This is a genomic window from Magnetospirillum sp. SS-4, from assembly GCF_902729425.1.
Classification (GTDB): Bacteria; Pseudomonadota; Alphaproteobacteria; order Rhodospirillales; family Magnetospirillaceae; genus Phaeospirillum.
The window spans coordinates 164,770-207,038 of sequence record NZ_CACVCH010000092.1; the positions used below are offsets into that span (position 1 = coordinate 164,770).

The window sequence follows — 42,269 nt, forward strand, 5'->3', positions numbered from 1 at the left end:
CGTCGCCGCCGTCCAGCGCTTCCTCCAGGGTCCGCACCCACTCGAACGGCTTGTCGATGCGAGACGGCGTGATCAGGTAGAGACGGCAGGGATCGCGTGAGATGGCGGGCCTCCATGGGCGCGGAAAGAGCTGGATCACTGTTGAACCACGATGATGGACGGGGCGCAATACCCGCTGGCTCCCTAAACACGGTCTTGGCTGGATTCGGGGCGTCCATGCTACCATGGCCCCTCCAATGACGCAGGAGTCCCGGTGAACCGCGATCTCGCCTATCCGGCCATGTGGACCGACGTGGTCGATCTTCGTGATTTCTACGGCGGCGGCCTGGGGCAGATGGCCCAGCGGCTGATTCGCCACCAGATACGCCTGATGTGGCCCGATCTCGGCGGTCTCCGGGTGATGGGGCTGGGATTCGCCCCGCCCTATCTGCGGGTGTTCCTGCCCGAGGCGGAGCGGGTGATCGCGGTGATGCCGGCCAGTCAGGGAGTCCTGCCCTGGCCGGCGGAGGGGCCGGGCCTGACAACCCTGGCCGACGAGACCGAATTGCCGCTGCCCGATCGATCCATCGACCGGCTGCTGATGGTCCACGCCCTGGAATCCACCGAGCAGGTCCGCGCCACGATGCGCGAGGCCTGGCGGGTCCTGGCCGACGGCGGCCGGTTGATGGTGGTGGTTCCCAACCGGCGCGGCATCTGGGCCAGACTGGAGCGGACGCCGTTCGGCAACGGCCGTCCCTACACCATGGGCCAGTTGAACCGCCTGCTGCGCGACAACATGTTCACCCCGGTGGCCAAGGGGGCGGCGCTGTTCCTGCCGCCCACCGGCTCGCGCATGCTGCTGCGCTCGGCCCCGGCGGTGGAGAAGGTCGGCCGCCGGTGGTTCGAGGGGGTTGGCGGCGTCCTCGTCGTCGAGGCGGCCAAGCAGATCTATGCCGGCAGCGGGCTGCGCGAGGTCAGGGTCCGGCGGCGCGGCTATCTGCCGGTGGCCGAGGGACTGTCGCGACGGGGTGATTTCCTGCCGTGACGGGGCTCAGGCGTGGCCGGCGTCGGGCGACAGCAATCCGACATCGATTCCCAGCTTGTGGATCGCCTGCTCGTACTTGTGTTCCAGATCGCGGCCGAACAGCAGGTCCGGGTCGGCGGGAACGTTGAGCCAGGCATTCTCCCTGATCTCGGAATCCAGCTGTCCCGATCCCCAGCCGGCATAGCCCAGGGCCAGCAGGCTCTGGCGGGGGCCGGCGCCCTCGGCGATGGCGCGCAGCACGTCGACGGTGGCGGTCAGCGCCACGCCGCCCGACACCATCATGGTGTTTTCCTGGACGTAGTCGTCGGAATGCAGCACGAAGCCGCGCCCGCTTTCCACCGGCCCGCCGGAATGGACGCGAATCTGCTCGCAGGCCGGGGTGGCGGGAATGTCGAGCTGCCCCAGCAGCTGGGGAAAGGTGATGCCGCCGAACAGGCGGTTGACCACGATGCCCATGGCGCCGTCGGCGTTGTGGGCGCACAGATAGACGACGGTTCGGGCGAACCGTTCGTCCTCCATCCGGGGCATGGCGATCAGGATTTGTCCGGCGAGATAGCCGGTGGTCTTTTGCATGGGCATACCCTTGAGATAGGCCGGCTTCGTCCGGAAAGCAAGTCCGCAGCTTATTTGCGGTTTCCCCGGGGAACCAGATGCTGCCTCCCCGGCCCGATCAGGTCGGAGCGGCCCATGCGGACCAGCGCGTCGCGCAGGATCGGCCAGTTCTCGGGATCGTGCCAGCGCAGGAAGGCCTTGTGCAGGCGCCGCTGCTTCAGCCCCCTGGCGGTGAAGACCCGCCCCGACTCCCGCCGTACCGGCCGCATCGGATCGTAGCCGCTGTAATACATGGCGGTGGCCAGCGACATCGGCGTCGGCAGGAAGGTCTGGACCTGATCCAGCTTGAAGCCGTTCTTCTTCAGCCACAAGGCGAGGTTCAGCATGTCCTGGTCGCTGGTGCCGGGATGGGCGGCGATGAAATAGGGGATGAGATAGAGTTTTCGCCCCGCCTTGCCGGCCGAGGCCTCGAACAGGGCGCGAAAACGTTCGAAGGTTTCGATGCCCGGCTTCATCATCCGGGCCAGCGGCTCTTCCTCGGTATGCTCGGGGGCGATCTTCAGATAGCCGCCCACATGGTGGCTGACCAGTTCGTCCACATAGGCGGGGCTGCGCACCGCCAGATCGTAGCGGACGCCCGAGCCGATGCTGATCCGGGCGATTCCGTCCACCTTGCGCGCCGCGCGGTACAGTTCGATCAGCGGCTGGTGGTCGGTGTTCAGCATGGTGCAGATTTCCGGATGGACGCAAGACAGCCGCCGACACACCGCCTGGGTGGCGGGGTCGCGGCAGCCCAGGCGCCACATGTTGGCGGTGGGGCCGCCCAGATCGGAAATCTGGCCGGTGAACCCCTTGGTCCTGTCGCGGATCGCCTCGATCTCGCGCAGGATCGAAGCCGGCGAGCGGCTCTGGATGATGCGGCCCTCGTGCTCGGTGATCGAGCAGAACGAACAGCCGCCGAAACAGCCGCGCAGGATGTTGACCGAGAAGCGGATCATCTCCCAGGCGGGAATTTTCGCGCCGCCATAGGCCGGATGGGGCGCGCGGGCAAAGGGAAGGTCGTAGACGGCGTCCAGTTCGGCGGTGGAGAGCGGCAGGGGCGGCGGTTCCAGCCACACCTCCTTGTCGCCGTGGCGTTGCGTCAGGGCGCGGGCGTTCAGCGGATTGCTCTCCTGATGCAGCACCCGCGAGGCCTGGGCATAGAAGATCGGATCGTCCCTGACCTGCTCGAACGAGGGCAGCCGCACCACCACCTTGTCGCCATGGGCGCCCCGGCTGGCCTGGTCCAGATGGGACCCGTCGGCCACCACCCAATCTCCGGGCACCGTGTCGCGGATTGTGGCGGTGCCGCGCAGGCCGGTCATTCCCTTGATCGATTCGCCGGCGGCGGCGCGACGGGCGACCTCGACGATGGCGCGCTCGGCATTGCCGAACAGCAAGATGTCGGCCTTGGCGTCCAGCAGGATCGAGCGGCGCACCTTTTCCGACCAGATGTCGAAATGGGCGATGCGGCGCAAGCTGGCCTCGATGCCGCCCAGCACCACGGGGACGTCCCTGTAGGCCTCGCGGCAGCGCTGGGCGTAGACGATGACGGCGCGGTCAGGACGCTTTCCGCCCTGGCCGTCCGGGGTGTAGTTGTCGTCGCTGCGGATACGGCGGTCCGAGGTGTAGCGGTTGACCATGGAATCCATGTTGCCGGCCGTCACCCCGAAGAACAGCCGCGGCCGCCCCAGCGCCCGGAACGGTTCCGGCCCGCTCCAGTCGGGCTGGGCGATGATGCCGACGCGCAATCCCCGGGATTCCAGCAGGCGGCCGACGATGGCCATGCCGAAGCTGGGATGGTCCACATAGGCGTCGCCGGTCACCAGCACCACGTCGCATTCATCCCAGCCGAGCCGGTCCATCTCGGCCCGGGACATGGGCAGGAACGGCGCGGCGGCGGTCGGGGGGCGGGACTGGCTCATCGCGCTTACATACCACGAAAGTGCCGGATTTCCGCAATGGCGACGGGGTGGGGGCTATGCCATAGTTCGGTGGGGGAGGCCGCCCGGCGACGGCGGCGCCAAGCTCTGGGAGGGCAGGGAATTGAAGCCGCTTCTGTCATTGAGTGCGCTGATCGACGGGCTGAATGAACGTATTGGGCTGGCGGTGCGATGGCTGATCCTGGTCATGGTGGTGATCAGCGCCGGCAACGCCTCGGTCCGCTATCTTTTCAACACCAGTTCCAATGCCTGGCTTGAGGTGCAGTGGTACCTGTTTTCGGCGGTGTTCCTGCTGTGCTCCGGCTATACCCTGCTGCGCAACGAGCATATCCGCATCGACGTGGTGTCCGGCCGCCTGTCGCGCCCGCTCCAGATATGGATCGACATCCTGGGAACCGTCTTCTTCCTGTTTCCGGCGATCATCCTGATCATGTGGCTGTCCTGGCCGATGTTCATGAATTCGTTCCTGCAAGGAGAGATGTCGGGCGATGCCGGCGGCTTGCTGCGATGGCCGGTAAAGCTGCTGATCCCCATCGGCTTCCTCCTGCTCCTGATTCAAGGGATGTCCGAACTGATCAAGAAGATCGCCATCCTGACCGGCGACATTCCCGACCCCGGCGAACACGGCCACCATCATCACACCTCGGCCGATGGAGACGCCGCATGACCGCGTTTCTGATCGCCAACATGGCGCCGCTGATGTTCGGCGCCCTGGTCGTGTTCCTGCTGATGGGCTATCCGGTCGCCTTCGCCCTGGCCGCCAACGGCATCATCTTCGGCCTGCTGGGCATGGAACTGGGGTTGTTGAATTCCCAGCTGTTCCAGGCGTTGCCGGAACGGGTGTTCGGCATCATGCGCAACGACACCTTGCTGGCCATTCCGTTCTTCACCTTCATGGGGCTGATCCTGGAACGAAGCGGCATGGCCGAGGACCTGCTGGACACCATCGGCCAGTTGTTCGGTCCCATCCGGGGCGGCCTCGCCTACGCGGTGGTGTTCGTCGGCGCCCTGCTGGCGGCGACCACCGGCGTGGTGGCGGCCTCGGTGATCTCCATGGGGCTGATCTCGCTGCCGATCATGCTGCGCTACGGCTATGACCGGCGCATCGCCACCGGCGTCATCGCCGCCTCCGGCACCCTGGCCCAGATCATTCCGCCGTCGCTGGTCCTGATCATCATGGCCGACCAACTGGGCCGCTCGGTCGGCGACATGTATGCCGGCGCCTTCATTCCCGGTTTCGTGCTGACCGCGCTTTACGCCGGCTACATCTTCATGCTGACCATGATCTATCCCAAGGCGGCGCCGGCCTTGCCGCTGGAGGCGCGTTCGCTGCGGGGGATGGCGCTGATCATCCGTTCCGTCACCTGCCTGCTGCCGCCGCTGGTGCTGATCTTCCTGGTGCTGGGCACCATCTTCCTCGGCATCGCCACTCCGACCGAGGGAGGCGCCATGGGGGCGTCGGGCGCCCTGATCCTGGCCCTGAGCAAGCGCAAGCTGAGCTGGTCCCTGCTGAAGCAGGCGATGGACACCACCGCCAAGCTGTCCACCTTCGTGCTGTTCATCCTGGTGGGATCGACGGTGTTCGGCTTGGTGTTCCGCGGCGTTGACGGCGACCTGTGGGTCGAGCATCTGCTGACCGGCCTGCCTGGCGGGGTGCTGGGGTTCCTGATCGTCGTGAACGTGCTGGTGTTCGTGCTGGCCTTCTTTCTTGATTTCTTCGAACTGGCCTTCATCCTGGTGCCGCTGCTGGGGCCGGTGGCCGAGAAGCTGGGCATCGACCTGATCTGGTTCGGCGTCCTGCTGGCGGTGAACATGCAGACGTCGTTCATGCATCCGCCGTTCGGTTTCGCCCTGTTCTACCTGCGCAGCGTGGCGCCGCGCTCGGACTACATCGACAAGATCACCAACAAGATGACCGCCAAGGTGACCACCGGCCAGATTTACTGGGGGGCGGTGCCGTTCGTGGTGATCCAGGTGATCATGGTCGGCCTGGTCATCGCCTTTCCCAACATGGTCACCGGCGGACTGGACAAGACCAAGGCGTTCGACGCCTCGAAGATTCAGATCGAGGTTCAGCAGGAGGATTATGGCGGCGGGACCGGCATGTACGGCGACGACGAGGAGAAAGAGAAGAAGTAGACGAAAAAAGCCCCGGAACCCGAGGTTCCGGGGCTTTTGCGCGAACCTGCCGGCATTACTTCTTGGGGATGCCGTGCAGCATGAAGCTGTCGAATCCGGCCTCGGCGACGCGGAACCAGGCGTGCTGGTCGGCCTGGAACGCCGTCCAGCTGTCGAACATCTTCTTGAAGGTGGGGTTCTTGGCCGATTCCTCGGCATAGGTTTCCTGGGCGGCCTTGTAGCAGGCGACCATGATGTCCTTGGAGAAGGGGCGCAGCTTGGTGCCGGACGCGATCAGCTTCTTCAGGGCCAGCGGATTGTAGACGTCGTACTTGGCCAGCATGTCGATGTTGGCTTCGGCGCAGGCGGCGGTCAGGACCGCCTGATAGGCCTTGGGCAGCTTGGCCCACTGGTCCAGGTTGACCATGAAGGAGACGTTGGGACCGCCTTCCCACCAGCCGGGATAGTAGTAGTAGGGCGCCACCTTGTTGAAGCCCAGCTTCTCGTCGTCATAGGGGCCGACCCATTCGGCGGCGTCGATGGTGCCTTTTTCCAGGGCCGGATAGATGTCGCCGCCGGCGATCTGCTGCGGCACGACGCCAAGCTTGCTCATCACCTTGCCGGCATAGCCGCCGATGCGGTACTTGAGGCCCTTCAGGTCGTTGACGGTCTTGATCTCCTTGCGGAACCAGCCGCCCATCTGGGTCCCGGTATTGCCGCCGGGAAAGGTGATGACGTTGTAGGTCTTCATGAATTCGTGAATCAGCTTGAGACCGCCGCCGTGATACAGCCAGGCGTTCTGCTGGCGGGCGTTGAGGCCGAACGGCAGGGCCGCGTCGAAACCGAAGGTGGCGTCCTTGCCGATGTAGTAGTAGCTGACGGTGTGGCCGCATTCGACGGTGCCGTTCTGGACCGCGTCCAGCACCTGAAGGCCGGGGACGATCTCGCCGCCGGCGAAGACGCGAATCTGGAACTTGCCGTCGGTGGCCTCGGCCACCCGCTTGGCCATGACCTCGGCGCCGCCGTAGATGGTGTCGAGGCTCTTGGGGAAGCTGGAGGCCAGGCGCCACTTCACCTCGGGCATGGTCTGGGCGATCGCCGGGGCCGCGATGGTGGTGGCGGCCGCGCCGACGGCGGCCGTCGTCAGGAATTTCCGTCTCTGCATTGACGTCTCCTTGTCGTTTCCTGCCGGTGGGTCCGGCAATGAGCGCAATATCCTACAGCATGGGGATGACGGCGCAATCCACAAGACAGGGGGGAGTCAGGGGCCGGTCTCCGCCCCTTCCTGGTGCAGCAGCGGCAAGATGACGTGAAAGGTTGTGCCCGCGCCGATGGCGCTGTCGACGGCGATGGCGCCGCCCATGTTGGCGACGATGCCCTGGACCACCGACAGCCCCAATCCGGTTCCCTGGCCCACCGGCTTGGTGGTGAAGAAGGGGTCGAATATCTTGGCGATGACGGATCGGCTCATGCCGCTGCCGGTATCGCCGACCTTGATCTCCACATGTTCCCGATCGGGGTCGAGGATGGCGAGCGGATTGACCACGGCTTCATCGCCGCTGGCGGCGACCGAATGTATCTGCCGGGACAGGGCGGCAAGTTCAAGGGGCGACAGCTGGTTCAGCGCCAGGACCAGGGTGCCGGCCCCATCCATGGCGTCGCGGGCGTTGTTGGCCAGATTGAGCAGGACCTGCTGTATCTGCCCCGCGTTGGCGACGGCGACGGCCCTGTCGACGTTGCGGCCGTGCTGGATGCGGATGGTCGGGGGAAGGGTCGACGTGGCCAGACCGACAAAGGATTCGAACACCGGCACCAGATCGATGGCGCCCGCCTCCTTTTGCTCCTTGCGGCAATAGGCGAGGACATTGCGGACGATGTCCCGGCTGTTCTTGGCGGCGTCGATGATGCGTTGCACCCGTTCGGCGTTCTTCCGGTCCAGCGCCACCGAACGGGCCACCATCTCGGCCCCCATCAGGATTGGACCCAGCATGTTGTTGAGTTCGTGGGCGATGCCGCCGGCCAGCCGCCCCAGCGCTTCCAGCTTTTGCCCCTCGTGCAGCATGCTTTCCAGTTGCCGGCGTTCCCGGGTGGCCTGGGTGGCCTCGGTGATGTCCTCGATGAAGCACAGGACCGAGTGGCTGTCGGTGTCGAGGTCGGTGGAAAACTGGGTGATGGTCAGGCGCCAGTGGCGTTCGGCCCCGTCGGGAAGGTTGGGATGGCAGACCACGCAACAGGAAAGGCCCAGGGGAGGCGGGGCCGACAGCGGCGGCATGACGAGATTGGGGACGAACCTGAACAGGCTGACCCCCAGCAGGGTGTCGTAATCGCTGCCGGCCATGGTTTCGAAAGCCGGGTTGTAGAACTGGATGGTGCCGTCCGGGGCGACGACGACGATGCCCAGCGAGGCGGCGGCGAAGGCGACGCGCAGCCGCTTCTCGCTTTCCTCCAGCCGTTTCTCGGCGGTCCGGCGCAAGGTGATGTCGCGGCCGATGACGATCAGGGACAGTTTGCCGTCGCTGCGCACCTCGCTGACCGTCATCTCGAACGGAAAGCTGGTGCCGTCGCGGCGGCGGGCGGTGATCTCGGCGTTGCCGCCGTGGTTGGCGGCCAGGTCGGCGTCGTCGAATCCGGGCTGCCGCGGCGGATCGATCAGTTCGTTGAACGGCCGCCCCGTCAATTCCTCGGCCAGATAGCCGAAATTGCGCTCGGCGGCGGCATTGCTCCAGGTGATCCGGTCCTCTCCCAGGATGAAGATGCAGTCCTCGGCGTGGTCCATCAGCATCTGGAGCTGGACTTCGGCCCGCATGCGCGGCGTGTTGTCCAGCCACAGCCCGTCCCAGGCGATTCCCCCGCCGGCCAGCCGACGCGGCCGTGACGTTCCCTGGAACCAGCGGGTCTCGCCGGCGGCGGTGATGGCCCGGAACTGCTCGGCGCAAGGCTCCATCGCCGCCGCCGAGGCCCGGATGGCGGCGACGTGGGCATCGCGGTCGGCCCAGTGGACGATGCTCAACGCTCCCTTGGCGTTGACCGCCATCTGGTCGGGGGGGTAGCCGAGAATCCCGGCGGTGTTGGCCGACATCCAGGGATAGGAGACGATTCCGTCGGCGGTCATGTGGCGGCGCCAGGCGATCCCGCCGAGATCGGCCAGCAGGTCGAGCGATACCGGCGGAAACGGCGAAGGGGCGTCCACGTCATCCGCCGGGACGGCGGCGGCCGATCCTGCAACGATCATGCGCTGCCTGCCTTCAAGTGATCGATGGGTTTACCCGGAGGCGATAGTGTAGCATACGCTGAAGTGTAGCATAGGCTGACGGGGCGGGCGCAATGGCCCGGTCCCGGACAGGGGGGGAGGTTCAGTGGCGGGACGCGCCCATGTGGTGGTGATCGGCAACGAGAAGGGGGGATCGGGCAAGACCACCGTCGCCATGCATCTGGCGGTGGGGTTGTTGCGGCTGGGGTTTCGGGTCGGCTGCATCGACCTGGATCACCGCCAGCAATCCCTGGGCCGTTATATCGCCAACCGGCAGGATTGGATCGGGCGCAGCAAGGTGGTGCTGCCGGTTCCGGTGCTGGGGGCGGTGTCACAGTCCGTCTCCGACCTCAAGTCCGAATCCGTGGCCGAGGAATGCCGGGCTTTCGACGGCGTTCTGGCCGGGCTGGGCGAGACCGCCGATTTCATCGTGGTCGATTGTCCCGGCGCCGACGCGCCGCTGGCCCGTCACGCCCATACCCACGCCGACACCCTGATCACCCCCATCAACGACAGCCTGCTCGACCTGGATCTGCTGGGGCAGCTCGACCCGGTCAGCCGCGAGCTGAAACGGTCCGGCGTTTACGCCAACCTGGTGTGGGAATTGCGGCAAGAACGCCGCAAGCGCCATAAATCCGGCATCGATTGGGTGGTGACCCGCTCGCGGCTGTCGGCGCTGGTGGACCGCAACAAGCTGATGATGGCCGAAGTGCTTCCGCAGATGCAGCGGGTTCTCGGTTTCCGGCTGGCCGAGGGCTTCGGCGAGCGGGTGATCTACCGCTACATGTTCCTGTGGGGGCTGACGGTGCTGGACGTGGAACAGGCCTGCATCGGCATGGAGATGACCAAATCCCACCAATCCGCCCTGGACGAGGTCTGCGCCCTGCTGGCCAATCTGTGGCTGCCCCGGGTCAACGAACGCCTGGACCGGTTGAGGCCGCCGGCGGGGCGGTGACGTCGGCGTTCCGGCGCCTCCCCTGGCTGGGAGGGAGGCGCCGGTCTCCCCCGCCTACTGGATGCGCTTCAGCAGAACCCGGATGTCGGGATGATGGTCGAAGGGGTCGATCACCCAGCCCACGTCCTTGATGCTGTACCATTTGCCGCTACGGGTCTTGACCGAGGTTCCCACCTTGGGGAACATGTCCCACTCGAAGAACTTGTTCAGTTCACTCTTGTCGAAGGATTCAGAGATAACGTAGCGCATGATACACCAGCCATAAGATTGTCATAAACCGATGATCATATTCTGGCACGGCTTGTATTGTTATTCTATGAACTGGTTAACAGAACGGATTTGCATAAAATTTTACGATATATATTCAATGCGTGTTGTCCGAGCATATAATTTTTCCGTCCGCCCGTTGAACGCTGGTTGCGCAAGTGTCACCTTAAAACCGTGGAAGACCACGCGGGGCAGACCGATGCAGCCACCCGTCTATTTCAGTCGGACCTATGACGAGACCTTGGATTTGATGGTCGAGGCGCGGAACTACCTGGCTTGGTCCGACCGGATGCCGCGCCGTCACCCCGATGGCCTGGCGTCGCTCCGCATGTGCTGCGAGGCCATGCGGGTGACGTCGCGGCTGGCGCAGGTGATGGCGTGGCTGCTGGCCCAGCGCGCGGTCCACGAAGGCGAGATCACCCAGGAACAGGCGCTGTCGGACCAGTGGCGCCTGTCGGGCGGCGAGATATGTCTCGACGAAAGTTTCGGCGAGGATTCCGCCTTGCCCAATGGCTTGCGCAGCCTGATGGACCGCAGCTACCGGCTGTACGTGCGGGTGGCGCGGCTGGAGGAGATGATGATGCGGCGGGTGCTGCACTGAGTCTTCGTCAGTACTTGACTTCCCACAACTGGATCTTGTCGCGGAACCCCTTGAGGGAGTGCATGCCGGCATCGACGAAGGCAAGCCCCTTGGTGCCGGACAGATCCTTGACCACCTGGGTGCACAGGGTCTGGTCGGACTGGGTGGCGGCGCAGACGCGGGCGGACAATTGGACGGTGGAGCCGAACAGGTCGTCCTCTTCCTGGATGGGTTCGCCGGAATTGAGGCCGATGCGCAGATGCAGCGGCAGATTGGGCTGCTTCTCGTTGTGGATGGCGACCTGGCGCTGAATCTGGACGGTGGCGTCGACCGCGTTGGCGGCGGAAGCGAACGAGGCCATGATGCCGTCGCCGGTATGCTTGACCTCACGGCCGGCGAACTGGGTGAGCGCGGTGCGGACGATGGCGTTGTGCTTGCGCACCACCTCCTGGGCCGCCAGATCGCCGCGCGCCTGGGTAAGGTCGGTCGATCCCACCATGTCGGTGAACATCACGGTCATGATGGACGGCTTCTTCTCGGTGGCCGGCCTGTTCCAGTCCTTGATCAAGGCCTGAAGGGCGTATTGCGGCGTGCCCTCGTCGCCGGACACCCAGGATTCCATGCCGGAACGACCGGTCTGGATGACCTTCTTGTAGCGTTCCTCCCCCGTGTATTCGCCCACCTTGTCGTGGAACTCCCCGGCGATGTCGGCGGGGGTTCCCAGCTTCATCAGGGCGGCTTTCAGCAAGGCGCGCTGGGCGTCGTGGTCCAGCCCCCTGATGGCGGCCAGGCCCTGGACCGCTCCCGCCATGTAGAGGTTGAGGGCGAAGCGGTTGTATTTGTCCAGTTGCGGCGACACCTTGCGCACCGTCTCGATGGCGTGATCGAGGAAACGGGCGCTGACGTCCTTGTCGGATTCCTGGGCGGCGCCTCCCTTGCCCTTGGGCTTCTTGGCGGGCTCGGCCTCGGCCGGCGGCGGCGTCAGCGGCGGCGGCTCCTCGTCCGGTCCGGGCAGGATCTCGGGCAGGACCTCTTCGTCCGCGCCGAAGGTATAGGGCTCCTCCGGTTCGTCGTCGGCCCATTTGTCGGGAATCTGTTCGCTGGCGGCCTGACTGGCCAGCTTGTTGAGGGATTTTTTCAGCTTGGCGTCCACCTGGGCCTTGGCCGCTGGTACGGGGCGGGCGTTCATGGCGAATTGCGGCTTGCGAATGGCCAGGTTGGCGTTGCGTGGAATGAAGCGCAGTCCCAGCGGCACGCCGGTCATCAGGAAGACCAGGGTGAAGACCACGAACAGCAATTGTCCGTATTCGTCGGCGGTGACGCGGAAGCCGAAATCGTAGAGAAAGGTGACGATCGCCGGCAGAACCCGCAGGGCGCCGAGCCCCAGTCCGGCCGCCACCAGAAGGATGACGGTCAGGCGGAGGATGACGGCGGCGGCGCCGATCCCCGATCCGCCGTGGGAAACCGTGCGCCGGGCGGCAACGGCCTTGCCGCCGCGCCCCTTGCCGCCCGAGGCCTTGCCGCCGCCGGTTCCGCCGCCGCCGCCGCCGCCACCGCCGGCTCCGGCGGCGATACTGCCCTTCTTGGGCTTGGCGACGGTATGGCCGCTGATGTAGACGTCGGCTTCGTCGAAATTGTTGTTGTCGGTGTTGTAGGTCTCGCGGATGACCTTGACCCGCACGCCCAGCGTGGATTCCAGTTCCTTGGCCTCGCGGACAGCCTCGTCCCGCTCCAGGCGCGGAAAGCGCGCATGAAGCATCCAGCCTCGGCCTTCAAGGACGTAGACCTCAAAATGGACGATGATCATGGTGCCATGAGCCCAATACTACCTGAGTTTGCTCTAATCCCTTCGGCAAGTGATGTCCACAGCAAACGCCTTCGGCCGGCAACATGCCGGCCGAATACTTGTTCCTTGGTATCTTTATGTGGGAATTGTCGGCGCGGGCCGCAACCGGCCGCGTCGCCGACCGGGCATCAGGTGTTGGTCGACTTGATGCCGAAACCCTCGAACCGCTTCTTGAACTTGGCGAGCTGGCCGCCGGTATCCACCAGACGATGCACGCCGGTCCAGGCCGGATGCGACTTGGGGTCGATGTCCAGGCGCAGAGAATCGCCGGCCTTGCCCATGGTCGACCGGGTCTTGAACTCGGTGCCGTCGGTCATCACCACGGTGATCTCGTGGTAGTCGGGGTGAATATTGTCCTTCATGGCCTGCAACTCCGCAAATCGAAGGCGCCTCTATAACCAAAACGCCGGACCTGCGCAAGCCTTTAAGGCGGCGAAACGAACTCCTCCAGAGCCTTGGTCTTGTTCAGGGTGATCTGGCCGCGCCCCAGGGTGACGATGCCCACCTGTTCCCATTTGGACAGCACCTTGTTGACGCTTTCGCGACTGATGCCCAGATGGTCGGCGACTTCCTGCTGCGACAGGCGGATGGTGGCTGGGCCCTGGGGATGATCGCGGCTGCCCATGGTGGCGTCCAGCACCAGCAAGTGCTTGGCGAGGCGGCCGGGCAGGGACATGAACACCACGTCCTCCAGCAGGTCGTCGGCGCGGCGCACCCGGTCGCACAATACCTTCAGCAGATGCAGGGACTGGATGGGGTGGCGCTGGAGAAAGGCGTGGACGTCCTTGCGGTCGATGGCCAGCAATTCGCTGGTCTCCATGGCGGTGGCGTCGGCCGAGCGGGCTCCGCCGTCGAGAACGGCGATCTCGCCGAACAATTCGCCCGGCCGGATCATGCCATAGGTGACCTCGCGCCCCTCGGCCGACAGAACGCCTATGCGAATCAACCCCTTGGCCACAAGATAAAGACGGTCGCCGGGGTCGCCCTTGGAAAACAGGATCTCGCGGGGGTCGACCGAGATGGTCTTGGCCTTGGCGGCCAGTTCGTCCAGCAGCGATGGTGGAATGGCAGCGAACAGCGGCGTCCTCGCCAGCATCTCGCGTCGTCGTTGCAGTGTTTCGCTCATGGGCCGGGTTCTCCCTCAGCCGGAACTTCAGCCCATCCGGCGCAGACGGTCAAGATATTGATCGACCTCGGTGCGCATGATGGCCGCCTTGACCGACAGGGCGTCGGCGGAGCGGTTGAGTTCGCCGGCGGCGCTGCTGGACACTCCCAGCGCCTCGATGGCGCTGTTGACCGACGACGTCACCGCCTTGGCGCCCGAGGCGGCCTCGCCCACATGGCCGGCGATGGTGGAGGTGGCGCCGGTCTGGGCCTCGACCGAATGGCGGACCTCGGTGGCCACCTCGTTGATTCCCCCCACCGCGTCGACGGTGCGGTTGATGGTGGCGACGGCGTCGTTGGTGGCGTCCATCGCCTCCTTCACCGACAGGGCGATTTCCTTGGTGGCGCGGCTGGTCTGCTCGGACAGGTTCTTGATTTCCTGGGCGACCACGGCGAATCCCCGGCCGGCGGCGCCGGCCCGGGCCGCCTCGATGGTGGCGTTGAGCGCCAGCATGCGGGTCTGCCGCGCGATGGTGTCGATGGTCTCGCCGATCTTGCCGATGCGGCCGGCCACCCCCAGCAACTGGCGCATGGCTGCGTCGGTGGCCCGCGCCGCGTCGGCCGCCTGTTCCGCCACCTGCGAGGTGCGGACCACGTTGTCGCGGATGTGGCCGATGGATTCGGCCAATTGGGTGGTGTTGGCGGCGATGTTGTCGACGCTGTAGGCGGCCTCCTCGGCGGCGGCGGCCATGTTGACCGTCTCGAAATCCATGTGCGACAGGCGCCGCAGCATTTCGTCGGAATGGGTTTTCAGTTCCAGGGCCATGGCCCCGACCTCGTCCACCACCAGCTTGATGGATTTCTCGAAACCGGAGGCCAGGTCCTGGGCTTCCTTGGCGCGGTTCTGGGTGGCGGCGGCGAAGTAATCGTGGGTCACCACCGACAGGTCCAGCATCACCACGCGCTGCAAGGCCGACATCACGCCTTCCGAGCCGTGGCGGGTGGCGAAGATCTGCGACAGCGCCCGGTTGGCGCCGGCCGACGTCATGGCCTGGTACCACGATGCGCCCAGGTCCATATAGGCCAGCATGAATCCCAGTTGCTGGGCGGTGGCGTTGTAGTCGGCGGTGAACTCGCCGCGATAGAGGCTGCTCCAGTGCTCGGTCAGCACGCCCGACAGGGTGGAGCGGGCATCGTCGGTCAGCTTCTCTCCGTAGGGGGGGAATTGCTGCACCCAGGCCAGCGCCTCGGCCACCAGTCCGGGCATGCCGTCCACCACCTTGCCGGTGGCGGCGCGCAAGGTGGCGGCGGTGCCGTCGCTGACGGCGAACAGCTCCTTGGTCTGTTCCACCCGTTCCTTCATGCTGAGGGCGGGGGGGGCTCCTGACTCGGCCGGTTCGGAATCGTCGTCGAAGAACAAATCGCCTCCGCCCGAGTCGGCGGGAACCTTGGGAGGCGGCGTCGGATCGTCGCCGAACAGTTCGAAATCATCACTCATCTGAATTCATCTGGTCCGTGGCGCCCCTGTTTCCTGTCGGGTCAACCTTATCCAAGGTATGGCTGTTACGAAAGCGAAACTTGGTATGACCACGACCTTCGAAAACTTCCGTCACGCTTGATCACGCATCGGCGGACTTGGCGTCGGCGACGGAATGTCTTATGAAGGCAGACTGGCTGATCGCGCTCCATGTGATCGGGCAAGGGGCGTTCGTGCCCTGAGCATGGGCTGTGTCTTGGATTTTGTCGCGATTTCCCAAGGGATTGCGCGGTGGTGAAAGGGAACCGAAGTGAAGATGAGCGGATTGCCTGAAGCACAGGGGCTCTACGACCCGCGCCACGAGCATGATGCGTGTGGTGTCGGCTTCATCGTCGACATCAAGAATCGCAAATCCCATGAGATCATTCGGGACGGCCTCGAAATTCTCGTCAACCTGACCCATCGCGGCGCGGTGGGGGCCGACCCCAAGGCGGGCGACGGCGCCGGCATCCTGATCCAGATTCCCGACGCCTTCCTGAGGGAGGAGGCCGCGGCGCTCGGCATCTCCCTGCCGGTCGAGGGCGCCTATGGCGCCGGCTGCGTCTTCCTGCCCCAGGACGCGGCGCTGCGCCGGGCCTGCGAGGAGCACGTCGAGGCCCTGGTCAAGGCCGAGGGGCAGGTTCTGCTGGGCTGGCGCGACGTTCCCACCGATTCCTCCAGCCTGGGCCACTCGGTGCTGCCGACGGTTCCCGTGGTGCGCATGGTGTTCATCGGCAAGGGCGGGGATGTCGCCGGCCAGGATGCCTTCGAGCGCAAGCTTTTCGTCATCAGGAAGCAGGCGTCCAACCGCGCCCCGGCCGGTTCCGAGCGGGATTTCTACATCCCGTCGCTGTCGTCGCGCACGCTGATCTACAAGGGCATGCTGCTGGCCGACCAGGTGTCGGTGTTCTACCGCGAGCTCAACGACCCGCGCATGGTCAGTGCGCTCGCCATGGTGCATCAGCGCTTTTCCACCAATACGTTCCCGTCGTGGCGGCTGGCGCATCCGTTCCGCATGATCAGCCACAATGGCGAGATCAACACCCTGCGCGGCAACCTCAACTGGATGAACGCCAGGCGCCAGACCATGTCGTCGGCGGTGCTGGGTGACGATCTGGCCAAGCTGTGGCCGCTGATTCCCGAGGGGCAGTCGGATTCGGCCTGCTTCGACAACGCGCTGGAATTGCTGGTGATGGGCGGCTATTCGCTGTCCCACGCCATGATGATGCTGATTCCCGAGGCGTGGTCGGGCAATCCGCTGATGGACGACAAGCGCAAGGCGTTCTACGAGTACCATGCCGCCCTGATGGAGCCGTGGGACGGTCCGGCGGCGGTGTGCTTCACCGATGGCCGCCAGATCGGCGCCACCCTGGACCGCAACGGCCTGCGTCCCGCCCGCTATCTGGTGACCACCGACGACAAGTTCCTGATGGCCTCGGAAATGGGCGTGCTGCGCAACATTCCCGAAGAGACGATCAAGAAGAAGTGGCGGCTTCAGCCCGGCAAGATGCTGTTGATCGACCTGGAGCAGGGCCGCATCATCGACGACGCCGAGATCAAGGCCGAACTGGCCGGCCGCAAGCCCTACGCCGAATGGCTGGAGCGCTCGCAGATCATGCTGGAGGACGTGGATATTCCCGTCCAGACGGTGACGCCCGATCCCGCCACCCTGCTGAAGCGTCAGCAGGTGTTCGGCTATACCCAGGAAGACGTCAAGTTCCTGCTGCACCCGATGGCGGTGACCGGCCAGGAAGCCATCGGCTCCATGGGCACCGATACCCCGATCGCGGTGCTGTCGGCCAAGCCCAAGCTGCTGTTCAACTACTTCAAGCAGTGTTTCGCCCAGGTGACCAATCCGCCCATCGATTCCATCCGCGAGGAATCGGTGATGAGCCTGGTGTCGCTGATCGGGCCGCGCCCCAACCTGCTCGGCTTCGAGGCCGACGGCGGCCAGGGCAAGCGGCTTGAGGTGCGCCAGCCCATCCTGACCAACGAGGACCTGGAAAAGATCCGCAAGATCGAGACGGTGCCCGGGTCGGGTTTCCGCTCGGTGACGCTCGACATCACCTGGCCGGCGGCCGAGGGGCCGGACGGCCTGGAACTGGCCATCGCCGCCCTGTGCCGCAAGGTCAAGCAGAAGGTCGAGGAAGGCTACAACATCGTGGTGCTGTCGGATCGCGCCGCCGGCCCGGACGACGTGCCGATACCGTCGCTGCTGGCGGTCTCCGCCGTGCATCACTTCCTGATCCGGGAGGGCTTGCGCACCCGTTCCGGTCTGGTGGTCGAGACCGGCGAGGCCCGCGAGATCCATCACATGTGCGTGCTGGCCGGCTATGGCGCCGAGGCGATCAACCCCTATCTGGCGTTCGAGACGCTGGAGGAAATGCGTCCGACCCTGCCCGAGCCGCTGACCTCCTACGAGGTGCGGAAGCGCTATATCAAGGCGATGGACAAGGCCATCCTCAAGGTCATGGCCAAGATGGGAATTTCCACCTATCAGTCCTATTGCGGCGCCCAGATCTTCGACGCCATCGGCCTGTCCAGCCGTTTCGTCAACACCTACTTCGCCGGCACTGCCAGCCGCATCGAGGGCATCTCGCTGCGCGAGGTGGCCGAAGAAGCCGTGCGCCGGCACAAGACCGCCTATTCCGACGCCCCCGTCTACCGCAACGCGCTGGATGTCGGCGGCGAATACGCCGTCCGCCTGCGTGGCGAGGAACACGCCTGGACCAGCGGCACCATCCAGACCATGCAGCATGCGGTCCGCTCCGGCTCCATGGAGACTTTCCGCGAATTCTCGCGTCAGATCAACGAGCAGAGCCGCCGCCTGCTGGCGCTGCGCGGCCTGTTCGAGATCCGTCCGGCCGGCAACGGCATTCCGCTGGACGAGGTCGAACCGGCCAAGGACATCGTCAAGCGTTTCGCCACCGGCGCCATGTCGTTCGGTTCGATCTCGTACGAGGCCCATTCGACGCTGGCCATAGCCATGAACCGCATCGGCGGCAAGTCCAACACCGGCGAGGGCGGCGAGGAGGCCGAGCGCTTCGTTCCCATGGCCAACGGCGATTCCATGCGCTCGGCCATCAAGCAGGTGGCGTCGGGCCGCTTCGGCGTCACCGCCGAGTATCTCGCCAACGCCGACGACATCCAGATCAAGATGGCCCAGGGCGCCAAGCCCGGCGAGGGTGGCCAGTTGCCGGGCCACAAGGTTGACAAGGTCATCGCCCGGGTGCGCCATTCCACCCCCGGCGTCGGCCTGATCAGCCCGCCGCCCCATCACGACATCTATTCCATCGAGGATCTGGCCCAGCTGATCTTCGATCTGAAGAACGTGAACCCGGCGGCGCGCATCTCGGTCAAGCTGGTGTCGGAAATCGGCGTCGGCACCGTCGCCGCCGGCGTGTCCAAGGCCAAGGCCGACCACGTCACCATCTCGGGCTTTGACGGCGGTACCGGCGCCTCGCCGCTGACCTCCATCAAGCATGCCGGCAGCCCCTGGGAGATCGGCCTGGCCGAGACCCACCAGACCCTGGTGCTGAACAACCTGCGCGGCCGCATCGCGGTGCAGTGCGACGGCGGCCTTCGGACCGGCCGCGACGTGGTCGTCGCCGCCCTGCTGGGCGCCGACGAGTTCGGCTTCGCCACCGCGCCGCTGATCGCCGCCGGCTGCATCATGATGCGCAAGTGCCATCTGAACACCTGCCCGGTCGGCGTCGCCACCCAGGACCCCGAACTGCGCAAGCGCTTCGTCGGCCAGCCCGAGCACGTCATCAACTACTTCTTCTTCGTCGCCGAGGAGGTGCGCGAACTGATGGCGACGATGGGCGTGCGCAAGCTGGAGGAGCTGATCGGCCGCACCGACCTGCTGGACGCCAACGCCGCCATCACCCACTGGAAGACCAAGGGGCTGGATTTCTCCAGGCTGTTCCACCGGGTCGACGCCGGCGCCGATGTCGCCATCCGCAATTGCGAGGTCCAGGAACACGACGTCGACGACGTGCTGGACCGCGACCTGATCGAGGAGGCCAAGCCGGCGCTGGACGACCGGGTCTCGGTGCGCATCACCCGGCAGGTCCGCAATCTCAACCGCTCGGTCGGCGCCATGCTGTCGGGGGAAATCGCCAAGCGCTTCGGCCATTCCGGCCTGCCGGGCGACACCGTCCACATCAAGCTGGTCGGCACCGCCGGACAGAGCTTCGGCGCCTTCCTGGCTCGCGGCGTCACCCTGGAGCTTGAGGGCGAGGCCAACGATTACGTCGGCAAGGGCCTGTCGGGCGGCCGGGTGGTGATCTATCCGCCCAAGGTGTCGCGCATCGTCGCCGAGAACAACATCATCGTCGGCAATACCGTGCTGTACGGCGCCATCGAGGGCGAATGCTACTTCCGGGGCGTCGCCGGCGAGCGCTTCGCCGTCAGGAATTCCGGCGCCATCGCGGTGGTCGAGGGTGTCGGCGATCATGGCTGCGAATACATGACCGGCGGCGTCGTGCTGGTGATCGGCGACACCGGGCGCAACTTCGCCGCCGGCATGTCGGGCGGCGTCGCCTATGTGCTGGACGAAGGCCGCGATTTCGCCAGGCGCTGCAACCTGGCCATGGTCGAACTGGAACCGGTGGCGGCCGAGGAAGAGGCCAATGTCCGCTACGAACACCAGTCGGGCGACCTGGAAAGCCATGGTCTGGTGGAACTGATGAACGACATGACCCGCGACGACGCATCGCGCATCCGCGCCATGCTGCGTAACCATCGCCACTTCACGGGCAGCAAGCGCGCCCACGACATTCTTCTGAACTGGGAGTACTACATGCCCAAGTTCGTCAAGGTGATGCCGGTGGATTACCGGCGCGCCCTGCTCGAAATGCAAAAGGCCCACACCCCGAGGGTCGCTGCCGGGGGAGGGCGTTGACATGGGCAAGCCGACCGGTTTCAAGGAATTCGCCCGCCAGACCCCCGGCTACGAGCCGCCGGAGGAGCGGGTCAGGCATTATCGCGAGTTCACCAGGCCGCTGTCCGACGGGGAACTGGCCAATCAGGGGGCGCGCTGCATGGATTGCGGCATCCCCTTCTGTCACCAGGGGTGCCCGGTCAACAACATCATTCCAGACTGGAATGATCTGGTCTACCGCAACCGGTGGAAGGAAGCGGTGGAGGTGTTGCACTCCACCAACAACTTCCCGGAATTCACCGGCCGCATCTGCCCGGCCCCGTGCGAGGCCGCCTGCACGCTGAACATCACCGATGAGGCGGTGACCATCAAGACCATCGAGCACGCCATCGTCGAGCGCGGCTGGGCCGAGGGCTGGATCAGGCCCGAGACCCACAAGCCCCGCACCGGCAAGACGGTGGCGGTGGTTGGCGGCGGCCCCGCCGGGATGGCGGCGGCGCAGCAACTGGCCCGCGCCGGCCATTCGGTGGTGCTGTTCGAGAAGAACGCCAAGGTCGGCGGCCTGCTGCGCTACGGCATTCCCGATTTCAAGCTGGACAAGGCGGTGATCGACCGCCGCCTGGCCCAGATGACGGCCGAGGGGGTCGAGGTCCGGGTCAACGCCCATGTCGGCGTCACCGTGTCGCCTCGGGAATTGCTGGACGGCTTCGACGCCGTGGTGCTGACCGGCGGATCGGAAAAGCCCCGCGACCTGCCGGTTCCCGGCCGCGATCTGGCCGGCGTTCACTTCGCCATGGACTTCCTGACCCAGCAGAACCGCCGCAATTGCGGCGAGGCGGTGGCGGGGGCCGATATCCTGGCCGCGGGCAAGAAGGTGGTGGTGATCGGCGGCGGCGACACCGGCGCCGATTGCGTCGGCACCTCCAACCGCCACGGCGCCGCCTCGGTCACCCAGATCGAGATCATGCCCAGACCGCCCGAGAAGGAGGACAAGGCCCTGTCCTGGCCGTTGTGGCCCAACCGGCTGCGCACCTCCAGCTCCCACGACGAGGGCTGCGACCGGCGCTGGTCGGTGTCGACCGGTGCCTTCCGGGGCGAGAACGGCCGGGTGGTCGGACTCGACTGCTTCCAGGTGGATGCCAGGTTCCAGAAGATTCCCGGCAGCGACTTCACACTCGACGCCGATCTGGTGCTGCTGGCCATGGGCTTCGTTCATCCGGTCCATGAGGGGCTGGTGGATGGCCTGGGGCTGGAAAAGGACCAGCGCGGCAACGTCAGGGCCGACACCGAATCCTATGTCACCTCGAACCCGAAGGTGTTCGCCGCCGGCGACATCCGCCGGGGCCAAAGCCTGGTGGTGTGGGCGATTCGCGAGGGGCGGCAAGCGGCCCGCGCCGTCGATGTTTTCCTGATGGGCGACAGCGATCTGCCGATGTGCTGAGCCGCCGTCGAATGGCCCCCTTCCGCCTGGGAAGGGGGCTTTTTCGTCAGTTCCTGACCAGATTCTCGAAAATATCCTCGATCTCCCGGACGGCCCCGTGGTCCTCGAAGATCAGGTTCGAACGCTCGGCGATCCTGGCCGACATGGCGGCGCGGAATGCCGGGTCGTTGCCCAGGCGCAGGCACAGATCCGCATAGCTCCCGGCGCTGTCGGCGACCAGGTCCGTCATGCCCATGGCAATATATTGGCCGAGGGTAAGACGGCTACGAAGGAACTCCCCCGGCCAGGTGACGATGGGGGACGCCATGGCGAAAGCCTCGTAGCTGGAATTGCCGCCACCGAAATGGATAGGGTCGAGATTGGCGTCGGCGAGCATCAGCAATCCCATGTAGGCCTGGCGCGACATGGGGGGCAGAAAGATCACCTGATCGACATGGTCTGGAAACACCGTTGCGAAGCGCTGGAGAAGCGCGTCATTCCAGGTAGGATGGCGACCACTGATCAGGATGATGCGGCCCTTGGGGTCGCGCCGCAGGATATCGGCCAGGATGTGGTCGAAATCGGGATGGAACTTGAACAGGGTCTGGGCGCAGACATAGAGGTGGTCGTCCTCGGCCAGGCCGTAATCGGCGCGGACGGGACGGGTGTCGGGGTGGGGTGGGCGCTCGTAGCAGAAGGTGAGGTGACGCATCTTGATGAGGCGTTCGGTGTAGTGCCGTTCGGCCCCATCCGGCTCGAACGCCTCCGACGACAGGAAATGGTCCATGTTGGGGATGCCGGTGGTGTCGGGATGGCCCCAACTCATCACCTGGACCGGCGCCAGCCGCGAATAGGCCAGGAAGTAGGTGAACGGGTCCATGCCGATATCGGGATAGAACAGGATGTCCAGTTCCTGGGCGGCCACCATGCCGCGGGCCGATTCCAGGTTTTCGGGCAGGACCGTCACTGCCTGGGCGCAGGCGTCGATGCGCCGGGCCATGGAATCGGCGTGGTGACGGGTGTGGAGGATGACGACGTCGAAACGCTGGCGGTCCAATGTCTCGATCATCCGCACCAGCAGCTTGCCGATGGTGTGTTCGCAAAGATAGCGGGAAATGATCCCCAGGCGGATGCGGCCGCCGGATTTCGGACGTGACGGGGCGCGCCAGCCCAGCGACGGCGCCAGATGCAGCAGTGCGCGGGCGGTGGCGGCTTGCAGATCGCGGTCGTCGAGGGCGTGATAGGCGAGCTGGAAATTGGTGCGGCCATTATGGTTGAGCGGGTCGAAGCCGGCGGCCGGCCGCGTCGTGATCCGGTCCAGCACCGCCGACAGGGTGGCGCGGCGGGCGGCGCTGTCCTCGACCGACGGAGCGATGACCGGGAACAGCTGTGCCTGGGCCAGGGTGGCGGCCACATGTCCCGGATTGATGTCCAGAAAGGCGGCATAGCATTCCGCCGCCTCGTCGGTGCGGTTCTGGGACTGGAGCAGGGCGGCGAGACGATGACTGGCGACGTAATCGTCGGGACGGAGGCGGAGGGCGTGGCGGAAGCACTCCTCGGCCGCGGCGGCGTCGCGGTCGAATACGGTATTGGCCAGGGCGACCAGGATATCGGGCTGATCGGGAACACGGTCCAGCGCCTGGCGCAGCAGGTCCGCCGCTTCATCGAGCCGGCCCTGCCAGTACCAGACCCGCGACAGGCCCAAGATGGCCTCCGATAGATTGGGGGATCGCTCGATGGCGCGGCCCTGAAGGGTCTCGGCCTCGTCGAGGCGACTTTGGGCCACCCGGACATTGCCCAGGGCGGACAGGGCCAGGGGGTGATCGGGATGCAGGGCCAGCGCCCGCTCCGCCAGTCCGGCCGCCTCGTCGGTCCGGCCCTGGCCGGCACGGATGCGGCACAGTTCGACCAGCAAGGTGACGGAATTGGGGGCGGCGTCCATCGCCTGGCGGAACAGGGTTTCGGCGGCCTCGTCGTTGCCGGCGGCCTGATGGGCGGTGGCGAGGCGGAACATGGTGTCGGCCGAACCCGGATTTAGGCCGAGCGCCTGGGTATAATGCCGCCGTGCGTCCTCGGCTTTGCCCTCCGACAGCAAGATGTCGCCCAGCAGCACCAGGGATTCGGCATGGCCGGGGCGCAGCCCAAGCGCCCGGCGGGCCAATTCGGCGGCCTCGGCCGGGCGGCCCTGGTGGGTCCGGACCGCCGCCAGATTGCACAAGGCCTCGGGATAGTCGGGCTGAACCTCCAGCGCCGCCGCATGGCAGCCGGCGGCGGCATCCAGCCGGCCGAGGGTCTTGAGGATGGCGCCGAGATTGGTCAACGCCCTGACGTTGCGGGGCGCTGTGGCCAGGACCGCCTGAAGATTGGCGGCGGCCTCCTCCAGCCGTCCCTGATCGACCAGGGCGCCGCTAAGATTGATGCGGGCGTTGAGGTTGTTGGCGTCGCGTCCCAGCGCCTGAAGGAAGGCGGCTTCCGCCTCGCGGGGGGCGCCGGCCATCAGCAGGGCGTTGCCCAGGTTGACGTGCAGCTCGGCCGCGTGAGGAACCGCGCGGACCGCTGCCTCGAATCGGGGAACCGCCTCGGCCGGCCGGCCGGCCTCCAGCAGGCAGATGCCCAGGTGGTTGTGGGTGTCGGCCAGGGTGGGGGCCAGCCGGACCGCCGTCTCGAACGACCGGATGGCGTCGTTCGGCCGTCCCAGGGCCTTTTGGGCCAGGCCGAGATTGATGAAGGCCTCGAACGACCTCGGCATCAGTTCGGCGACGGTGGCGAATCGCTTGGCGGCGCCGGCGGCGTCGCCGCGCCCCAGGGCGATGGCGCCAAGCATCTGGTAGGCGGGGGCGCATTTGCGGTCGAGGGAAATCAGCCAGGAACAGGTCTTCTCCGCTCCCGCGAAATCACCGGCGCGGTGCTGGTTCACCGCCTGCTGGAAAATGGATTGCAGCGATCGCCCCTGTGCCACGCCCTGATCTCCTTCGGTTTGGACGGCGAGGATAGCCGGATTGGGCATGGCCGAGAAGGCGGATTGCGTCGGCGGCTCCGATAGGACTTTTAAATATAAAATATATGCATGAATAACTATAAATTCAGTAAAAATTCAATTTAAATTGAATTTATCAGATGAATTGTTGCAAAATATGGTTGACGTTATTGTTCGTGCCGACCTAAAAGGCGCTCCCGGTATAAGACGATGGGGTTGGTTGGTATGGCGATCAATGATTTGCGATTCAAGTCAAAGCTGCTGCTAACGGTTGCTGTGTCCTTGCTTGGCATGATCGCGCTGGTCATGGCCGAGATCGGTGGCCTGCGCGAGGATTTGCTGGAAAGCCGCCGGGTCAAGACCCAGCATGTGGTCGAGGTTGCCCATGCCGCCATCTCTCTTTATGTCCGGGAGGCCCAGTCCGGCCGCATGAGCGAGGCCGACGCCAAGGCTGCCGCCCTTGCGGCCGTCAAGGCCATGCGCTATGGCGAGAACGAGTATTTCTGGATCAACGACATGACGGCGCGGACGCTGATGCATCCGATCCGTCCCGATCTGGACGGCAAGGACATGAGCGCCGTCACCGATCCCAGCGGCAAGAAGCTGTTCGTCGCGTTCGTCGAGACCGTGGCCAAGGACAAGGCCGGCTTCGTCGATTACCTGTGGCCGAAGCCCGGTTTCGATCAGCCGGTGGCAAAGCTGTCCTACGTCAAGGGCGTCGATGAATGGGGCTGGCTGGTCGGGTCCGGCATCTATATCGACGACGTGGACGCCGCCTTCCGCGCCAAGCTGATCACCATCGGATCCACCGCCCTGGTGGTGATGGCGTGCGTCCTGCTGGTGTCGTGGTGGATCGGCACCGGCATCGTCGGCGGCATGACCGGGGTTACCCTCGGCATCCGCAAGCTGGCCGGCGGCGACACCTCGGTGGTGTTCGATGGCGCCGGCCGCAAGGACGAGATCGGCGAACTGGTGGAGGCCGCCGAAGTGTTCCGCCGGAGCACGCTGGAGGTTCAGCGCATGTCGGAAGAGCGGGCCGAGACCCGCCGCCGGGCCGAGACCGAGCGCAAGGCCACCATGGGGAAACTGGCCGACGATCTGGAAAAGGGAGTGAAGTCGGCGGTGGCGGTGGTCAGCAATTCGTCGGTTCAGGTGCGGGAATCGGCCACCACCGTGTCGGGCGCCATCGACAGCGCGTCGCGCGAGACCCAGGAGATCGCCACCACCGCCCAGCAGACCAGCGCCAACGTGGAGACCGTGGCCGCCGCCGCCGAGGAGCTCAGCGCCTCCATCCGCGAGATCGGATCCCAGGTCGGTCAGAGCACCGCCATCGCCCGTTCGGCGGTGGAGGCGGCGCAACGGACCGATTCCGTGGTGCGCGGCCTGTCCGAGGCGGCCAAGCGCATCGGCGAGGTGGTCGAACTGATCAATTCCATCGCCGGCCAGACCAATCTGCTGGCGCTCAACGCCACCATCGAGGCGGCCCGCGCCGGCGAGGCCGGCAAGGGCTTCGCCGTGGTGGCGGGCGAGGTCAAGCATCTGGCCAATCAGACCGCCAAGGCCACCGACGAGATCGCCAGCCAGATTTCATCGATCCAGTCGACCACCGCCGAGGCGGTTGGCGCCATCGAGGAGATCGGCCGCACCATCGGTCGCATGGACCAGATCGCCGCATCCATCGCCACCGCGGTGGAGCAGCAGGGCGCCGCCACCGCCGAAATCGCCCGCAACGTCCACGAGGCGGCGGCCGGCGCCCAGAACGTTTCCCATCACATCGCGTCGGTCAGCCGCACCACCGGCGAGGCCGGCGCCGCCGCCCGGACGGTGTTGCAGGAAGCCGATGGACTGGCGCGCCAGTCCGATCTGCTGCGGGACGGCGTCGACCGCTTCCTTGGTGAAATCCGGACGATGTAGGGACGGCCAAGCGTGGTGTCCAGCACCATCATCAGGGCGAACCCGACCATGAGTCCGAGCGTCGCCGGCGTCTGGTGGCCGTTGCGGTGGGTTTCGGGAATCACCTCGTGCGAGACCACGAAGATCATCGCTCCCGCCGCCAGCCCCAGACCCGCCGGGTAGGCCGCCGCCAGCCCGCTGGACAGGCCGACTCCCAGCAGGGCTCCGACCGGTTCGAGCAAACCGCCGGCGGCGGCGGCCAGAATGGCGGTCGATGGACGGAAACCGGCACCGCGCAGGGCCAGCGCCACCGCCAGGCCTTCCGGAAGGTCCTGAAGGGCGATGGCGGTCGCCAGGGGCAGACCCACCGCCATGTCGGCCCGCGCGAAGGCGACGCCGATGGCCATGCCTTCCGGCAGGTTGTGAAGCGCGATGGCCAGGACGAACAGCCAGACCCGGCCGCACCGCTCGTGGCCGGGGCCGCACGGGCCGGTCTTGTCGTGCTCGTGCGGGGTGAACTCGTCCAGCCCCAGCATCAGCAGCACTCCGGCCGCCATGCCCAGCACCACCAGTCAGGCTCCCAGCGGCTTGCTGCCGAGAATCTCGCTCCCCGCCTCCAGCCCCGGCAGCAGCAGGGAGAAGGCGCTGGCCGCCAGCATCATTCCCGCCGCCAGTCCCAACAGGCTATCTTCGATCCGCTGTGGCAGGCTGCGAAACGTCAGGGCCGGCAAGGCGCCCAGGGTGGTGGCGGCGAATCCGGCCACTCCCCCCAGCAGGGCAAGGCGAACGGCTCCGGACTGCACCCCGGTGATCCCGACGACGCCGTGGCCGAGCAGGATGCCCACCGTCGCCAGGGCCGCCACCAGCCCCAGCGCGGACCAGGGATGCCGCCGTGCGTGCCCAAGCGCGAGGGCGGTCCAGGTCGGAGGCTGAATTGGGCGAGCGATGTCCATGCCGGTCGGGACGACACGGCGGCGGCGGTTGGGGCCGCCGCCGCGCCATTCCTCCTCCTTGCCTATTGTACTTCGGCCAGGGCGATGCCCAGCGCGTCGGCGACGCCCTTGCCATAGGCCGGATCGGCCTTCAGGCAGTTGCGGATGTGCCTGATCTGGATGTCCTTCGGCGCCTCGCCGACGGAGCGGGCGGTATTCTCGAACAGGATTTTCTGCTGCGCCGGGCTCATCAGGCGGAACAGGGCGCCCGGCTGCGAGTAGTAGTCGGTATCCTCGCGATGGTTCCAGTGGTCGGCGGCCCCTTCGACGCTGAGCGGCGGCTCGGCGTAATCGGGCTGTTCCGCCCATTGGCCCTCGTTGTTGGGTTCATAGCCCAGGGTGCCGCCGTGATTGCCGTCGACCCGCATGGCGCCATCGCGGTGATAGCTGTGGGCGGGGCAGCGCGGCGCGTTGACCGGGATCAGGTGATGGTTGACCCCCAGCCGGTAACGCTGGGCATCGCCATAGGAGAACAGGCGGCCTTGCAGCATCTTGTCGGGCGAAAAGCCGATTCCGGGAACCACGTTGGCCGGATTGAAGGCGGCCTGCTCGACCTCGGCGAAGAAATTCTCGGGATTGCGGTTCAGCTCCATGACCCCCACCTCGATCAGCGGGTAGTCCTTGTGCGGCCAGATCTTGGTGAGATCGAAGGGGTTGTAGGGCACCTTGGAGGCGTCGGCTTCCGGCATGATCTGGACGAACATGGTCCATTTGGGGAAGTCGCCCTTTTCCAGGCTTTCGTAAAGATCGCGCTGGTGGCTTTCGCGGTCCTTTCCGATCACCGCCTCGGCCTCGGCATCGCTGAGATTGCGGATGCCCTGCTGGCACTTCAGGTGGAACTTGACCCAGTGGCGTTCCCGGTTCGCATTGATGAAGCTGAAGGTATGGCTGCCGAAACCGTGCATGTGGCGATAGGTGGCGGGAATGCCGCGATCGCTCATGACGATGGTGACCTGATGCAGCGCCTCGGGCAGCGAGGTCCAGAAGTCCCAGTTGTTCTTGGCGCTGCGCATGTTGGTGCGCGGGTCGCGCTTCACCGCGTGGTTGAGGTCGGGGAATTTCAGCGGGTCGCGCAAAAAGAATACCGGCGTGTTGTTGCCGACCAGATCCCAGTTGCCTTCTTCGGTATAGAACTTGACGGCGAAGCCCCGGATGTCGCGTTCGGCGTCGGCGGCGCCCCGTTCGCCGGCCACGGTGGTGAAGCGGGCGAACAGGTCGGTCTTCTTGCCGACCTGCGAGAAGATTTTGGCGCGGGTGTACCGGGTGATGTCGTGCGTCACCGTGAAGGTGCCGTAGGCCCCCGACCCCTTGGCATGCATGCGGCGCTCGGGGATTACCTCGCGGTCGAAATGCGCCAGCTTCTCCAGATACCAGACGTCTTGCAACAGCATCGGACCGCGCGGGCCGGCGGTCATGACGTTCTGGTTGTGGGCGACCGGGCATCCGGCATTGGTGGTCAGGCGCTTGTCGTCATCCATGGTCGATCTCCTCCTGAAAGGCGCTTCGTCATCCGTTGGTTGTGGGAATCATGATGCCATCGGAAGCTGATTGACGCAAACCGCAATATTTTGACAATCTAATCGATTGAGGCGATCACCTGAGCTTAGCCGTTCCTGAAGAATCCCATCAGGCGGTTGAGTTCGCGCGACTGTTCCTCCAGCGAATGGGCGGCTGCCGTGCTTTCCTCGACCAGGGCGGCGTTCTGCTGGGTCATCTCGTCCATCTGGGTGATGGCGGAATTGACCTGATCGATGCCCGAGGCCTGTTCGGCCGAGGCCGCCGCGATCTCGCCGACGATGTCGGCGACCCGCTTCACCGCCGACAGGATGTCTTCCAGGGTCTTGCCGGCGCCCTTGACCAGTTCGGCGCCGCTCTTGACCTCGCCGGTGCTCTGGCCGATCAGGCCCTTGATCTCCTTCGAGGCCTGGGCCGAGCGCTGGGCGAGGTTCCTCACCTCCTGGGCGACCACGGCGAAGCCCTTGCCGGCGTCGCCGGCCCTGGCCGCCTCCACCGCCGCGTTCAGCGCCAGCAGGTTGGTCTGGAAGGCGATCTCGTCGATCATGCCGACGATGTCGCCGATCTTCTGCGAACTGCCCTCGATTCGGGTCATGGCGTTGACCGCGTCGGACACCACCTGGCCGCCGCCGGCGGCGATCTCGCGGGCGCCGGCCGCCAACTGGTTGGCCTGCTGGGCGTTGGCGGCGTTCTGGCGGACGGTGGCGGCCAGTTCCTCCATGGAGGCGGCGGTTTCCTCCAGCGCCGAGGCCTGCTGCTCCGAGCGTTCCGACAGGTCCTGGCTGCCGGCGGCGACCTCGGAGGCGGCCGAGCCGATCTGGCCGGCGGCCGAATTGATGTTGGCGACTATTTCCGACAGCTTGTCGGCGGTGCGGTTGACGTCGTTCTTCAGTTGTCCGAATACGCCGGAATACTCGCCGGCGATGCGTCGGGTCAGGTCGCCCTCGGCGACCGCGCCCAGAACGTCGGCCACGTCCTTCAGGGCGATTCCGGTCAGGCGGACCAGATTGTTGACGCCCTCGCACAGGTTGAGCAGGAAGCCGTCCTTGCCGTCGAGATCGATGGAGCGGTCGAGGTCGCCGTTGCTGGCGGCCTTGGCGACCTCGGCCACCTCGGCGACGATGGCGGCCTCGCGTTTCCTCTGCTCCTCCTCGGCCTTGCGGCTTGCCTCCTCGGCCTCGCGCTGCTCGTCCTCCATCCGCTTCTTGTCGACGGCGGCCTGCTTGAACACCTCGACGGCGCGGCAGATGTCGCCGACCTCGTCGCCGCGGCCGGATCCGCCGATCTCGACGTTCAGTTCGCCCTTGGCCAGCCTGGACATGACCTCCAGGATTCCGCCCAGCGGCACGATGATCGAGCGCACGATCACCACCGCCAGGACGATTCCGACCAGCAGGGCGGCCACCGCGGCGGTGATGGCCAGCGTACGGCTGTTGGCGGCGGTCTCGACGCCGTGATCGTATTCCTTCTTGGCGACCTGGTCCTGAAGGGCGATCAGGGCGTTCAACTCGCCGATGGCGGTCGCGAATTTCGGTCCGGCATCCCCGCGCATGTTGGCCATGGACGCGGCGAGATCTCCGGCCTTGGCCTGGGCCAGGGTGCGGTTGCGGCTCTCCTGGTAGGCGGGCAGGGCCTTGACGAATCGCTCGGCGATCGTCTTTTCCTCGGGGGTGAGGTAGGTGGCGAGAAACGCCTTCAGTTCCTTGTCGGCTTTCCGGTCCAGGCCGGCGACTTCGGCGATGATCTCGTCCATGCGGCCGGTGGCCGCGCCCGAGGCGGCGAAGATGGCGTCGGCGCGCATGCGGTGCATGGAATCGCCGACGGTGTTCAACTGGACCAGCACGACGGTGCGGTCCTCGTACACCGTCTTGAGGCCGGCCAGGATCGAGGCCTGCCCCATGACGCCAACCCAGGCGATGGCGATCATGAAGACGGCCATGGCCGCGGTCAGGAAGGCCAGTCGGCCGCCGATTCGGACGCTCGCGAACATCAAAGGTCTCCCACCAGTATCAGTTGCCGGTCAACTGCCTCGGCATGAGGCAGTATTGCCCATGAATGCGGCACTGTCGACATGCGCTGACGTCAGGGCAATTACGGATGGCTTGACGGCCCTCAAGGTGACGGCGGCGGGACCGGGGCAAGGTCTGTCGGTCAATGTCGCAAGGATAGTGTATCCATGGCCACCATTCCGCTGATGGAACCCGCCTACAAGGGGTCGCAGGGTCCCGTGTTCTTCGCCGCCGGCTTTCGTCCGTTCTTTCTGTTCGCGGCGCTTCAGGCGGCGGTCATGCTGCCGTTGTGGCTGCTGGTGTTCTTCGCCGTCCTGCCCGCCCCGGCCGACTGGAACCCGGTGGTGTGGCACGCCCACGCCATGGTGTTCGGTTTCGCCGGCGCCGCCATCGGCGGCTTCCTGCTGACGGCGGTTCCCAACTGGACCAATTCCCACCATGTTTCCGGCCGGCCGCTGATGCTGCTGTTCGGCGTCTGGCTGGCCGGCCGCGTGGCCGTCGCCCTGGCGGGCGTGCTGCCGCCGCTGGCGGTGGCGATCATTGATCTCGGCTATCTGCCCATTCTGGCCGCCCTGCTGGCCAAGCCGCTGATCGATGCCGGCAAGTGGCGTAACATCGCCTTCCTGCCTATCCTGGGGGTGATGTGGCTGGCCGATCTGTGTGCTCATCTGGAGGCGCTCACCGGCAACGCCACCGGATTGAAGGGCATCTATCTCGGCATCTTCGTGGTGCTGCTGATGATCGTCATTGTCGGTGGCCGCATCGTGCCGTCGTTTACCCAGAACTGGCTGCGCATGCAGGGCAAGCCGGTGGAAATCCCCCCCGTGGCCTGGATCGAGAAGGGCGGCGCGGCCGGCAGCCTCGTCCTGGCGGCGGCGGCCCAGCTGGTGGCGCCGTCCTCGGCCGTCGCCGGCATCCTGGCGCTGGCGGCGGCGGCCATTCACGGTTACCGCATGTCGCGCTGGCACGGATTGGCCACCTTCGCCAGCCCGATCCTGGCGGTGCTGCATGTGGGATATGCCTGGATGGTGCTGGGCTTCGCCCTGCTGGGGCTGGCGTCGTTCACCGACGTCCTGCCGGCCTCGGCGGCGGTGCACGCCCTGACCGCCGGTTCCATCGGGACCATGGTGATCGGGGTGATGAGCCGCGCCGCCCTGGGGCATTCCGGCCGCCCCCTGGTGGTGTCGCCGGTCACGGTGGCCGCCTATGTCATGATCTCGGCCGGGGCTCTGCTCCGGGTGGTGGCGCCGGTGATTCCCGAGGCCATGTCGGCCCTGACCCTGGCCGGCGGCGTGATCTGGACGGCGGGATGGCTGGCCTATGCGGTGATCTACTTCCCCGTCACCACTCAGCCGAGAGCGGATGGCCGTCCGGGATAAGTCCAGGATTGCCTTTTATGGAGGCATTATGGGGGCGGTGTCGCATTTTGACGAAGACACCGCCCTATTTTTTTGCTCAAGTGTGACCAGATACATAGGGAATTCAGGCATCGGCGACTAGACTTCCGTCCGATCATCGCAGCGGAGCTCCGTACATGGGATGCAAGGTGAAGTTTTGGGGGGTGCGGGGAAGCATCGCCTGTCCTTCGCCCGAGCATGTGGTCTATGGCGGCAATACCAGCTGCATTTCCGTCACCACCGACGCCGGGGTGATCGTGTTCGACGCCGGCACCGGCATCCGTTCGCTGGGGGGCGAACTGATGCGGCTGGGCGTCAAGGAAGCCCACCTGTTCTTCACCCATACCCATTGGGATCATATCAACGGCTTTCCGTTCTTCACGCCGGCCTACGTGCCGTTCTTCAAGCTGCACATCCACGGCGCCCGGTTGGAGGGACCCCCCAAGGGCATCCGTCACGTCCTGTCGGCCCAGATGGAATCGCCCAACTTTCCGGTGCCGCTGGCCATCATGCAGGGTATCGCCTCGGACGAGGATTTCGACGTGGGCAGCGTGTTCACTCCCTATGACGGGGTGGTGGTGCGCACCGGCCGGCTGCGCCATCCCAACGGCGCCTGTGGCTATCGGGTCGAGGCCGGCGGCGCCGCCATCGCCTATATCACCGATACCGAGCACCTGCCCGGCCAGCCGGACGGGAATGTCCTGGCCCTGGTGGATGGCGCCGACCTGATGATCTACGACTGCACCTACACCGACGACGAGTTTCCCGCCCGCGTCGGCTGGGGCCATTCCACCTGGCAGGAGGCGGTTCGCCTGGCCCGCGCCGCCGGGGTCAAGCGTCTGGCCATCTTCCACCACGATCCCGATCATACCGACCCGGTCATGGCCCGTATCGAGGCCGAGGCGACGGCGGCGTGGGACGGCGCCTTCGTGGCCCGCGACGGCATGGAGGTGGCGGTCGGCTGAATTCCCAGGGAATTCACGGCGTCACCGGCAGGGTGAACAGGAACGTGCTTCCCTCGCCGGGCCGTGATTCGACCCAGATCCGCCCCTGGTGGTGTTCGACGATCTTCTTGCAGACGGACAGGCCGATGCCGTTGCCCTCGAAGGTGCCGCGGGCGTGCAGGCGCTGGAAGATGCCGAAGATGCGCCCGAAATACTTTTCGTCGATGCCAAGACCGTTATCGGTGACCGCAAGACGCCAGAAGGCGCCGTCGCGCTCCGCGGAAACTCCAACCACCGGGGCACGGTCGGGGGCATGGTACTTGAGGGCGTTGCCGATCAGATTCTGGAACAGCCGGACCAGTTCGCTCCGGTTGCCGACGACGCGGGGCAGGGCGGCGACGTCGACCCGTCCCCGTGTCTCCTCGATGGCGGGGCCAAGATTGCCGACAGCCTCGGCGGCGACCTCGCCCAGGTCGACCGGGGCCGGGGGATCGGGGGCGCGGCCGATCCGCGAATATTGCAGCAGGTCCAAGATCAGATGATCGAGACGCTGGGCGCCGTCCCGGGCGAAGCCGATGAACTCGCGGCATTCCCCGTCGAGGCTGCCCTCAAGGCGACGTTCCAGCAAGGTGAGGTAGCTGCTGATCATCCTGAGCGGTTCGCGGAGGTCGTGGGAGGTCACATAGGCGAACTGCTCCAGATCGGTGTTCGATCGTTCCAGGGCTCCGGCCTTTTCCGCCAGGATATCCTGGCTGCGCCGCAGTTCGGCGGTCATGTCCAGGGCCAGCCGTTCGGCGCGCTGCCGCTGGCGGGCGATGGAAACGATGATGGCGAACAGCAAGATGTTGATGGTCAGGCCGCCGGCGGCGATAACCATTGATTGCTGCGCCTCTCCGGCGGAAATGTAGTTGCCGCGGGCGTAGAGGTAGAGGGTCCAGGCATGGCCGCCGTTGCGGACGACCGACGTTTCCGACAGTTCGGGGGCGTGCTTGCCGAACTGGCAGAGCTGGTCCTGGTCGCTGTCGAAGATCAGGCTGTCTTGCGACGGCGCTTCGCCGTCGTGGATCTCGAAGTCGAGCTTTCCCATGCCGGCGCCCAGGATGCCGGCCATCAGGTCCCTGACGCGGAACGGGCTGTAGACGAATCCCCGGATGGCGGCGCGGCGCTGCTCGACCGTGTCGATGGGCATGCCCGGGCGGTAGACCGGCAGGTAAAGCAGGAAGCCGGGCTGAATGTCGCTGTCGGTTTCCTGGACCAGCGTCACCTTGCCCGACAGGGCGGCTTCGCCGCTGTCGCGGGCACGCTCCATGGCGGCGCGCCGCACCGGTTCGGAGAATATGTCGTAGCCGAACGCCCGCAGATTGCGGCCGATGAAAGGCTCCAGGTAGATGATGGAGGTGTAGACGTCCCGTTCGCCCTGCGGCCGGATGGAATAGCCGGGGAACCCTTCGGCGCGGATGGCCTCGGTATGGGAGTGTCGTTCCTCGGGTCGGACAACCGCGCTGTAGCCGATTCCCTGGATACCGGGGTAATAGCGGTCGATGGCGGTGGTGGCGACGAAGGCTCGCCATTCGGCGCGGGACACTTCCGCCGACGACTGGAACAGGCCTACGCCCGAACGCAGCACCGCTTCATAGGCCTGCATGCGCCGGGCGATGGAGGTTCTGACGTCCTGGGCATGGAAACGAAAGCGGTCCCGCGCCAGTTCCCGCACGAAGGCGTTGGAGACGTGCCAGGCCGCGATGGTCAGGATCAGCGAGCACAGCAGGACAACCCAGGCGGTGGCTGGATGATGCAGCAGGCGCATGCCCTTGCTGGAAACTGGCTTGTCCATCCCCGGTACTCGAACTCGACGGCCCCGCCATCCTATCCCGAAGGATAGGGGATGGCTAGGGGCATCCCCCCTCTATCGGTATAGATACCTATGCCGGTGAGGGGGCGAGGGGGGAATCAGTCGGTCCGCTGAATCAGGTGGAAGCCGAACGGGGTTTCCACCACACCGCTGATCTCTCCGGCCGCCAGGGCGAAGGCGGCGGCATCGAATTCCGGAACCATGGCGCCCATGGGAAAAAAGCCGAGATCGCCGCCTTCTTCCGAGGACGGGCAATCGGAATACTGACGCGCCATCTGGCCGAAATCGGCGCCTTCCTTGATCTCGTCCAGAATTCCGTTGATGGCGGCCAGGGCCTCTTCCTTGGAGCGGGTGGCCTGGGAGCGCATGGACCCCTTGTACATCAGCAGGATATGGGCGGCGCGAATCTGGGACGACATGGCAAGGCTCCGAAGGAATTTGGGAAGGGGCGCCAATGTAGACTTATTGGCGCTGCTTCACCAGTTCATGAATCAGGATGGCGGCCGTGGCGGCCACATTCAGCGACTGTATCCGGCCCGAGCCGGCAATGGTGACGACATCGTCGCAGGCGGCCAGGGTGGCGGGCGGCAGGCCGTGTTCCTCGTTGCCGAGGATGACCGCCACGGGCTTTGCCGAGGGTGCCAGCGCCTCGGCCAGCGGCCGCCCCGAACCCAGGGCGGTTCCGATGACCCGGTGGGAATCCCTGAGACGCTTCAGGGCGGGAAGGAGCTTCGGGGTACGGATGACGTCCAGCCATTCCAGGCCGCCTTCCGAGACCCGGCGGGCAGCCTCGGACGGCAGGGCCTGGGCCGGGTGATCCGACACGATCAGGCGTTCCAGGCCGAAAAAGGCCATGGTGCGGGCGATGGCGCCCAGGTTGTGGGGGTTGCCGATGCCGTCCAGGATCAGCAGCGGCCGCTTCCACGCCCGCGCCTCGGCCGGATCGAAGATCAGGATCGGCTTGGGGGCGGCGATGGCGACGATGCCGCCGTGCAACTGGGTGCCGGCGATCTTGGACAATTCCTCGGTGGAAACCATGCGGTAGGGCTTGTGCCCCTTGGCCATCATGGCGCAGAAGTCGCCGGCCAACGCCTTCATGCGCTCGTCGTAGAACAGCCGCTCGGCCCGCCTGGGGTCGTGTTCGAACAGGGCCCTGACCGCCGGCAGGCCGGTGACCCGCTCGAAATCGTCCTTGTCGCGGGGCGGCTTGTGCCGGAAGGGGGGACGTGCCATTGCTGTGCCGATTCGTGATGGTGCGCGGGAGAGAGTTGTGACTCGCCTGATCTTGTTCAACAAGCCCTATGACGTGCTGACCCAGTTCAGCGATCGCGAGGGCGGGCGGGCGACCCTGAAGAAGTACGTCGACATTCCCGGAGTCTATGCCGCTGGCCGGCTGGACCGCGATTCCGAGGGGCTGCTGGTTCTGACCGATTCCGGCCCGCTGATCCGCCGGATCAGCGATCCCCGCCACAAGCTGGCCAAGACCTATTGGGCGCAGGTCGAGGGCTGCCCCGCCGAGTCCGACCTTGAACCGTTGCGTCGGGGGGTGATCCTCAACGACGGCCCGACCTTGCCGGCGGGGGCGCGGCTGATGGCCGAGCCCGAGGGATTGTGGCCGCGCGATCCCCCCATCCGCTACCGTGCCGCCATTCCCACCGCCTGGATCGAACTGGTCCTGCGCGAGGGCCGCAACCGGCAGGTTCGCCGCATGACCGCCGCCATCGGCTTTCCGACCTTGCGCCTGATTCGCCGGGCGGTGGGGGAGTGGACCCTTGACGGCCTCGCCCCCGGCCAATGGCGGGAGATCACGCCGCCATCCGTTCGTCCAGCACCAGCCGCAAGGCCTCGACCGCCTCGGCCAACTGGTCGCGGCTGATCACCAGCGGCGGGGCGAATCGGATGGTGTTGCGGTGGGTGTCCTTGGTCAGGACTCCCCTGGCCGCCAGTCCGAGACAGACGTCATTGGCGCCGATGCGGGCCGGATCAAACTCGATGCCGATGAACAGGCCGCGTCCCCGGATATCTTGGATCAGGGGGCTGGCGAGGCTGTGAAGACGCTCCATCAGCCAGGTGCCCAGATCGGCGGCGCGCTGGCTCAGCCTTTCGTCCTCCAGCACCCCCAGCGCCTCGAATCCGACGGCGGCGGCCAGCGGATTGCCGCCGAAGGTGCTGCCGTGATCGCCGGGCCGGAACACGTCGATGACGTCGCGGCGGGCCAGGAACAGCGAAACCGGCAGCATCCCGCCGCCCAGCGCCTTGCCCAGGGTGACGGCGTCCGGCCTGACGCCATCGTGTTCGCAGGCCAGCACCCGGCCGGTGCGGCCCAGGCCGGTCTGGACCTCGTCGGCGATCAGCAGCACGTTGCGGGCGGTGCAGATGTCGCGGCAACGGGCGAGATAGCCGGGCGGTGGCACGATGATGCCGCCCTCGCCCTGGATGGGTTCCACCAGAAAGGCGGCGGTATCGGGCGTGATCGCCCGCTCCAGGGCATCGGCGTCTCCGAATGGAACGGAAACGAAGCCGCCGGGATAAGGTCCGAACCCGTCGCGGTACTGTCCGACGGTAGACATGCCGACGATGGCGATGGTGCGGCCGTGGAAATTGCCGGCGGCCGAGATGACGCGGGCCTGTCCCGGCGGCACCTTCTTGACGGTGTAGGCCCATTTGCGGGCCGCCTTCAGGGCGGTTTCCACCGCCTCGGCGCCGGTATTCATGGGTAGGGCGCCATCCATGCCGGTCATGCGGCACGCCCGCTCCAGGAAGCGGCCCAGCGGCCGGGTGTGGTAGGCGCGAGACACCACCGCCAGCCGCCCGGCCTGCTCGGTCAGGGCCTTGACGATGCGGGGATGGGAATGGCCGAAGCTGACGGCGGAGTAGCATCCCATCATGTCGATGTAGCGCCGGCCGTCCTCGTCCCACACCTCGGCGCCCAGTCCCTTGACCAGGACGATGGGCAGGGGATGGTAGTTGTTGGCGCACCATTTGCGTTCCAGGGCGATGGTATTGCTCATGGCTGGGCTCCCGTGGCTGTCGCCGCGCCGATCAGGGCTTCCACCAGTCGGGCGGTGCGGCGGTCGATGTCATGGTTTGGATTGTATTCGGCGATCTCCAGGCCCAGGCAGCGGGGCGAGGCCAGCAGCGGCGTCAGCGCGGCCAGCAGGGCGTCGCCGCGGATGCCGCCCTCCACCGGGCTGCCGACGCCGGGGGCGTCCAGCGGATCGACGGCGTCGAGATCCAGGCTGATTCCGAACGGGCCGTCGCCGGCCGCCTCGGCCAGCACGCGGGCCAGGCCTTGTCGCTCGATCTCGGCCATGTGGGTGACGGCGACCCCCATCCGGGCGGCCAGCACCACTTCCTCCGGCTCGAAGCTGCGCACTCCCACCAGCCGGATGCAGCCGGGGGCGAAGACGGGACAGGGGCAGGCGGCCGCCGTCAGCCTCGGGTGGCACTCTCCCATCAGGCACGCCACCGGCATGCCGTGCAGGGCGGACGACGGGCTGGTCTGGGGGACATGGCAATCCATGTGGGCGTCGATCCACACCAGCCGGAAGCCGGTGACGCCGGCCGGGGCACGCCGCATGCCGGTCCAGGTGCCGACCGCGATGGAATGATCGCCGCCGATAACGACGGGGAAGCGGCCCCGCCGGCATTCGCTTTCGACCCGGCGGGCGAGGCGGTCACAGACATCGGCCACCACCATGTCGGCGGAGCGGCCCGGGGGGGCGGTGACGGCGATGTCGATCCAGGGAATGGCGGCATCGGCGGCCGGGCGGCGCAGGGCGGCGGGACCATCGGCGCAGCCCCGGTCGCGGGCGCCGTGCCCGCAGCCGACGGCGATGATGATGCTGTCGCGGTTCCCGCCGGTCATGGCGGCCTCCGATGCTGCTTCCCCTTATATCTGTGGGGGCGGAGGCGGCTTGGCGAGAGGGGACGGAGGAATTATGGCCTCGGGTGGACGGAGGTCCGGAAAAGTCGACGGCCCCCGAATCGCTTCGGGGGCCGTGCGGCATCGCCGCCGTGGCGGGCGAGGGTTACTCCACCGGCTCCTTGCGGGCCTTGGCGTAGCCGACGCCTTCCAGCGATTGCTCGATCTCGTCCAGGATGGCGGGATCGTCGATGGTCGCCGGCATCTTGAATTCCTGATTGTCGGCGATCTTCTGCATGGTGCCGCGCAGGATCTTGCCCGAGCGGGTCTTGGGCAGGCGGTTGACCACGGTGCAGGTCTTGAAGGCGGCCACCGGGCCGATCTTCTCGCGCACCAGCTTCACCACCTCGGCGATGACCTGGTCGTGGCTCTTGGTGACGCCGGCCTTGAGGCAGATGAAGCCCAGCGGCAACTGGCCCTTCAACTGGTCGGCCACGCCGATCACGGCGCATTCCGCCACGTCGGGATGGCTGGCCAGCACTTCCTCCATGCCGCCGGTGGACAGGCGGTGGCCGGCGACGTTGATGATGTCGTCGGTGCGGCTCATGACATAGGCGTAGCCGTCCTCGTCGATCATGCCAGCATCGGCGGTCTTGTAGCAGCCGGGGAACTCGGAATAATAGGCGTCGACGCAGCGCTGATCGGCGTTCCACAGGGTCAGCAGGGCGCCGGGCGGCAACGGCAGCCGCACCACCAGCGAGCCGACCTTGCCGGCCTCGCAGGGCTGATGCCCCTCGTCCAGCACTTCCAGGCCCCAGCCGGGAACCGGCTTGGTGGGCGAGCCCGGCTTGATGGGGAATTCGTGCAGGCCGAGGCAGTTGGCGGCGATGGCCCAGCCGGTCTCGGTCTGCCACCAGTGATCGACCACCGGAACCTTCAGGTTGGTGACCGCCCAGTTGATGGTGTCGGGGTCGGAGCGCTCGCCGGCCAGGAACAGGGCGCGGAAGCCGGTCATGTCGTACTTCTTCAGAAGCTCGGCATTGGGGTCTTCCCGCTTGATGGCGCGAAACGCGGTGGGCGCCGTGAACAGCGAGGCGATCTTGTGCTGGCTGATCATGCGCCAGAAGGCGCCGGCGTCGGGGGTTCCGACCGGCTTGCCCTCGTAGACCACGGTGGTGCTGCCGTTCAGCAGCGGGCCGTAGCAGATGTAGGAATGCCCGACCACCCAGCCCACGTCGGACGCCGCCCAGAACACCTCGCCCGGCTTGATGTCGTAGACGTATTTCATGGACCACAGCAGCGCCACCATGTGGCCGCCGTTGTCGCGGACCACGCCCTTGGGCTGGCCGGTGGTGCCCGAGGTGTAGAGGATGTAGAGCGGATCGGTGGCCTTGACCGGCACGCAATCGGCCGGCTTGGCCTTGGCCGCCGCCTCTTCCCAATCCAGGTCGCGGCCGGCGGTCATTTCCGCCCTGGCCTGCGGGCGCTGGTACATGATGGTGTGGCCGGGCTTGTGCTCGGACATGGCGATGGCCTCGTCCAGCATGGGCTTGTAGGGCAGCACCTTCGAGCCCTCGATGCCGCACGACGCCGACAGGATCAGCTTGGGCTGGGCGTCGTTGATGCGCACCGCCAGCTCGGACGGCGCGAAGCCGCCGAACACCACGGAATGGATGGCGCCCAGGCGCGCCACCGCCAGCATGCCGATCACCGCCTCGGGGATCATGGGCATGTAGAGCAGGACGCGGTCGCCCTTGCCGACGCCGAGCGCGGCCATGGCGCCGGCCAGGCGCGACACCTGATCCAGCAGGTCGTCGTAGCTGATGGTGCGGCCGGTGTTGGTGACCGGGCTGTCGTAGATGATGGCGGCCTGCTTGCCGCGGCCGTCCTTCACATGGCGGTCGACCGCATTGTAGCAGGTATTGGTCTCCGCGCCGACGAACCAGCGGTAGAACGGTTTGTTGGAATCGTCGAGGACCTTGTCCCAGGTCTTGTACCAATGGACGCTCTGGGCCGCCTCGCCCCAGAAACCGGTCGGGTCCTTCAGTGATCTGTCGTAGGCTTGCTGGTATGGGTTGGTCATGTCGGACAGGTTCCTCTGCTTTGCCACTCTTTGATCGGGGGACGTTGAACGCGCGCAAGCGGGTGGCCGCCCCTCCATACGAGTGGGGAGAATGCCGCAAAACAGCTAATATTGCAAAGGTCGTTTGGACGGGGAGGAAGCCAGTGGTTCCGCGCTCTGCGCGACGGATTGGCAAAGGATGTTACATCCCCGCTCCGCTTAAACGGGTAGGGGCGGCGACCGGACGGGACTAGGCGGCGCGAGGAACCCGGGCGGCCTCCCGCGCCGCGTCGCCGAAAGCGTCAGTGGTGCGTGGACGTGATGCGCGACAATTCGTCCTTGATCCGCAATTTCTTGCGTTTCAGGTCATTGATGCGGGCGGTGTCGGGATTGAGGCTGCGAATCTGGGATTCAATGTCCGATTCAATGGCAGCGTGCTTGGCTTTCAAGGACTCGATACGGTCATGAAGGCTCATCAGTATCCTCCCTCCTGGGTAGGTGATCTTGAAAGTTTATTCCTGAGAATGGCCGGTTGTCAGCAGGGAAATTGCCCTGGACCGCCACCTGGGCTAAGGTTTGATGTCGATTCGATGAAGGATTATTCCCATGCAGGACTCCCCGCCGTGACCGTGCCGCCGCAACGCCTGATCGTGGGAATCAGTGGGGCCTCGGGGATCATCTATGGCATTCGAATCCTGGAGATGCTGCGCCGCCTCGGAGTTGAATCCCATCTGGTGATGAGCCGGGCCGCCGAGATCACCCTGGCCCACGAAAGCGACATCAAGCTGGCCGATGTCCGCGCCCTGGCCGCAATCTGGCACAAGGCCGAGGATATCGGCGCCGCCCCGGCCTCGGGCTCGTTTCCCGCCATGGGGATGATCGTGGCGCCGTGCTCGATCCGCACCATGAGCGAGATTGCCACCGGGGTCACCTCCTCGCTGTTGACCCGCGCCGCCGACGTCGCCTTGAAGGAGCGTCGCCGGCTGGTGCTGATGGTGCGCGAGACGCCGCTGCATTCCGGCCATATCCGCACCATGTTGAGCCTGTCGGAGATGGGGGCGGTGATCGCTCCGCCGGTGCCGGGGTTCTACGCCCGTCCCGCCAGCCTGGACGAGATGGTGGAACACACCGCCGGCCGCATGCTCGACTTGTTCGGACTGGATTGCGGCACCATTCGCCGCTGGGGCGAATAGCGCCACCATATCACCGTCTTCTAATTATTGTATTTCCAATACTGTGGCCTTATCGGCCACCGTTGGTAGCT

At 66.1% G+C, this 42,269-nt stretch carries 33 protein-coding genes and 1 pseudogene (1 of these 34 running past the window's edge); 12 read left to right on the top strand and 22 right to left on the bottom strand.

Going from position 1 to position 42,269, the window contains the following annotated elements; translation table 11 throughout:
• Positions 1 to 139 carry the beginning of a thiamine phosphate synthase gene (thiE, locus tag MTBSS4_RS16945; protein WP_254432619.1) on the bottom strand. The gene continues 539 nt to the left of window position 1, outside the view, so the window shows 139 of its 678 coding nt (coding positions 1-139); its start codon is at positions 137 to 139; the stop codon falls past the left edge of the window.
• Positions 140 to 280: 141 nt separating this feature from the next.
• On the opposite strand from thiE, the gene MTBSS4_RS16950 reads away from it, so the two are divergent.
• Positions 281 to 1,024 carry a class I SAM-dependent methyltransferase gene (locus MTBSS4_RS16950; protein ID WP_173984616.1) on the top strand — a complete coding sequence of 248 codons (744 nt, stop codon included), beginning with the start codon at positions 281 to 283 and terminating at the stop codon, positions 1,022 to 1,024.
• Between the two features lie 6 nt (positions 1,025 to 1,030).
• Here the strand turns inward: MTBSS4_RS16950 and MTBSS4_RS16955 are convergent, their stop codons facing one another.
• On the bottom strand, positions 1,031 to 1,603 hold the full coding sequence (locus MTBSS4_RS16955; RefSeq protein ID WP_173984575.1) for a YqgE/AlgH family protein: 573 nt from the start codon (positions 1,601 to 1,603) through the stop codon (positions 1,031 to 1,033).
• Positions 1,604 to 1,647: 44 nt separating this feature from the next.
• A complete protein-coding gene (locus MTBSS4_RS16960) occupies positions 1,648 to 3,540 on the bottom strand; it encodes a YgiQ family radical SAM protein (RefSeq protein WP_254432620.1) in 1,893 nt (630 codons plus the stop codon).
• 121 nt (positions 3,541 to 3,661) lie between these two features.
• On the opposite strand from MTBSS4_RS16960, the gene MTBSS4_RS16965 reads away from it, so the two are divergent.
• Positions 3,662 to 4,225 carry a TRAP transporter small permease subunit gene (locus MTBSS4_RS16965; protein WP_173984576.1) on the top strand — a complete coding sequence of 188 codons (564 nt, stop codon included), beginning with the start codon at positions 3,662 to 3,664 and terminating at the stop codon, positions 4,223 to 4,225.
• A complete protein-coding gene (locus MTBSS4_RS16970; RefSeq protein ID WP_173984577.1) occupies positions 4,222 to 5,697 on the top strand; it encodes a TRAP transporter large permease subunit in 1,476 nt (491 codons plus the stop codon). The genes MTBSS4_RS16965 and MTBSS4_RS16970 overlap by 4 nt, the downstream gene beginning before the upstream one ends.
• Positions 5,698 to 5,752: 55 nt before the next feature.
• On the opposite strand, the gene MTBSS4_RS16975 is transcribed toward MTBSS4_RS16970, so the two are convergent.
• Both MTBSS4_RS16975 and MTBSS4_RS16980 read right to left on the bottom strand, forming a co-directional pair.
• Positions 5,753 to 6,841: a TRAP transporter substrate-binding protein gene (locus MTBSS4_RS16975; RefSeq protein ID WP_173984578.1), complete on the bottom strand. Its 1,089-nt coding sequence runs from the start codon at positions 6,839 to 6,841 to the stop codon at positions 5,753 to 5,755.
• Between the two features lie 96 nt (positions 6,842 to 6,937).
• Positions 6,938 to 8,908 (bottom strand): PAS domain S-box protein, encoded by a 1,971-nt coding sequence (locus tag MTBSS4_RS16980; protein WP_173984579.1) that lies wholly within the window; start codon positions 8,906 to 8,908, stop codon positions 6,938 to 6,940.
• A 124-nt stretch (positions 8,909 to 9,032) separates the two neighbouring features.
• Between MTBSS4_RS16980 and MTBSS4_RS16985 the strand changes: the two genes are divergently transcribed.
• A complete protein-coding gene (locus MTBSS4_RS16985) occupies positions 9,033 to 9,881 on the top strand; it encodes a division plane positioning ATPase MipZ (protein ID WP_173984580.1) in 849 nt (282 codons plus the stop codon).
• A 54-nt stretch (positions 9,882 to 9,935) separates the two neighbouring features.
• On the opposite strand, the gene MTBSS4_RS16990 is transcribed toward MTBSS4_RS16985, so the two are convergent.
• Positions 9,936 to 10,130, bottom strand: coding sequence for a hypothetical protein (locus tag MTBSS4_RS16990; RefSeq protein WP_173984581.1), 195 nt, complete (start codon positions 10,128 to 10,130; stop codon positions 9,936 to 9,938).
• 217 nt (positions 10,131 to 10,347) lie between these two features.
• Between MTBSS4_RS16990 and MTBSS4_RS16995 the strand changes: the two genes are divergently transcribed.
• Entirely contained in the window at positions 10,348 to 10,749 is a 402-nt protein-coding gene (locus tag MTBSS4_RS16995) for a DUF1465 family protein (protein ID WP_173984582.1), read from the top strand.
• 7 nt (positions 10,750 to 10,756) lie between these two features.
• On the opposite strand, the gene MTBSS4_RS17000 is transcribed toward MTBSS4_RS16995, so the two are convergent.
• From MTBSS4_RS17000 to MTBSS4_RS17015, 4 genes are all read right to left on the bottom strand, one after another.
• The gene (locus MTBSS4_RS17000) at positions 10,757 to 12,487 is read right to left on the bottom strand and encodes an adenylate/guanylate cyclase domain-containing protein (protein ID WP_254432621.1); all 1,731 of its coding nucleotides are present in this window, start codon (positions 12,485 to 12,487) and stop codon (positions 10,757 to 10,759) included.
• A gap of 215 nt (positions 12,488 to 12,702) precedes the next feature.
• On the bottom strand, positions 12,703 to 12,936 hold the full coding sequence (gene rpmE, locus MTBSS4_RS17005) for a 50S ribosomal protein L31 (RefSeq protein WP_173984584.1): 234 nt from the start codon (positions 12,934 to 12,936) through the stop codon (positions 12,703 to 12,705).
• A 62-nt stretch (positions 12,937 to 12,998) separates the two neighbouring features.
• Positions 12,999 to 13,700, bottom strand: a complete 702-nt coding sequence (locus MTBSS4_RS17010; protein ID WP_254432622.1) for a Crp/Fnr family transcriptional regulator — start codon at positions 13,698 to 13,700, stop codon at positions 12,999 to 13,001.
• A gap of 27 nt (positions 13,701 to 13,727) precedes the next feature.
• Complete coding sequence (locus MTBSS4_RS17015; RefSeq protein WP_173984585.1) at positions 13,728 to 15,176, bottom strand: methyl-accepting chemotaxis protein; 1,449 nt, start codon at positions 15,174 to 15,176, stop codon at positions 13,728 to 13,730.
• 295 nt (positions 15,177 to 15,471) lie between these two features.
• Between MTBSS4_RS17015 and gltB the strand changes: the two genes are divergently transcribed.
• The gene (gltB, locus tag MTBSS4_RS17020; RefSeq protein ID WP_173984586.1) at positions 15,472 to 20,100 is read left to right on the top strand and encodes a glutamate synthase large subunit; all 4,629 of its coding nucleotides are present in this window, start codon (positions 15,472 to 15,474) and stop codon (positions 20,098 to 20,100) included.
• 1 nt (position 20,101) lies between these two features.
• Positions 20,102 to 21,520 carry a glutamate synthase subunit beta gene (locus MTBSS4_RS17025; RefSeq protein WP_173984587.1) on the top strand — a complete coding sequence of 473 codons (1,419 nt, stop codon included), beginning with the start codon at positions 20,102 to 20,104 and terminating at the stop codon, positions 21,518 to 21,520.
• Between the two features lie 46 nt (positions 21,521 to 21,566).
• Here the strand turns inward: MTBSS4_RS17025 and MTBSS4_RS17030 are convergent, their stop codons facing one another.
• Positions 21,567 to 24,458, bottom strand: coding sequence for a tetratricopeptide repeat protein (locus MTBSS4_RS17030; RefSeq protein WP_173984588.1), 2,892 nt, complete (start codon positions 24,456 to 24,458; stop codon positions 21,567 to 21,569).
• Positions 24,459 to 24,767: 309 nt separating this feature from the next.
• On the opposite strand from MTBSS4_RS17030, the gene MTBSS4_RS17035 reads away from it, so the two are divergent.
• On the top strand, positions 24,768 to 26,390 hold the full coding sequence (locus MTBSS4_RS17035; RefSeq protein ID WP_173984589.1) for a methyl-accepting chemotaxis protein: 1,623 nt from the start codon (positions 24,768 to 24,770) through the stop codon (positions 26,388 to 26,390).
• A gap of 32 nt (positions 26,391 to 26,422) precedes the next feature.
• Here MTBSS4_RS17035 and MTBSS4_RS22660 read toward each other — a convergent pair.
• The 4 genes and pseudogenes from MTBSS4_RS22660 to MTBSS4_RS22740 all read right to left on the bottom strand — a co-directional run.
• Positions 26,423 to 26,926 (bottom strand): annotated as a pseudogene (locus MTBSS4_RS22660) (ZIP family metal transporter); the annotation flags it as partial.
• Between the two features lie 15 nt (positions 26,927 to 26,941).
• Positions 26,942 to 27,322, bottom strand: a complete 381-nt coding sequence (locus MTBSS4_RS22515) for a hypothetical protein (protein ID WP_254432623.1) — start codon at positions 27,320 to 27,322, stop codon at positions 26,942 to 26,944.
• Positions 27,323 to 27,384: 62 nt separating this feature from the next.
• The gene (locus tag MTBSS4_RS17045) at positions 27,385 to 28,839 is read right to left on the bottom strand and encodes a catalase (RefSeq protein ID WP_173984590.1); all 1,455 of its coding nucleotides are present in this window, start codon (positions 28,837 to 28,839) and stop codon (positions 27,385 to 27,387) included.
• Positions 28,840 to 28,964: 125 nt separating this feature from the next.
• Positions 28,965 to 30,866, bottom strand: coding sequence for a methyl-accepting chemotaxis protein (locus tag MTBSS4_RS22740; protein WP_173984591.1), 1,902 nt, complete (start codon positions 30,864 to 30,866; stop codon positions 28,965 to 28,967).
• 186 nt (positions 30,867 to 31,052) lie between these two features.
• Here MTBSS4_RS22740 and MTBSS4_RS17055 point away from each other — a divergent pair, with 186 nt between their 5' ends.
• Both MTBSS4_RS17055 and MTBSS4_RS17060 read left to right on the top strand, forming a co-directional pair.
• Positions 31,053 to 32,264, top strand: coding sequence for an NnrS family protein (locus MTBSS4_RS17055; protein WP_173984592.1), 1,212 nt, complete (start codon positions 31,053 to 31,055; stop codon positions 32,262 to 32,264).
• Positions 32,265 to 32,419: 155 nt separating this feature from the next.
• Complete coding sequence (locus MTBSS4_RS17060) at positions 32,420 to 33,247, top strand: MBL fold metallo-hydrolase (RefSeq protein WP_173984593.1); 828 nt, start codon at positions 32,420 to 32,422, stop codon at positions 33,245 to 33,247.
• A gap of 13 nt (positions 33,248 to 33,260) precedes the next feature.
• On the opposite strand, the gene MTBSS4_RS22530 is transcribed toward MTBSS4_RS17060, so the two are convergent.
• The 3 genes from MTBSS4_RS22530 to MTBSS4_RS17080 form a co-directional block, all read right to left on the bottom strand.
• Positions 33,261 to 35,060 carry a CHASE domain-containing protein gene (locus MTBSS4_RS22530; RefSeq protein ID WP_254432624.1) on the bottom strand — a complete coding sequence of 600 codons (1,800 nt, stop codon included), beginning with the start codon at positions 35,058 to 35,060 and terminating at the stop codon, positions 33,261 to 33,263.
• 116 nt (positions 35,061 to 35,176) lie between these two features.
• A complete protein-coding gene (locus MTBSS4_RS17075; protein ID WP_173984594.1) occupies positions 35,177 to 35,497 on the bottom strand; it encodes a peptidylprolyl isomerase in 321 nt (106 codons plus the stop codon).
• A 43-nt stretch (positions 35,498 to 35,540) separates the two neighbouring features.
• The gene (locus tag MTBSS4_RS17080; RefSeq protein ID WP_173984595.1) at positions 35,541 to 36,311 is read right to left on the bottom strand and encodes an RNA methyltransferase; all 771 of its coding nucleotides are present in this window, start codon (positions 36,309 to 36,311) and stop codon (positions 35,541 to 35,543) included.
• Between the two features lie 37 nt (positions 36,312 to 36,348).
• Between MTBSS4_RS17080 and MTBSS4_RS17085 the strand changes: the two genes are divergently transcribed.
• Entirely contained in the window at positions 36,349 to 36,954 is a 606-nt protein-coding gene (locus tag MTBSS4_RS17085; protein WP_173984596.1) for a pseudouridine synthase, read from the top strand.
• On the opposite strand, the gene rocD is transcribed toward MTBSS4_RS17085, so the two are convergent.
• From rocD to MTBSS4_RS17105, 4 genes are all read right to left on the bottom strand, one after another.
• On the bottom strand, positions 36,884 to 38,089 hold the full coding sequence (gene rocD, locus MTBSS4_RS17090; RefSeq protein WP_173984597.1) for an ornithine--oxo-acid transaminase: 1,206 nt from the start codon (positions 38,087 to 38,089) through the stop codon (positions 36,884 to 36,886). The genes MTBSS4_RS17085 and rocD overlap by 71 nt on opposite strands.
• On the bottom strand, positions 38,086 to 38,946 hold the full coding sequence (locus MTBSS4_RS17095) for an arginase (protein WP_173984598.1): 861 nt from the start codon (positions 38,944 to 38,946) through the stop codon (positions 38,086 to 38,088). Before MTBSS4_RS17095 ends, rocD begins: the two co-directional genes overlap by 4 nt.
• Before the next feature lie 163 nt (positions 38,947 to 39,109).
• The gene (locus MTBSS4_RS17100) at positions 39,110 to 41,104 is read right to left on the bottom strand and encodes a propionyl-CoA synthetase (protein WP_256367421.1); all 1,995 of its coding nucleotides are present in this window, start codon (positions 41,102 to 41,104) and stop codon (positions 39,110 to 39,112) included.
• Between the two features lie 203 nt (positions 41,105 to 41,307).
• Entirely contained in the window at positions 41,308 to 41,481 is a 174-nt protein-coding gene (locus tag MTBSS4_RS17105; protein WP_173984600.1) for a YdcH family protein, read from the bottom strand.
• Between the two features lie 114 nt (positions 41,482 to 41,595).
• Here MTBSS4_RS17105 and MTBSS4_RS17110 point away from each other — a divergent pair, with 114 nt between their 5' ends.
• Positions 41,596 to 42,198 carry a UbiX family flavin prenyltransferase gene (locus MTBSS4_RS17110; RefSeq protein ID WP_173984601.1) on the top strand — a complete coding sequence of 201 codons (603 nt, stop codon included), beginning with the start codon at positions 41,596 to 41,598 and terminating at the stop codon, positions 42,196 to 42,198.
• The last annotated feature ends 71 nt before the right edge of the window (positions 42,199 to 42,269 follow it).

Coding starts and splice junctions, on each gene's coding strand:
- MTBSS4_RS16950 (WP_173984616.1), top strand. CDS start 281: ATGTGGACCGACGTGGTCGATCTTCGTGATTTCTACGGCGGCGGCCTG.
- MTBSS4_RS16955 (WP_173984575.1), bottom strand. CDS start 1,603: ATGCCCATGCAAAAGACCACCGGCTATCTCGCCGGACAAATCCTGATC.
- MTBSS4_RS16960 (WP_254432620.1), bottom strand. CDS start 3,540: ATGAGCCAGTCCCGCCCCCCGACCGCCGCCGCGCCGTTCCTGCCCATG.
- MTBSS4_RS16970 (WP_173984577.1), top strand. CDS start 4,222: ATGACCGCGTTTCTGATCGCCAACATGGCGCCGCTGATGTTCGGCGCC.
- MTBSS4_RS16975 (WP_173984578.1), bottom strand. CDS start 6,841: ATGCAGAGACGGAAATTCCTGACGACGGCCGCCGTCGGCGCGGCCGCC.
- MTBSS4_RS16980 (WP_173984579.1), bottom strand. CDS start 8,908: ATGATCGTTGCAGGATCGGCCGCCGCCGTCCCGGCGGATGACGTGGAC.
- MTBSS4_RS16990 (WP_173984581.1), bottom strand. CDS start 10,130: ATGCGCTACGTTATCTCTGAATCCTTCGACAAGAGTGAACTGAACAAG.
- MTBSS4_RS16995 (WP_173984582.1), top strand. CDS start 10,348: ATGCAGCCACCCGTCTATTTCAGTCGGACCTATGACGAGACCTTGGAT.
- MTBSS4_RS17000 (WP_254432621.1), bottom strand. CDS start 12,487: ATGCTTCATGCGCGCTTTCCGCGCCTGGAGCGGGACGAGGCTGTCCGC.
- rpmE (WP_173984584.1), bottom strand. CDS start 12,936: ATGAAGGACAATATTCACCCCGACTACCACGAGATCACCGTGGTGATG.
- MTBSS4_RS17010 (WP_254432622.1), bottom strand. CDS start 13,700: ATGAGCGAAACACTGCAACGACGACGCGAGATGCTGGCGAGGACGCCG.
- MTBSS4_RS17015 (WP_173984585.1), bottom strand. CDS start 15,176: ATGAGTGATGATTTCGAACTGTTCGGCGACGATCCGACGCCGCCTCCC.
- gltB (WP_173984586.1), top strand. CDS start 15,472: ATGAGCGGATTGCCTGAAGCACAGGGGCTCTACGACCCGCGCCACGAG.
- MTBSS4_RS17025 (WP_173984587.1), top strand. CDS start 20,102: ATGGGCAAGCCGACCGGTTTCAAGGAATTCGCCCGCCAGACCCCCGGC.
- MTBSS4_RS17035 (WP_173984589.1), top strand. CDS start 24,768: ATGATCGCGCTGGTCATGGCCGAGATCGGTGGCCTGCGCGAGGATTTG.
- MTBSS4_RS22515 (WP_254432623.1), bottom strand. CDS start 27,322: ATGGACATCGCTCGCCCAATTCAGCCTCCGACCTGGACCGCCCTCGCG.
- MTBSS4_RS17045 (WP_173984590.1), bottom strand. CDS start 28,839: ATGGATGACGACAAGCGCCTGACCACCAATGCCGGATGCCCGGTCGCC.
- MTBSS4_RS22740 (WP_173984591.1), bottom strand. CDS start 30,866: ATGTTCGCGAGCGTCCGAATCGGCGGCCGACTGGCCTTCCTGACCGCG.
- MTBSS4_RS17055 (WP_173984592.1), top strand. CDS start 31,053: ATGGCCACCATTCCGCTGATGGAACCCGCCTACAAGGGGTCGCAGGGT.
- MTBSS4_RS17060 (WP_173984593.1), top strand. CDS start 32,420: ATGGGATGCAAGGTGAAGTTTTGGGGGGTGCGGGGAAGCATCGCCTGT.
- MTBSS4_RS22530 (WP_254432624.1), bottom strand. CDS start 35,060: ATGGACAAGCCAGTTTCCAGCAAGGGCATGCGCCTGCTGCATCATCCA.
- MTBSS4_RS17075 (WP_173984594.1), bottom strand. CDS start 35,497: ATGTCGTCCCAGATTCGCGCCGCCCATATCCTGCTGATGTACAAGGGG.
- MTBSS4_RS17080 (WP_173984595.1), bottom strand. CDS start 36,311: ATGGCACGTCCCCCCTTCCGGCACAAGCCGCCCCGCGACAAGGACGAT.
- rocD (WP_173984597.1), bottom strand. CDS start 38,089: ATGAGCAATACCATCGCCCTGGAACGCAAATGGTGCGCCAACAACTAC.
- MTBSS4_RS17095 (WP_173984598.1), bottom strand. CDS start 38,946: ATGACCGGCGGGAACCGCGACAGCATCATCATCGCCGTCGGCTGCGGG.
- MTBSS4_RS17100 (WP_256367421.1), bottom strand. CDS start 41,104: ATGGAGGGGCGGCCACCCGCTTGCGCGCGTTCAACGTCCCCCGATCAA.
- MTBSS4_RS17105 (WP_173984600.1), bottom strand. CDS start 41,481: ATGAGCCTTCATGACCGTATCGAGTCCTTGAAAGCCAAGCACGCTGCC.
- MTBSS4_RS17110 (WP_173984601.1), top strand. CDS start 41,596: ATGAAGGATTATTCCCATGCAGGACTCCCCGCCGTGACCGTGCCGCCG.